At 40.0% G+C, this 57671-nt stretch carries 56 protein-coding genes and 1 pseudogene (1 of these 57 running past the window's edge); 46 read left to right on the top strand and 11 right to left on the bottom strand.

Annotated elements, in window-relative coordinates; all coding sequences use genetic code 11:
- Positions 1–541 carry the beginning of a monovalent cation:proton antiporter family protein gene (locus tag J7Q78_RS04345; RefSeq protein WP_208422464.1) on the bottom strand. It extends 1298 nt beyond the left edge of the window, so only the first 541 of its 1839 coding nucleotides appear in the window; it begins with the start codon at positions 539–541; the stop codon falls past the left edge of the window.
- 286 nt (positions 542–827) lie between these two features.
- On the opposite strand from J7Q78_RS04345, the gene J7Q78_RS04340 reads away from it, so the two are divergent.
- The 12 genes and pseudogenes from J7Q78_RS04340 to J7Q78_RS04285 all read left to right on the top strand — a co-directional run.
- Complete coding sequence (locus J7Q78_RS04340) at positions 828–1235, top strand: fluoride efflux transporter FluC (RefSeq protein ID WP_208422463.1); 408 nt, start codon at positions 828–830, stop codon at positions 1233–1235.
- Positions 1235–1585 (top strand): fluoride efflux transporter FluC, encoded by a 351-nt coding sequence (locus J7Q78_RS04335; RefSeq protein WP_154242736.1) that lies wholly within the window; start codon positions 1235–1237, stop codon positions 1583–1585. Before J7Q78_RS04340 ends, J7Q78_RS04335 begins: the two co-directional genes overlap by 1 nt.
- Before the next feature lie 157 nt (positions 1586–1742).
- Entirely contained in the window at positions 1743–4034 is a 2292-nt protein-coding gene (gene helD, locus J7Q78_RS04330; protein ID WP_208422462.1) for an RNA polymerase recycling motor HelD, read from the top strand.
- A 259-nt stretch (positions 4035–4293) separates the two neighbouring features.
- Positions 4294–5967 carry a hypothetical protein gene (locus J7Q78_RS04325; RefSeq protein WP_208422461.1) on the top strand — a complete coding sequence of 558 codons (1674 nt, stop codon included), beginning with the start codon at positions 4294–4296 and terminating at the stop codon, positions 5965–5967.
- Between the two features lie 83 nt (positions 5968–6050).
- On the top strand, positions 6051–6980 hold the full coding sequence (gene coaA / locus J7Q78_RS04320) for a type I pantothenate kinase (protein ID WP_154242739.1): 930 nt from the start codon (positions 6051–6053) through the stop codon (positions 6978–6980).
- A gap of 149 nt (positions 6981–7129) precedes the next feature.
- Positions 7130–8683: a glutamine-hydrolyzing GMP synthase gene (gene guaA, locus J7Q78_RS04315; RefSeq protein ID WP_154242740.1), complete on the top strand. Its 1554-nt coding sequence runs from the start codon at positions 7130–7132 to the stop codon at positions 8681–8683.
- A gap of 139 nt (positions 8684–8822) precedes the next feature.
- Positions 8823–10190 (top strand): hypothetical protein, encoded by a 1368-nt coding sequence (locus J7Q78_RS04310; RefSeq protein ID WP_208422460.1) that lies wholly within the window; start codon positions 8823–8825, stop codon positions 10188–10190.
- Between the two features lie 400 nt (positions 10191–10590).
- Entirely contained in the window at positions 10591–12693 is a 2103-nt protein-coding gene (locus J7Q78_RS04305; protein ID WP_208422459.1) for a hypothetical protein, read from the top strand.
- 22 nt (positions 12694–12715) lie between these two features.
- Entirely contained in the window at positions 12716–12976 is a 261-nt protein-coding gene (locus tag J7Q78_RS04300) for a hypothetical protein (RefSeq protein WP_151886770.1), read from the top strand.
- Positions 12977–13021: 45 nt separating this feature from the next.
- A complete protein-coding gene (locus tag J7Q78_RS04295; RefSeq protein ID WP_208422458.1) occupies positions 13022–13432 on the top strand; it encodes a (deoxy)nucleoside triphosphate pyrophosphohydrolase in 411 nt (136 codons plus the stop codon).
- A gap of 9 nt (positions 13433–13441) precedes the next feature.
- Positions 13442–16321: a DUF3427 domain-containing protein gene (locus J7Q78_RS04290; RefSeq protein WP_208422457.1), complete on the top strand. Its 2880-nt coding sequence runs from the start codon at positions 13442–13444 to the stop codon at positions 16319–16321.
- A gap of 272 nt (positions 16322–16593) precedes the next feature.
- Positions 16594–16983 (top strand): annotated as a pseudogene (locus J7Q78_RS04285) (family 1 glycosylhydrolase); the annotation flags it as partial.
- Positions 16984–17119: 136 nt separating this feature from the next.
- On the opposite strand, the gene J7Q78_RS04280 reads toward J7Q78_RS04285, so the two are convergent.
- Positions 17120–19057 (bottom strand): BglG family transcription antiterminator, encoded by a 1938-nt coding sequence (locus J7Q78_RS04280; protein WP_208422456.1) that lies wholly within the window; start codon positions 19055–19057, stop codon positions 17120–17122.
- A 198-nt stretch (positions 19058–19255) separates the two neighbouring features.
- Here J7Q78_RS04280 and J7Q78_RS04275 point away from each other — a divergent pair, with 198 nt between their 5' ends.
- Genes J7Q78_RS04275 through mngB form a run of 4 tightly spaced genes read left to right on the top strand, consistent with a single transcriptional unit; the run spans position 19256 to position 23863 of the window.
- Positions 19256–19717 carry a PTS sugar transporter subunit IIA gene (locus tag J7Q78_RS04275; protein WP_208422455.1) on the top strand — a complete coding sequence of 154 codons (462 nt, stop codon included), beginning with the start codon at positions 19256–19258 and terminating at the stop codon, positions 19715–19717.
- Positions 19714–20031, top strand: coding sequence for a PTS fructose transporter subunit IIB (locus tag J7Q78_RS04270; protein ID WP_208422454.1), 318 nt, complete (start codon positions 19714–19716; stop codon positions 20029–20031). Before J7Q78_RS04275 ends, J7Q78_RS04270 begins: the two co-directional genes overlap by 4 nt.
- Positions 20032–20048: 17 nt before the next feature.
- Positions 20049–21146, top strand: coding sequence for a PTS fructose transporter subunit IIC (locus tag J7Q78_RS04265; protein WP_208422453.1), 1098 nt, complete (start codon positions 20049–20051; stop codon positions 21144–21146).
- A gap of 35 nt (positions 21147–21181) precedes the next feature.
- The gene (gene mngB, locus J7Q78_RS04260; RefSeq protein WP_208422494.1) at positions 21182–23863 is read left to right on the top strand and encodes a mannosylglycerate hydrolase; all 2682 of its coding nucleotides are present in this window, start codon (positions 21182–21184) and stop codon (positions 23861–23863) included.
- A gap of 133 nt (positions 23864–23996) precedes the next feature.
- Here mngB and J7Q78_RS04255 read toward each other — a convergent pair whose 3' ends face one another.
- Entirely contained in the window at positions 23997–25571 is a 1575-nt protein-coding gene (locus tag J7Q78_RS04255) for a DUF805 domain-containing protein (protein WP_208422452.1), read from the bottom strand.
- Positions 25572–25582: 11 nt separating this feature from the next.
- The gene (locus J7Q78_RS04250) at positions 25583–25795 is read right to left on the bottom strand and encodes a hypothetical protein (RefSeq protein WP_208422451.1); all 213 of its coding nucleotides are present in this window, start codon (positions 25793–25795) and stop codon (positions 25583–25585) included.
- 246 nt (positions 25796–26041) lie between these two features.
- Here J7Q78_RS04250 and J7Q78_RS04245 point away from each other — a divergent pair, with 246 nt between their 5' ends.
- The 8 genes from J7Q78_RS04245 (at position 26042) to J7Q78_RS04210 (ending at position 32282) form a co-directional block, all read left to right on the top strand.
- Positions 26042–26233, top strand: coding sequence for a hypothetical protein (locus tag J7Q78_RS04245; protein ID WP_208422450.1), 192 nt, complete (start codon positions 26042–26044; stop codon positions 26231–26233).
- 61 nt (positions 26234–26294) lie between these two features.
- Entirely contained in the window at positions 26295–26663 is a 369-nt protein-coding gene (locus J7Q78_RS04240; RefSeq protein WP_208422493.1) for a DUF805 domain-containing protein, read from the top strand.
- A 1658-nt stretch (positions 26664–28321) separates the two neighbouring features.
- Positions 28322–28531 (top strand): WxL domain-containing protein, encoded by a 210-nt coding sequence (locus J7Q78_RS10135; protein WP_208422492.1) that lies wholly within the window; start codon positions 28322–28324, stop codon positions 28529–28531.
- An 84-nt stretch (positions 28532–28615) separates the two neighbouring features.
- Complete coding sequence (locus J7Q78_RS04230; protein WP_208422449.1) at positions 28616–29023, top strand: WxL domain-containing protein; 408 nt, start codon at positions 28616–28618, stop codon at positions 29021–29023.
- Positions 29024–29182: 159 nt separating this feature from the next.
- Positions 29183–29485: a DeoR family transcriptional regulator gene (locus J7Q78_RS10130; RefSeq protein ID WP_208422491.1), complete on the top strand. Its 303-nt coding sequence runs from the start codon at positions 29183–29185 to the stop codon at positions 29483–29485.
- Positions 29486–29749: 264 nt separating this feature from the next.
- The gene (locus J7Q78_RS04220) at positions 29750–30490 is read left to right on the top strand and encodes a metal ABC transporter ATP-binding protein (protein WP_208422448.1); all 741 of its coding nucleotides are present in this window, start codon (positions 29750–29752) and stop codon (positions 30488–30490) included.
- A complete protein-coding gene (locus tag J7Q78_RS04215; protein WP_208422447.1) occupies positions 30487–31341 on the top strand; it encodes a metal ABC transporter permease in 855 nt (284 codons plus the stop codon). Before J7Q78_RS04220 ends, J7Q78_RS04215 begins: the two co-directional genes overlap by 4 nt.
- Positions 31338–32282, top strand: a complete 945-nt coding sequence (locus J7Q78_RS04210) for a metal ABC transporter substrate-binding protein (protein ID WP_208422446.1) — start codon at positions 31338–31340, stop codon at positions 32280–32282. Before J7Q78_RS04215 ends, J7Q78_RS04210 begins: the two co-directional genes overlap by 4 nt.
- A 55-nt stretch (positions 32283–32337) precedes the next feature.
- Here J7Q78_RS04210 and J7Q78_RS04205 read toward each other — a convergent pair whose 3' ends face one another.
- Positions 32338–34011, bottom strand: a complete 1674-nt coding sequence (locus J7Q78_RS04205) for a glycosyltransferase family 8 protein (protein ID WP_208422490.1) — start codon at positions 34009–34011, stop codon at positions 32338–32340.
- Between the two features lie 195 nt (positions 34012–34206).
- Between J7Q78_RS04205 and J7Q78_RS04200 the strand changes: the two genes are divergently transcribed.
- The 8 genes from J7Q78_RS04200 to J7Q78_RS04165 all read left to right on the top strand — a co-directional run bounded on the left by J7Q78_RS04200 (position 34207) and on the right by J7Q78_RS04165 (position 38276).
- A complete protein-coding gene (locus J7Q78_RS04200; protein WP_154242761.1) occupies positions 34207–34476 on the top strand; it encodes a hypothetical protein in 270 nt (89 codons plus the stop codon).
- Between the two features lie 39 nt (positions 34477–34515).
- Complete coding sequence (locus J7Q78_RS04195) at positions 34516–35304, top strand: tyrosine-protein phosphatase (protein WP_208422445.1); 789 nt, start codon at positions 34516–34518, stop codon at positions 35302–35304.
- A gap of 19 nt (positions 35305–35323) precedes the next feature.
- Positions 35324–36214 (top strand): SDR family oxidoreductase, encoded by an 891-nt coding sequence (locus J7Q78_RS04190; protein ID WP_154242763.1) that lies wholly within the window; start codon positions 35324–35326, stop codon positions 36212–36214.
- Positions 36215–36339: 125 nt separating this feature from the next.
- Positions 36340–36591, top strand: coding sequence for a GlsB/YeaQ/YmgE family stress response membrane protein (locus J7Q78_RS04185; protein ID WP_004270655.1), 252 nt, complete (start codon positions 36340–36342; stop codon positions 36589–36591).
- Positions 36592–36609: 18 nt separating this feature from the next.
- On the top strand, positions 36610–37158 hold the full coding sequence (amaP, locus tag J7Q78_RS04180) for an alkaline shock response membrane anchor protein AmaP (RefSeq protein WP_208422444.1): 549 nt from the start codon (positions 36610–36612) through the stop codon (positions 37156–37158).
- Positions 37159–37163: 5 nt separating this feature from the next.
- Positions 37164–37358 carry a hypothetical protein gene (locus J7Q78_RS04175; RefSeq protein WP_154242765.1) on the top strand — a complete coding sequence of 65 codons (195 nt, stop codon included), beginning with the start codon at positions 37164–37166 and terminating at the stop codon, positions 37356–37358.
- A gap of 15 nt (positions 37359–37373) precedes the next feature.
- Complete coding sequence (locus J7Q78_RS04170) at positions 37374–37799, top strand: Asp23/Gls24 family envelope stress response protein (protein ID WP_154242766.1); 426 nt, start codon at positions 37374–37376, stop codon at positions 37797–37799.
- A 24-nt stretch (positions 37800–37823) separates the two neighbouring features.
- Positions 37824–38276 carry an Asp23/Gls24 family envelope stress response protein gene (locus J7Q78_RS04165; protein WP_235688048.1) on the top strand — a complete coding sequence of 151 codons (453 nt, stop codon included), beginning with the start codon at positions 37824–37826 and terminating at the stop codon, positions 38274–38276.
- Positions 38277–38323: 47 nt separating this feature from the next.
- On the opposite strand, the gene J7Q78_RS04160 is transcribed toward J7Q78_RS04165, so the two are convergent.
- Together J7Q78_RS04160 and J7Q78_RS04155 are read right to left on the bottom strand one after the other, a co-directional pair.
- Complete coding sequence (locus tag J7Q78_RS04160; protein ID WP_208422443.1) at positions 38324–39763, bottom strand: catalase; 1440 nt, start codon at positions 39761–39763, stop codon at positions 38324–38326.
- Positions 39764–39899: 136 nt separating this feature from the next.
- Positions 39900–41387: a helix-turn-helix domain-containing protein gene (locus tag J7Q78_RS04155; protein WP_208422442.1), complete on the bottom strand. Its 1488-nt coding sequence runs from the start codon at positions 41385–41387 to the stop codon at positions 39900–39902.
- 369 nt (positions 41388–41756) lie between these two features.
- Between J7Q78_RS04155 and J7Q78_RS04150 the strand changes: the two genes are divergently transcribed.
- Positions 41757–42173, top strand: coding sequence for a transcriptional regulator, SarA/Rot family (locus tag J7Q78_RS04150; protein ID WP_154242769.1), 417 nt, complete (start codon positions 41757–41759; stop codon positions 42171–42173).
- A 57-nt stretch (positions 42174–42230) separates the two neighbouring features.
- Here J7Q78_RS04150 and J7Q78_RS04145 read toward each other — a convergent pair whose 3' ends face one another.
- Together J7Q78_RS04145 and J7Q78_RS04140 are read right to left on the bottom strand one after the other, a co-directional pair.
- Positions 42231–43637 (bottom strand): C69 family dipeptidase, encoded by a 1407-nt coding sequence (locus J7Q78_RS04145; protein ID WP_208422441.1) that lies wholly within the window; start codon positions 43635–43637, stop codon positions 42231–42233.
- A gap of 201 nt (positions 43638–43838) precedes the next feature.
- Positions 43839–44276 (bottom strand): MerR family transcriptional regulator, encoded by a 438-nt coding sequence (locus J7Q78_RS04140; protein ID WP_208422440.1) that lies wholly within the window; start codon positions 44274–44276, stop codon positions 43839–43841.
- Between the two features lie 112 nt (positions 44277–44388).
- Between J7Q78_RS04140 and J7Q78_RS04135 the strand changes: the two genes are divergently transcribed.
- From J7Q78_RS04135 to J7Q78_RS04095, 12 genes are all read left to right on the top strand, one after another.
- On the top strand, positions 44389–45363 hold the full coding sequence (locus tag J7Q78_RS04135; RefSeq protein WP_208422439.1) for an alpha/beta hydrolase: 975 nt from the start codon (positions 44389–44391) through the stop codon (positions 45361–45363).
- Between the two features lie 310 nt (positions 45364–45673).
- Positions 45674–45910: a hypothetical protein gene (locus J7Q78_RS04130; protein ID WP_154242781.1), complete on the top strand. Its 237-nt coding sequence runs from the start codon at positions 45674–45676 to the stop codon at positions 45908–45910.
- A 73-nt stretch (positions 45911–45983) separates the two neighbouring features.
- Positions 45984–47399 carry a glycoside-pentoside-hexuronide (GPH):cation symporter gene (locus J7Q78_RS04125; RefSeq protein ID WP_154242782.1) on the top strand — a complete coding sequence of 472 codons (1416 nt, stop codon included), beginning with the start codon at positions 45984–45986 and terminating at the stop codon, positions 47397–47399.
- Between the two features lie 106 nt (positions 47400–47505).
- Entirely contained in the window at positions 47506–48102 is a 597-nt protein-coding gene (locus tag J7Q78_RS10010; protein WP_235688047.1) for an LCP family protein, read from the top strand.
- Positions 48103–48522, top strand: coding sequence for an LCP family protein (locus J7Q78_RS10005; RefSeq protein ID WP_235688046.1), 420 nt, complete (start codon positions 48103–48105; stop codon positions 48520–48522).
- A 389-nt stretch (positions 48523–48911) separates the two neighbouring features.
- On the top strand, positions 48912–50306 hold the full coding sequence (locus J7Q78_RS04115) for an amino acid permease (RefSeq protein ID WP_208422438.1): 1395 nt from the start codon (positions 48912–48914) through the stop codon (positions 50304–50306).
- Positions 50307–50367: 61 nt separating this feature from the next.
- Positions 50368–51459, top strand: a complete 1092-nt coding sequence (locus J7Q78_RS04110) for a YibE/F family protein (RefSeq protein WP_208422437.1) — start codon at positions 50368–50370, stop codon at positions 51457–51459.
- On the top strand, positions 51456–52202 hold the full coding sequence (locus J7Q78_RS04105; protein WP_208422436.1) for a YibE/F family protein: 747 nt from the start codon (positions 51456–51458) through the stop codon (positions 52200–52202). The genes J7Q78_RS04110 and J7Q78_RS04105 overlap by 4 nt, the downstream gene beginning before the upstream one ends.
- Before the next feature lie 70 nt (positions 52203–52272).
- Positions 52273–52401 carry a hypothetical protein gene (locus J7Q78_RS10075; protein WP_004270533.1) on the top strand — a complete coding sequence of 43 codons (129 nt, stop codon included), beginning with the start codon at positions 52273–52275 and terminating at the stop codon, positions 52399–52401.
- Positions 52402–52670: 269 nt separating this feature from the next.
- Complete coding sequence (locus J7Q78_RS04100) at positions 52671–53027, top strand: hypothetical protein (protein ID WP_208422435.1); 357 nt, start codon at positions 52671–52673, stop codon at positions 53025–53027.
- Positions 53024–53149, top strand: a complete 126-nt coding sequence (locus J7Q78_RS10070; protein WP_268911923.1) for a hypothetical protein — start codon at positions 53024–53026, stop codon at positions 53147–53149. The genes J7Q78_RS04100 and J7Q78_RS10070 overlap by 4 nt, the downstream gene beginning before the upstream one ends.
- Before the next feature lie 69 nt (positions 53150–53218).
- Complete coding sequence (locus J7Q78_RS04095; protein WP_208422434.1) at positions 53219–53431, top strand: hypothetical protein; 213 nt, start codon at positions 53219–53221, stop codon at positions 53429–53431.
- A gap of 53 nt (positions 53432–53484) precedes the next feature.
- On the opposite strand, the gene J7Q78_RS04090 is transcribed toward J7Q78_RS04095, so the two are convergent.
- Complete coding sequence (locus J7Q78_RS04090; protein WP_208422433.1) at positions 53485–54714, bottom strand: C40 family peptidase; 1230 nt, start codon at positions 54712–54714, stop codon at positions 53485–53487.
- A gap of 228 nt (positions 54715–54942) precedes the next feature.
- Positions 54943–55884 carry a toxin Cry1Ac domain D-VI-related protein gene (locus J7Q78_RS04085; RefSeq protein ID WP_208422432.1) on the bottom strand — a complete coding sequence of 314 codons (942 nt, stop codon included), beginning with the start codon at positions 55882–55884 and terminating at the stop codon, positions 54943–54945.
- A 279-nt stretch (positions 55885–56163) separates the two neighbouring features.
- On the opposite strand from J7Q78_RS04085, the gene J7Q78_RS04080 reads away from it, so the two are divergent.
- Positions 56164–57582, top strand: coding sequence for a C69 family dipeptidase (locus J7Q78_RS04080; RefSeq protein ID WP_208422431.1), 1419 nt, complete (start codon positions 56164–56166; stop codon positions 57580–57582).
- The last annotated feature ends 89 nt before the right edge of the window (positions 57583–57671 follow it).

Below are 57671 nucleotides of genomic sequence, written 5' to 3'. Positions count from 1 at the left end.
CGGCGGCATAAATCGTTAATGAAATCAGGGGGATAATTTCGCCGAGAACGGCAATTAATAGAATTGTTTGACCAAGTGGTTGGCTGAGGAGTTCTTTTTCTTTCAACGCGGCGATGACGACGCCTAAGGCAATGGTTGAAAAGAGAATCGTTGCAAGGGCGACATCGGTGAACAAACCACTCCACGCCAATAAACCAGCGAGCCCTAGTGAACTGAATAGAATGAGCGTAAAACTACCAATAGCCAGCTGTAAGGGCGTCAACGGCTGTTTTTCGCCAGATTTAGCGGTGGTGGGTTGCTTTTTAAAAAGTTCAAAGTCGATTTCCATCCCACTTAAGAAAATTAAGACAATCACCCCTAGTGATGAAAGTTCGGTCAATATCGGGGTGGTTGCGATGAGCTGCAAGCCACTTTTCCCGAGTAAAATGCCGACCAAAATTTCAGCAACTGCGGTGGGGAGATAAGAAATTTTAAACTTTGCCATGAGTAACGGTGTCATTAAGGCCGCCAATAGAACGATTACGAGTGCTAAGCTAGTCATAAGAAAGATCCTTTCAATGCACAATAAAGTTGTGTAGAGCATACACTAACTAACCAAAGCATGTCAAAATTGAATTTTTTTTGAGCAAGAGCCGCGCATTTTGAAGCACGAGATTGAATGCCGATATCAATAAATGCTAAAATTATCGTTTTAGTTAATCGGTTATTTATAATTAAATTATTTAAAAAATTCGTTATGATTGCTAGTTACTATCTGCAACTAATTTACAATTGGGAACAACTTCTGTAAAATAGATGCTACGATATTAAAAAGGGGGTACTTTAAAATGAAGCTAAAAGCGAGTTTGGCTGTCGGCATTTTTGCTTTTTTTGGCGGGATTTTTCGCTATGCAATTGGGCTTGGATTGCACCCAACAGCGGGGTTTCCATATGGCACTTTGTGTGTGAATTTGATTGGGGCTTTTGGTCTCCCTTTTTTAATGCGGTATATTGTGGTTCGTTATCAGATTAACGACACGCTGGCCCTTGCAATGGGGACGGGTTTTTTGGGCGCCTTCACGACTTTTTCTAGTTTTAGCGTGGATGCCTTGAAGTTAATGGTGGCCAGTCAATGGCTACCATTCGGGCTGTACATCGGGATTAGTTTGCTTGGCGGAGTCGGCTTGAGTTTAGTGGCAGATTACTGGGCGGTTTGGCTGCTCGATCAGCAAGATAAGGCGCAGGTGCTTAAATGATGACATTCTTAATTGTCGGTTTGGGCGCGGCAATCGGCGCCATTTTGCGGTACCAACTAACACGCCTTGGGACACAGATTGCAAGCGAATATCCATTAATCACCTTTTTGATTAATTTAACGGGAAGCTTTTGCTTAGGCTGGGTGACCGGGGCACAATTGGATCAAACGTGGACGCTTTTTTTAGGGGTCGGCGTGTTGGGTGGCTACACGACTTTTTCAACGTTTAATAGCGAGTTAAGTCAGCTGTGGTTTCGCCGCCGATATCATATTTTCTTCGGCTATCTGTTATTAACCTACGGGTTAGGAATATTGGTGGCAGCAGCGGGATTTTTCATGGGGCGCGCATAACGTGTCCCGGCAGAGATGGGCTTCTGCCGGTCAGCTACATAGCGCTTATCTGTACGATTAGACTGATCCTTGAAAGATAAGTGTTGGAAGTCGCACTCTTGTGAATTTAGTGTTAAACTTGTAGAACTGTTTATTTAGAAATCGGGGGACATCTGCTTTGACTGACGAACAAAAATCATTAGAACAACGCCGTTTAACCGAAATTATCGGGTTAATTAAAAACGCCGAAAAACACTTTGAAGGTGCTGTTAAACGGGCTAAATCAGAAGAAAAAGAAATTAACGCCAACTTCTTTGATGATGTGCGGTTGAATTTCAATAATGATTCAGCGATGACTGAAACGGCAGTTTCCATTGAACAGCAACGCCAAATGTTGCAAGAGCGGAATAATTCTTGGCAACAAGCTTCCCGCCAACTTGCGACGTTACAAAAAATGGAAAAAACCCCTTATTTTGCGCGGATTGATTTTAAAGAAAAGGGTGAACCGAAGTCGGAATCAATTTATATCGGGCTGGGCTCATTCACCGATCGCGAAGATCATTTCTTGATCTACGACTGGCGGGCGCCCATTTCATCGATTTACTATGAAGGAAAGACGGGGGAGGTCACGTACCAAACACCGGATGGTCCGCAAGATGTCAATATTTCATTGAAACGCCAATTCTTAATTGAAGACGGCCAAATTAAGGCCCTGTTTGACACCCAAGAAACCATTGGTGATCAAATGTTGCTTGAAGTGTTGGGGGAAAAGTCCGATACACAAATGAAGAGTATCGTGACGACCATTCAACGGGAACAAAATCAAATTATCCGGAACACTGATGCGGATTTATTATTCGTACAAGGCGCTGCTGGTTCTGGGAAAACATCCGCGATTCTACAACGGATTGCCTTTTTGCTTTACCGGTATCGCGGGAACCTTGATGCTAGTCAAGTGATCATGTTTTCGCCGAATCAGTTGTTCAACGATTATATCGCTGATGTGTTGCCTGAACTTGGCGAACAAAATATGATTCAAATGACTTATTATCAATATGTCGCCCGGCGCTTACCTAATCTGGCTGTGCAGAGCTTATTTGATCAATTTGAAACGCCGATCACTGAAACGGATGCGCGCATTAGCCGGCTGAAAGAAAGCTTGGTTTTCTATAAAGCGGTCAAACGCTATGCCGCACATCTTGAAAAAGGGGACATGCGTTTTCGCGATTTGAAGATGAATGGTAAGGTCTTGATTAGTAAGGAAAAAATCAGTGATGTCTATTACCGTTTCAATGAAAACTATCATTTAGGCAATCGATTAGATGCGACGAAGGAAAGTTTATTGCGTAGCTTGAGCCACAAAGTCGACCACGAAACCAAAGCGGATTGGGTGACTGAGCAAGCTGAAAACTTAAGTGATGAAGAACTCCGCGAAATCATGGCGGGTAAGGACTTTAAAAATGGCGAAGCAGAAAGCAAATATATTGCTAAGCAAATCGTTTTGAAAGCCTTCAAACCCGTTCAAAAGGGGATTCAACGTAATCGTTTCTTGAGTATTCAAGCGCAATATGTGCATTTCATGCGGGTTGTCCCACAATTGATTGATTTGGCTGAATTCGACCTCACCCCCGAAATTTGGAACGCGCATGTGACTGATTTTATCGTCAACTTAAAGGCCAAAAAAATGACGTTAACAGACGTGACACCGTATTTGCATCTTTATGATTTAATGACTGGTAAACATGGTGAACGCGATATGCGGTTTGTTTTTATCGATGAAATTCAAGATTACACGCCATATGAATTGGCCTTTTTGAAGATGCACTTCCCGAAGGCCCGCTTCACATTACTTGGCGATTTGAATCAAGCGATTTTTACCAAAGAAAACAGCACAAACTTATTACAACAAGTGCAACAACTCTTTGATGCGCAAAATACGAAGGTCGTCCAATTGACGCGGTCATATCGGTCAACTAAACAAGTGACGGACTTTACCAAGGGGCTTTTAAAAGGCGGGCAAAAGATTGAAGCCTTCAATCGTGAAGGTGACAAACCCAACTTGATTGTGCGTCAAAATGAAGATCAATTGGTCGCTGACGTGAAGGCCCAATTGGTTAAGAACGAGGCAGATAAATTAACGACGGCGATTATCACCAAGACATTGGTGCAAGCGCAAGAATTAACGGCTAAGTTGAAAGCCAGTGGCACCAAAGTCACCTTAATTCGTTCCGAAAATCAACGTTTAGCAGCAGGGTCGCTAGTTGTCCCAAGTTTCTTAGCTAAGGGGTTGGAATTTGACGCGATTATTGGTTGGCAAGTCAGTGCAACCAACTATAATCATGAAGATCAACGGCAATTGCTCTACACCATCTGTTCAAGAGCGATGCATCGTCTCACCTTATTAGCAACGGCGGAGATGTCACCTTTGATTGATAATGTAGACCCGGATGACTATACGTTAATTAACTAGGCAAAACGCGCGCTGAAAAGCGGGCGTTTTTACTTGAGGCGTTTAAACAAAAGAATACTGTTATAAGAACACAGTAATAAAGACCGCTTCACGGTTCAAGCGATAGATTCGAGTACAGCGGACAAAAAAGTGTACATGGCTCGCTGCGATTCGTTACAGTTTATATAGAATATGATTGATACTGATTAAAATTCGATTGCCCCTGCTAAATTGATGCTGGGCGGGCAATTAACTAGCCTATTTTATAAGGAGTACTATGATGCAAAGATTAAAGTATTTTTACAGGCGCCATACGACGGCAGTCACTTTAGTGTTTTTTGGCTTATTAAGTATTGCGATGGTGGCCATCGTCTATTTACAGCCCAATAAAATCCTATCGGGTTCGGACTATCATTTCCACATGAACCGCATTGAGAATTTGGCACTGGCCATTAAACATGGTAACTGGTTCCCGAAAATTAGTTACTTTTTTATTGGCGGTATGGGATATGCGGCCAGTCTTTTTTACCCAGATACTTTCCTCTATTTACCAGCCATTCTGAGAATCATCGGCTTATCCATTAAAGAAAGTTTTATTATATTTGCAATTGTGCTTAATTTTAGTACGTTCTTAATCACATATATTTCGGGGAAATTAGCGGGTTTTAATAAAAAACAAGCTTTAATATTCTCTTTGATGTATGGCCTTAGTATTTATCGGTTTGCGGATTTAGTTAATCGGCAAGCTATTGGCGAAGTGATCGCGCTGACCTTTTTCCCCTTAATTATTGTGATGTTAACGCGGTTAAAAAAAGGTGAGCACCGGTATTGGTATCTGTTATCAATCGGGATGGTGGCAATTGGCTACAGTCATATGATTTCGGTTGAAATGATGGGGATTGTCATCATTATTTATACCTTATTCAACCTCAAGACCTTCTATCAAAATAAGAGTTTGAAGCCGCTCATTGCGGCGGGGTTATTAGCACTTGGCTTATTAGGCAGTTATTTCTTAGCGGTTGGCGAACAAATGGCAACGACGACTTTTCAAGTGACCGCCCAACCACTGGCTTTTTTATCAGATCGCACATTACCGTTGAAAAGCCTTGTTGTTAATTCATTAACGAATGCGGTTTTCCATGCTAATACGGTTAACGTCGGCATCACGGTTCTACTTGGATTAGGGATCGCGTGTGGCCTATTTTACTATTATAAAAATGACCGTGATCTAATTGTGATTGCGCTGGGGCTATTCATAGCGGTGACGCCGATTATGCCATGGCATTTGTTGGATCATACAATTGTCAACACCATTCAGTTCCCGTGGCGTTTTTTTGCCATTATTACGGCCATTGTGAGTTACTTAGTGGCTAAGGATGCATGCCATTTATTAAATAATAAGTTCTACTTTTATCTACTTATTCTATTATTGGGTGTGGGAAACGTTATTTATTCAACAAACAGTATTCAAAACCAAAGTTGGCGCTTTAGAACGAATGCAGCCTACAACACGCCCAACCCGTATTATATTGGCGCTGGGCATGAGTACTTACCCGCTCAAACCGATTACCAGAAAATTTTGCGGCATAAAAAACAAGTGCTTAGGTATTCGCACCGTAAAATAGCCATTACCAATGTGCAACATTCCTGGGGCCGTTATCAGTTTGATTTCCGGACATTAACGGATCAAAAAGCCGTCGTTGAAGTGCCCTTTATCTATTACAAGGGGTACGTTGCCGAGCGCAATCATCAGCGAGTACCGGTGCGGATGAATAAACAAACTGGACGAACCGAAGTTGCTTTGAAAGGAACCGGCAGGATAACCGTTGACTATCAAACAACGCCTATTCAGCGAATAGGGGTCGTCATTAGTTTGCTTAGCTTAGGGCTGTTGATCATAATCATTTATAAAGACCAAAGCCGAGCCGTTAATCGGCCTTATGCACATCACTAGAGGCATCCGCAGAAGATAAACGCCAGATGACGCCCTTTGTTTTTAATGTTAAAATGAATGCGTTTAGGATTGGAGGATGTCGGATGAAAAACGAGATGAAATATTATGAAATTCCGCGCGATGAATGGCAAGGGTTTCATGGTCGCGGTGACGGGTATACGGGCATTACAGATTCAGAGTTGGAACAGATTCGGGGCTTGAATGATCGGATCTCACTTGCCGATGTGCGTGATATTTATTTACCGCTACGGCATTTAATCCAGATGAACTATGAACAGTACCAGATGCGCCAGATGGAAAAGTCTGAATTCCTAGAGATTAAGCCCCATAAAACACCGTTTATCATCGGCATCGCGGGGAGTGTCGCGGTCGGTAAGAGTACGACCGCGCGCTTGTTACAACTTCTTCTCAGCCGCGCCTATCCAGATAAGAAGGTCCAGATGATTACGACTGATGGATTTTTATATCCGACAGCCACCCTGAAACAAAAGGGCATTCTCGATAAAAAGGGCTTCCCCGAAAGTTATGATATGCCGCACCTGATTCAATTTATGAATGCGGTCAAAAATAACGATGGCCCCGTCAAAGCACCGCAATATTCGCATCAGATTTACGATATTGTGCCGGATAAATTCGACGTGATTGACGATCCAGATGTTTTAATTGTCGAAGGCATCAACGTCTTACAGTTGCCCTCAACTGAGCAGATATACGTCAGTGACTTCTTCGACTTTTCAATTTATGTCGATGCCCAAGCCGATTTGATCAGGAAGTGGTTCCTCGAGCGTTTCGATCTATTGCTCGACTTAGCGCAAGATGATCCGACCAACTACTATTACCCATACGCCATCGGGGACCGCCAAAGTGCGTTTAAGATGGCGCGGCGGGTATGGCGGGACATCAACTTACAGAATTTAAATGAGTATATTTTACCAACGCGGAATCGCGCCGATGTCATTTTGCATAAAACGAAACATCACGTGATTGATAAGGTCTTCCTACGTAAATATTAATTGTAGAATGAGTTTTTTCACAGGAAGGCCTTCAATCCATTGACGTTTTCATTATTAATCAGTAAAATGGATACATTATCGTTTGACAAGTGTTATGAACTAAGTGACGGGGCGACCCGTCACTTTATTAAAAAAGAGGAGTGAGTTGTTTGGCCCAAAAGGACATGCAAGATTTCGATAAGATTATCGTATTAGATTACGGTAGTCAGTATAATCAATTGATTACACGTCGTATCCGTGAATTCGGGATTTTCTCTGAATTGTTGCCTAACACGACAACTGCAGCGCAAATCAAGAAAATCGCCCCTAAGGGAATTATTTTCTCGGGTGGCCCAATGAGTGTTTACGATGATGGTGCCTTTTCAGTTGACCCCGAAATTTTTGAACTAGGGATTCCAATTCTCGGGATTTGTTACGGGATGCAGTTAATCAGTTTTAAAAACGGCGGGAATGTTGAAGCATCAACAGAACGTGAATATGGTAAGGCTGAAATTACGGTCACTGATAAAGACAGTGACTTATTCAAAGGTCTTCCTGAAAAACAAACGGTGTGGATGAGTCATGGTGATAAAGTGACTGCGATTCCAGAAGGTTACGTCACAGTTGCTGAAAGTGACAACACCCCGTTTACGGCGATCGAAAACCGCGCTAAGCACATTTATGGGATTCAATTCCATACTGAAGTACAAAACACTGAATTCGGGAACGATATTTTAAAGAACTTTGCATTTGGTGTCTGTGGGGCCCAAGACAACTGGACAATGAATGATTTCATCGACATGCAAATCGAAAAGATTCGCGAACAAGTCGGTGATAAAAAAGTCTTACTCGGCCTTTCAGGCGGGGTCGACTCTTCGGTTGTTGGGGTGTTATTGCACCGCGCAATTGGAGACCAATTGGTCAGCATCTTTGTTGATCACGGCTTACTCAGAAAAGGCGAAGTTGAACAAGTGATGGAAAGTCTTGGCGGTAAATTTGGCCTGAACATTATCCAAGTGGACGCAAGAGAACGTTTCTTGAACAAACTCGCGGGCGTTTCGGATCCAGAAAAGAAACGGAAGATTATTGGTAACGAATTTATCCAAGTGTTCGACGAAGAAGCAACTAAGTTAAACGGCATCGACTTCTTAGCGCAAGGGACTTTATACACGGACATTATTGAAAGTGGAACAAGTACTGCAACAACCATCAAATCTCATCATAACGTTGGTGGGCTACCAGAAGACATGCAATTTAGCTTAATTGAACCTTTAAATACGTTATTTAAAGATGAAGTTCGTGACCTTGGTGAAAAATTAGGGATGCCACATGAACTCGTTTGGCGCCAACCATTCCCTGGTCCTGGTCTGGGGATTCGGGTCCTTGGGGAAGTCACAGAAGACAAATTGAAGATTGTCCGCGACAGTGATTTAATTCTGCGTGAAGAATTTGCGCTTGCCGGCTTAGATAAAACGGTTTGGCAATACTTTACTGTCTTACCAGGCATCCGTAGTGTGGGTGTCATGGGCGATGGCCGGACATACGACTATACAGTCGGCATCCGGGCCGTTAACTCAATCGACGGGATGACCGCGGACTTCTCACGGATTCCATGGGATGTCTTGCAAAAAGTTTCGGTGCGGATCGTCAACGAAGTCGATCACGTCAACCGAATCGTGTACGATATTACGAGCAAGCCACCTTCAACAGTGGAATGGGAATAAAAAGCTCAGCAAAACACCGCACAGCGTTTCAACGCTATGCGGTGTTTTTTTGTGCAATTAATTGCGCCTTTTAATGGCTGGGCTTTGAAATCCAATCCAATATAGGGTACCATCTAATCAATGAAAGTAGGGATCATTGATGACAAATGGGCAACCATTAACGACTGGTGAAAAGATCAAACAAGGACTTGTCTTTGCAGTGGCAAAGCTAATTCCAATATTTCCATTAATTGGATTAACCATGATTCATAGCGGACAGTCGGCGGCATCTTATATGCCATATATCTTATTCTATACAGCCTTAAAAACGGGCCTATTATTTGTCAATAGTCTAGGACACGTGCAAAATGCGTTTAAAATAACTAGTATCAGCATGGTGCTAGCTGCTGGGGCTTTATTGGTATTGGCCATTTCGCCGTGGTTGTATCTAACCGATATGGCGGCTTTTATCTTGGGGGCTAGCGCCAGTGTAATCATGCCGACCTATGAGGGCGTTTATTATCACGAGCGCGTGGTTTGGAAATGGTATCTTATGGGTACTGAAATTAAGACCTTATTGGGATTTAGTTTACTCACCGCTGGGGGTTTAATCATTGCGAGTCACTTTTCGTACCGGTTGGTCTTTGTAGTCATTATGGGTTTTGTTTTAATCGGTTTGATGGGCATGCAGCGCTTTGAACCGTTTGTAAAACAACCTGGCGAAGCCGTTTTTGTACCGCAAACGAAATCGGTCAATAATTTAGAATTATTTATCTGGGTCACTATCATGGCATTTGCGTTGCGATACTTGCGCCTATTTGAAGCTAAGTTTGTTTGGCAACTAGTGCTCATTGCGATTGTTGGCTTAATTGGACTAGTTATCCGGGTTATTCTGACGCGGGGGATGCAGACGAATATGCCAGCTTGGTTATTAATCGCCGCGCTAATCAACGGTGCATTTGAGACGTTCCTAATGCTTTATATCTTTGTTGCCGTTCAAAATAAGGCCTTAATGATTGCCGCGTATATGACCTATGGAATCGGCATGCTTCTGGCGCAAGTTATGCGCCGTACGATTCAAGGACGCTTTACCCAATTATCAGACCTAAAAGGCCAACTACTAGGTTGCATCATTGGCGCTTGGCTGATGATGATTCCATACACAATCCTCCTCGGGATTGTATTGATTAGTTTCTTTGGCAGTGCCAACAGCATTCTTTTAAATCATCGTGCTTATAACACCGGTGTCACGACACCAGCCCAAACCTTAATTGTTAAATATCGGAATACGTATCTCGGTAGTATCCTAATGCAATTTATTTTAATTATTGGTTTGATGGGTTTAGCCGCCTTGCGACAACAAAACCTGGCGGCCATGATTGCCCAAATCAGTGGCAGTGTCGCAATGACTAACACCACCAGTCAATTGATTCACCTGGCCGGTCTAATCAGTGTGGGCTGGCTAACGGTGATCGCTGGCTTGGCTGGCAAATATTTGCCAGCGATCGATGAAAATCCGCTCACTTAATGGATAAAAATAACGGCCCCTGTTTAGGGACCGTTATTTTTGTTTTTGAATATTGGGTTATTATTTATACGGATTTTGGGGGATGAAAAACATAAAGGTGCCTCTAGCGGTACAATACTCAAATAAACGAATAGCGACTTCTCAAAATCCGCCCTAGATTCTAACTATCTTTAAAAATCAGATGTAACTAAACTGGATTCTATAACTAAAATTGAGTGCTATTAGTTAGAAAAATGGGGAGCTTTCAATATATTATAGGGTATTATAAAAATTATTATTTATATGGTTACTACAAAGAATAATGAGAATTAGACATAATATTAAATTGTGATTTCACTGTAAGAAATAAAAGTATATAGTTATTACTAAATAGTACTATTTAATTTTTGGGGGGATTATAGTGACAATAAAAATTGATTTTCATATACATACATTATCAAAAGCTGGAAAAGATAATGGTTTTATTTTTTCACTTGGTTGGTTGAAAGAATATGTAAAGGTCCAGAAACTGGATGCGATAGCAATAACAAATCATAATTTATTTTCAGAGACGCAGTTTAAGGAAATTAATGATGCATTAGAGTGCACAGTATTACCTGGTATTGAATTAAGTTTAAAAGATGGACATGTGAATATAGTTTTTGAAAATTCAGAAGATAATAGAAATAAGTTAGCTAAAATAGCACAGACCCTTGAGTTAGGTGTAGTGAAAGGACTATCTATCGAAGAGTTTAAAGAAAAATTCTCAGAAATGAAAAAAGGTATCATTATTTTTGAGTATGGTAAGAGTAATTCACTTGTAATTGATGAAGATTTTAATGATCCATTCTTTCGAAATTATACTCTTGTACGCGGTGTAGGAACACAATTAAGGTTTCAAAAAGCATTATTACAGGATCAACCATATTGTCCAGTTTTATTTAGTGACGGCCATGCAACAGAAGTTGATCCTGATCCCGTTCGCAATGATATAGTAAAACTTGGGTTGAAGAACACCTTTGTGCAGATGGAAAAATTTAATTTTAATCAATTGTTAGAAGAGTTAAAAAATAAAGAACATGTTCAAACAACTAAAGATGGACTTAGTAATATATTTGAAATTGATGTAGAAAATAATCCGATAGCCGTTTCAACAAAATTAAATTTAATTGTTGGTAGAAGGGGTAGTGGGAAAACATATTTACTAGACCATATACAAAGCCAATATGAAAATAGTGACAACACAATTGCATATATTCGTCAATTCAAATCAAATGAAGAAACAAAAGTATTTTTGGATCAAGAAAAAAATAGGATAGCAAATGATTTTCGAAATCGATGGGTAGAAAATAATAAAACGCAACTTGATGGTATTGTACAGTTTTATAAAACCAATTTTGAAGACCAAGTTGAAGAATATTTAAAGAGTGTGAGACGATTTGCTAATGAGTTTGTATCTTCGAAAGTAGCAAAAGAAGTTCAATTATTTTCACAAAATAAATTCGAGATATTAGACACAAAACAGAACCAAAAAAATATGGAGAAGATGAAGGAAGTAATTGAAGCTCGAGATTTATGGCAATTCATTTCAGGGGAGAGAAGGGAAATATACCTAGCTAACTTGATATCGGCGTATAGAGAACTTAGAACTAATTTGATAAGACAAGAATTAGATAATGAAATAAAGGAAAAAGTAAATAATATCGTAGAAATCGTAAAAAATATAGTTGTAAAAAAAACTGCTATACAGCCAGTTAGTACCCTTGATATTGTGAGTCAATTTAGCCGTTATAAAGAAAAACAGCAAATTGAATTATTTATGAAGAAAGCTATTGCAGATATTGTGGATAATGTAGTACCCGAATATTCTTATAAAATTCATGTTGTAAAAGAAGAGTGGAAAAGTGCCGATGATTTTATAAAAAATGTACCAAGTGAGGGTAGGACTGCGGTAAAGGGTGATTTAGTAACGCCATATACAAATAAAAATTACTTACTATTTCTGAAGAATTTATTTAGCGATAAGTACCTGACAAAATTTACACTTGAAAGTGGATTGGATTTATCTCGATATTTATTTAATTTTAGAGTTGAGTTATTAACGGAAGCTGGTACTCGTGCATCAGGAGGACAGCAAATGGCTTTAGGATTAATGATGAAATTAGATGATGCAAAGAAGGCTGATATTGTATTAGTGGATGAACCGGAAGGGTCTCTAGATAATGTATTTATTAAATATGAATTAATACCAAAGCTCAGGGAATTATCTGGTACTATTCCTGTTTTTGTTATTACGCATAATTCAACTTTAGGAGCATTATTAAATCCAGATAGGCTTATTATCGCTAAATTTAATACGGTTACAAAAAAACATGAGTTAAAATCAGGAGACTTCCTGTCTAAAGAGGTATTTGATAGTGATGGAAATGTAAGTTATTCTTATGAAGACTTTGTAGATGCGATGGAAGCAGGGTATGATACTTATGTAGAAAAGGGGAATCAGTATGGATATCTTAAACATTAACAATAATGAGGTACAAATTAGAGTGAGTGAAGAAGAAAGCGTATCCGTTTTGGATATTAGTAAAGAGCAGTTATTCAAAATACTAGACAATATTTACGAGAATGAGGAGTATTATAATTTAGAGTTGGTGGGAAACGAATTAGCGTCTATTAAAAATCCGGTAAAAAAAGTAATTGCTGAGCAGATTTTAGATAAAATACAGGACTTTAAGAAACAGGTAGGTGCACTTAGAACTACATTAAGTGCAAAGTATCCAGAAATCCATAGTGAAATTGAAAAATAATAGTAATATGTTCGTAAGAATTAATGCAATGGAGTGTGTTCAAACATGAAAGATATCTACGTCGTTGGTGCTGCAATCATCAAGGATAATCAAATTCTATGCACAAAGCGGGCCACTGACCGAATTTTAGGAGATTTGTGGGAATTTCCGGGTGGGAAGATCGAACCGGATGAGGCGCCGGAAGCTGCTTTAGTGCGGGAAATAAAAGAAGAGTTGGGAGCTGATATTTTAGTTGGGCCGACAGTCGCAACCGATGTACACCAATATGACTTTGGTAACGTTCATTTAACCGTTTATTATGCGCAGTTCACAAAGGAAAGTTTTGGGTTAGTGGCGCACAGCCAGATGAAATGGTGCCATCAATCTGAATTGGACCAATTAACTTGGGCTCCAGCAGATGTGGCAGCGATGCAAGCCATTCAAAAACAAGATTTAACACAATTAACGTTTAAGTAGGGAGCATTCATGACGGATTTACAGACTGAATTACAAAATTCAGCTTTAGCAGGATTAGTTGATAAGGAGCGCTATATTTCTCAGGACGAATACCTGCCGAAGTTACTATTTAACACAGCAGAAGATCATGTTAAGACGCATTTGGATGAAGAACTGATGACTTGCCAGCACTTCACTTTTGCCGTGGCTTTCATTACAGAGGCAGTTTTAACGATGCTGAAACCAAAGTTAGCCGACCTTGCCTTAAAAGGGGTTACGGGCCGGATTTTGACGTCTAATTATCTAGGCTTTAACAAGCCTAAAGTCTTTAAAGAATTGTTGAAAATCCCCAACCTTGAGGTGCGGATTTTAAAACAATCTGATTCATTTCATGCCAAAGGTTATATTTTTGATAAGGGCGACTATCAATCAATGATTATTGGAAGCTCGAACTTGACTGAAACGGCATTAATTCGTAATTACGAGTGGAACTTAAGAATTACCTCATATGAAAATGCAGCGCTAACCGCCCAAGTTATCAACGAAGTCCAACAGCAATGGCAACGTGCAGAGGTGTTAACGCCAGATTGGATTGCTAATTATGAAGCTGATTACCAGACAATTATTATTAATCGTCAGAAAAACGAACCAGCCGCAATTGTTGCCGAAGAGTCCGCACACTACAGCACGATTACGCCTAATCATATGCAAAAAGAGGCGTTGAAGTCGTTGAATTTCTTGCGACATGAGGGCCATCAAAAAGCATTAATTGTTTCGGCAACCGGAACTGGGAAAACTTATTTGGGGGCATTTGATGTCCAACGTGTGAATCCGAAGAAGTTCCTATTTATTGTGCATCGTGAACAGATTTTAATGAAGGCTAAAGCCAGTTTCCATCAGGTGTTAGGCGGCGATTGGTCAGAGTATGGGATCTTATCGGGGAATGAAAATCAACGGGATGCACGATATTTATTTGCGACGGTCCAAACGCTGTCCAAAGAGAGGACATTAACGCAGTTTGACCCAGCAGAATTTGACTATATCATGATTGATGAAGCACACAAATCGGGTGCCAGCAGCTATCATCGGGTGATTGATTATTTTAAACCACAATTTTTATTAGGAATGACGGCGACTCCTGAACGGACGGACGATTTTAATATTTACGAGTTGTTCGACTATAATTTGGCCTATGAGATTCGCCTGCAAGATGCTTTGGAAGAAGATATGTTAGCCCCGTTTCATTATATTGGTGTGACGGACTACGAGTTAGATGGCGAGATTAGTGAGGAAAAGACACCGTTACAAAATTTAGTTTCTTCGGAACGAATGGATTATGTTGAACAGCAGTTGAACTATTATGGTTATGCAGGTGATCAGGTCCATGGCTTAATTTTCTGTAGCCGGAAAGATGAAGCCAAAGAAGTTGCGCAGATTATGACCGCTAAAGGCTATCCTTCAGTTGCTTTGACTGGCGAAGATAGTGTTGATTATCGAGAACAAGTCATTCGAGACTTTGAAGCTGGTAAGTATCAATATATTGTGACGGTTGATATTTTCAATGAAGGGATCGACATTCCTTGTATCAATCAAGTGGTAATGTTGCGGAATACGCAATCCAGTATTATCTTTATCCAGCAACTGGGCCGGGGTTTACGGAAGTTTCCGCGTAAAGATTTTGTGACGGTGATTGATTTTATCGGAAATTACAAGAATAACTATTTGATTCCGATTGCTTTAACAGGTGACCATTCACGGAATAAGAATAGTCTACGTAGTAAGTTGAGTACGGACCAAATTATCGGGATGTCGACGATTAATTTTACCGAAGTTGCTAAACAACGGGTTTACGATTCGATTAATAATAGTAATTTGACTGAATTGAAACAGTTGCGCGATGATTATCAAGATTTGAAGAAACGTCTTGGCAGAGTACCGTTGTTGTTTGATTTTACAACGCATGGTTCGATTGATGGCTCAGTTCTGGTTGCTAAATACGACAACTATTACCAGTTCTTGTTGAAGATGAAAGAGGATGTCCATCTCACTATTGACGAAGATCAGGTTCTAAGAATGCTATCCAAAGAATTACTGAACGGGATGCGAGTTCACGAGTTATTATTATTAAAGCTACTGCTTGAAAAAGATGGTGGATTATCAGTTGATGACTTCAAACGAGCACTTGAACAGGTACACGCTAGAACTGATCAGAAGACGTTAGACTCAATGTTATTAATCCTTGGGTTAAGCTTCTTTAAAACAACAGATCAAGACAAATACGGTCGTGAAGCCTACGTAATATTACTTAACAATCAATATCAATTAAACTCTAAAATTAAGGCTGCTTATCAAGCAAATTCGTTTTTCAAATTGCTTGTGGATGATGTTTTAGCGACGGGTTTATTCAAAGCAGACGATTATGATCAAACTGTGCCATTAACAATTGGTAAGAAGTATACGCGAAAAGATGCTTGTCGTTTATTAGGTTGGGAGAAAGATCAGTCTTCAACAATTTATGGCTATAAAACAGCATATGGGACTTGCCCACTATTTATTACCTATGCCAAATCGCAGGATATTGATGATGGTATTAAGTACGAAGATGAGTTTTTAAATAGTCAAACGATGCGCATGTTCACGCGTCATCCTCGGAAAATCGACTCAGCAGAAGTTCAAACAATGGTTCAAGGGAATGCATCTGGTGAATTAAAAATGCCATTATTTGTGAAAAAAAGTGATGATGAAGGTACTGATTTCTATTACTTAGGGCTTGTTGATATTGACCAGAAGTCATTACGACAAGAATCAATGGTCGTTAACGATGGTAAGATCGATCCAGTTGTAACAATGAATTTAATCCTTGAAAAACCAGTGCAATATAGTTTGTATTTAAATTTGACGAAGGATTAAGCTGACACACATAAAATATTTCTATAATCTGTTATTGATTAGGAGAAACGATGGATCTTGTAGAATTTGTTCTCACTACTATTATTATAAGAATACTGACATCATTAACTACGTCGTTATCAAATCTACTAGAAATGTTTTCAAAGATAATTTTTTCAGAAAAAGGTAATAGACTTTAGCGGATGCGGTTGTATAGTAAGTTTAATAATAATATTTATACTTTGTAAAATATCTTTTATAGCAATGGTCTTTTAGGCTGAAGATTATTTCAGATAGGATCACGTTATTTGTTAAATTATACGTACCGTAAATATGGGTTACCAATAATGATAACGGAAAATGGCTTGGGTGCCGTCGACGAAATTTCTGCTGACGGTAGGATACAAGATCCATATCGAATTGACTATTTAAGCAAGCACATTCAAGAGATGAAAAAAGCAATTGAAATTGATCAAGTTAATTGTATCGGGTACCTAACTTGGGGACCAATCGATTTAGTGAGTGCAACTACTGGTCAAATGAGTAAGCGATATGGGTTTATCTATGTCGATATAGATGATCAAGGCCAAGGGACTGCCAAACGATTAAAAAAAAATTCGTATTATTGGTATCAGCAAGTGATTACATCAAATGGTGCTAAGCTGGAGTATGGTAGTGAGTAGTACTTAATCATATAAAAGCTTCAAAAAGCCCGCCTCACTTTTATAGTGAGGCGGGCTTTTTGAGCAATTGAAATCGGAAATCTGTTTTAAAGTTAATGTGTAACTAATATAATTAATTATTAGATAATTTTTAAAGCTAGTATGCTCTTAAAATCTTTTTAAACGAACTTAACGTGGGATGTTCAAGTAACTTTTTCTGAGCGATTGTATCTTCTAAGAAATCTAGGAGCAAATCATAGATAGATTCTGAAGCGGCAAAATCCTCTTTGGTGATGGAAAATAAACAGATAAAGTTGACGCGGGTATTACCTGCCCAAAGGATTCCTTCAGGTGCAATTGCCAGGGAAAGGGCAGATTGATTGGCGATTAGTGACATTGGATGTGGGATAGCCAACACACTATTGATGCAAGTATTACCAATCTTTTCGCGTGTCAGTACACTGTCGATAAAGTCTGATTCCACGAAGCCTTCAGATTGAAGATTGTCAGCCATTTTAGTTAATAAGGCTTCTTTAGACATAGTTCCTTTAATTGAATAAAAAAAGGAAGGTTTAAATAAATCGATTGTGGAAAGTTGATGGGTAAGCTGTGTAATACGTTCGCCGATCCGTTCAATATCGCGATCTAAGTTGTTAACATCTAAGAAAAATGAGGTATATTTGGTTTCTGAAATTGGAATTGTTGAAACAAGAATGTCATTATGAACGATTTTTTGGTGCATTAATTCAGCGTACGAATATGTACCAACAATGTTAACAATTTGAGAATATTTTTTTTTAAGTTTAATCTCAATTAACTTACTGAGTGTTCTACCACTAGCACAAACAATTGCTACATCTATTTTTTGATAATGATGCTGATCATTGCGTTCTATAGCACCAGCAAGGTGTAGTGCAATATAACCAACCTCGTCTTCGGAAAAATCGATACCATATTTTTGTGTCACTTCTTTTAACTGCGTCAAGCTAAGATCATAGGGTAATGGAAAAGATTTTTTAATAGTTTCTAACAGTGGGTTTGTTCGATTTGTATTGTAGATGTCCATATTAATAAAGCCTTTGATGTGGGCCGTTAGGTCACGCCTAAGAACTTCATCATGCGTCCAGTCATAATTTGTTTTTTGTTTAATGCCTTGTAATATAGTATTTACAATTTCGGATGAAGTTGATGAGATATAGTCGATATTTTCAGTATCTTGAACTAATCTCGGAAAATTTACACCAATATTGTAATAACAATAGTCGCGTTCAAAAATGTTGAATTGAATGGCATATTCTTTTTCAATTACTTTAATAAGCTCTGATACTTTATTGATAACGTCAGTATTTAATTTTGGGACCTTTAACGGAATAGTTTTTAAGGGTTTATTTTGCATAATTCGAGTAATCGATAGTGCTAGTGCGGATAATACATTTTTATGATAAAAATCCGATTCTAAAAGATCTAAATCCTTAAGATAAGTCATTTCTAAATTCTGGAGCTGAGCTAAATCGATGTCTTCAAATAGGTGGTATTCAATTGATGAAAAATCAATAATATAATTTTGAAGGTCAGCACGGATTAATAGCTCAATAATGGCCTTACGGATATTAAATTCTAGTCCTACTAGCTCGAATCCTACATTTGGATGGTTAATGAGTTTGAGATTAAAGGTCGTGAGCTGTTCTTTAACCTGTTTAAGATATGTGTAAAATGTATTTTTACTAATATATAAATTATCCAGTAATGAATCAACAGATTGTGGTGTTGTACTTGTTAGTAGTAAGTACAGTAAGTATTGCTGACGCTCTTCAGGGGTGGTTAGTTGAGTAGAATTATCTGAATCAGCACTGTACCACCATTTCATAAAGCCGTGATTATCAGTAATAACTAATTGGTATCCTTTGCTACGAGTAAGGTTAATCTTAGCATGGTGGATGGGTAATATGTCATTGAGTATCGCAATATCATGGCGAATGGTACGATCGGAAACCGCCAATTGAGATACCAAGGCATTAAGTGCGAGAGGTTGTTGCCGATTCAAAAGTAAAATATTTACTAAGTCATCCAGTCTTTGGTAATCAAGTTTAGCCATGTAAAAATCTCCTCACGAATTATCTAATTTAATTCTAACATTAGTAGATACAAGTTAGACTACAATGGATTTCCAGATAAAATGGAAACGCTTTTATAAAGTGTTGTACCAACAAACGCTATGACTTTTGGAAAATGTAAGGGTTTTCTAAATTGAACTACAATATTATTATAGGGTTGTGGTTAAGGAGGGAATAAGATGAAATTTACAAAAAAGAATATTCTTTTGAATCAAGAAGCAGAGTCAAAAGAAGCATTATTGAAGGTTATCGCTAAGTATGCCAAGATGCAAAACATTGTAGATAGTGAGGAGGCGACGTACAGAGCTTTTTTGAGAAGAGAGGCTGAGTCATCTACAGGGCTTCAGGATGGTTTTGCGATTCCACATGCAAAAGATGAAACTGTAAAAACGCCAACTGTAATTTTTGTTAAAAACAAGAAGCATATCTCTTGGGAGACGTTTGATGATCAACCGGTTCAATATGTATTTGCATTATTAGTACCTAAAGCTGAGCAAGGGACTGTGCACATTCAGATGCTCAGTGCACTAGCAACTGCGCTTATGGAAGATGATTTTAAAAATGCTATTATCAGGAACACAAGTGCAGCAGAGTTAGTAACAATTATTAGTAATGAAATGATAGGAGTGAATCAACAATGAAAATTGTCGGAATCTCAGCTTGTCCAGCAGGATTAGCACATACACCAATGGCAGCAAAAGCACTACAAAAAGCTGGTGTTAAGTTAGGATATGATGTCAAGATTGAACAACAAGGATCACTGGGGCAAGTCAATAAAATTTCTCAAGCGGAAGCAGATGCTGCAGATTTTGTCTTACTAGCAACTGATCAAAAAGTAATTGGGTTGGAACGTTTTGAAGGTAAACCTCAATTACGAGTAAACATCAGCACATGTATTAAAGCTCCTGAAGCAGTGCTAAAAAAGTGTGTTCAAGCAGTAGAACAAAGATACTAGAAACTGGAGGGTAAGTCATGAAAAAAGGTTTAGCACAAATGAAAGGGCACTTAATGAGCGGCATTAGTTTTGTACTGCCGTTAATTATTGGGGCATCGTTAGTGGTTGCAATTCCAAAAATGATGGCATTGGGGATGGGCCTAACGAGTTTAGATCCATATGCTAAGACCGAAGGATTCAAACATGCATTATATTTAATCGAGCAAGTTGGTTGGACTGGAATTGGCTTAATTAATACCGTGTTAGCAGGGTTTATTGCCTATTCGATTGGTGATAAAGCAGCATTAGGTGCTGGGTTTATCGGTGGAGCAGTTGCAACAAGCACTAATGCCGGCTTCCTTGGTGCATTAATTGCGGGTTTCTTAGCGGGTTATACCGTTAAGTATGCTAAAGAACATATTAAATTATCAGACAAATTTTCAGGTGTTATGCCACTTGTTATCCTGCCCTTATTTGCAACAATGATTGTTGCTATCGTCATGGGAGCAGTATTGTCAGGTCCGCTGTCATGGATTAATACGGGTTTAGTTAGTTGGATTCGCCACATGATTGAAAATAATGTTAATCAAGTTGTATTGGCGATTATTATGGGTGCCATGATTGGAACTGATTTAGGTGGCCCTGTGAATAAAGCGGCTTGGATGGCTGGAAATGTATTATTAGCTGAAAAAATTTATTTGCCAGCTATTATTGTAAATGCAGCAATCTGTGCAGTTCCTCTTGGTTATGCTTTCGCAACCTTATTCCATAAGAAACGCTTTAACAGTGAATTGCTAGATGCTGGTAGAAATAACTTTATCATGGGATTCATCGGAATTACAGAAGGCGCTATCCCGTTTACTTTGGTTAATCCATTAAAATTAGCACCTGTAAACATGATTGGTGGTGCAATCGCATCAGGCTTAGGAATTGCTTTAGGAATGCATGCTAAAATGCCACCAGTTGGCGGTGTTTATGGATTCTTTACAGTTGGTAGTGGTTGGGCATACCTAGTGGGGATGTTTGCAGGTGCGGCCTTTATCGGTTTTGTAGCGCCATTAGTTGCTGACTTCAATAAACAAGAGGTAGAAGAAGATATGAATTTAGATGATATCCAGATTGATTTTGAAAACTAAAAGCCAAATAAAAAAGCGGAGAAAGAAGGACTATGATGAAAAAGCAAGTGCATGTTGTTCCACATACACATTGGGATCGAGAATGGTATTTCACAACTAGTCGTTCTAGAGTGTATTTGATGCATAATTTTAAAAGGGTATTAGAACTGTTAGAAAACAAGCAGGGGTATGATCATTTTATTTTAGATGGTCAAGCTTCTTTGCTGGATGATTATCTAAAATGGCGACCACAAGATAAGATGCGAATTAAAAAATTAGTGCAAGCGGGTCAATTAATTATTGGTCCGTGGTACACTCAAACGGATCAGTTAGTCATTTCTGGCGAGAGTATTGTTCGCAATATGTTATATGGCATGCGTATTTGTAACGAGTTTGGTCGCTACATGAATGTTGGTTATGTCCCAGATTCGTTTGGTCAATCAGCAAGTATGCCACAAATTTATCAATCACTTGGTATTGAAGATACGATGTTCTGGCGCGGTGTTAGTGATGATCAGGTGCACAAAACAGAATATAAGTGGCGTGGTGAAGATGGTTCAGAAGTGAATGTATATCAAATTCCGAGTGGCTATTATATTGGGGGGGCAATCCCAGAAAAAGTAGATAGTTTGGCTAAATTTTTGAACGACGAACCATTTAAAACAACATGGAAAAGAAGTTCAACCAATCAGGTTTATTTCCCAAATGGGTTTGATCAGGCGCCACCAAGAGAAAATTTACCAGAATTAATTGATGAAATGAACAAATTATACGATGGAGAATATGAATTTCAGATTTCAACGATTGAATCATATATCAAAGCAGTTAAAGCGCAACATCCAGAGCTAGAAGAGATTAGTGGAGAATTATTAAATGGTAAATTGATGCGTATTCATAAGAGTATCTTTTCTTCACGTTCAGATTTAAAACAAATGAATACAGAAACTCAAAACTACTTAGTCAATACAATGGAACCATTACTAAGTTTAGGAATGGCATATGGATTGGAATATCCAGTCGAAACAGTCAGAGAAGTATGGCGGTTAATGTTTGAAAATGCAGCGCATGATTCAATTGGAGCATGTGTTTCTGATACAACTAATGAAGATATTTACATGCGCTATAAACAAGTAAGAGATATTACTAGTAATTTAGTGGAATTAACATTGCGAGAAATTGCTACGAGGATTGATAATCCGCAGTCTAGTGAAATATCATTAACGGTTTTCAATCCGTTGTCATCAGTACAAAATGGAGTCGTTGAAACAGAATGTTATGTCCCACAAAGAGAATTTGGGATACTTAATGAGCAAGGAAATGAAATTCCATATACAATCCTTGAATTTGTGGATCAAACAGAATATGTGTTAAATCAAGGTAATATATTAGATCCAAGCAAGGATATTTTTACACCAAATAAGGTTTATAAGGCAAAAATTGCATTACAGTTGAATGATATTCCAAGTGTTGGATACACTCAATATACAATTGATTTGCGTAAAAATACACTAACAGAATTGGCTGAACAAAAAAGAGAAATATTAGAGAATGAAGCATTAAAAATCTTCATTAATGATAATGGTTCGTTAGATATCTTAGATAAAAAGACAGCTATTACCTATAAAAATCAAGCTATCTTAGAAGAAAATGGTGATGATGGTGATTCATTTAATTATTCGCCACCGCATAACGACCTGAAGATTCAGTCAATTGAGTTTAAGCCGGCAGTCAAGGTGGTTAAATCAGAAATTTTAGAAATAGCAACTATTACGTACGAAATGTTGGTCCCTAAAGACCTAGTAGAACGTTCTGAAGGTATTCGATCAACTAGATTACCAGTAACGATGATTGTTAAGCTATCTAAAGGCCAATCGATAATTAATTTTGAAGTGGCAGTTGATAATCGTTGGGTTGATAGTCATCGACTATGCGCTCTGTTTGATACGGGAATTGCTTCGAAAGTGTCAACGGCCGACCAACAATTTGGGGTAATTCAACGACCTGTTGTTCGTCAGCCCGAAATGGACTTATGGCATTCAGCTCAAGAAAAATGGAACGAAATGCCGATTTCAATTGAAACGTGTCAAAGCTTTGTTACTTTAAATGATACACAAAAAGGAGTAGCAGTTTTTCCTAAAGGTGTTCGTGAATACGAAATTGTAGGTGAAAAGTATGATACAATTCGGCTTACTCTTTTTAGAACCTATGGTTATATGGGAAAAGAGAATCTTATTTATCGACCAGGAAGAGCATCTGGCGAATCGGTCGTAAAGACACCGAATGCGCAGTGCCATAAACAAATGAGTTTTAGTTTTACTGCTTATTATTATCAAGGGGATGTTGACTCAGGTGAGGTTGCTAATACTGCTAAAATAGTTAATACTCGTCCATTGGTTTACGAATATGCTGACTTTTTAAATTCACGACTGATTTTTACGCAAAGCGTAGTGCAAAAAGATTTACCTACTAGTGACAGTCTCTTCAAAACGAGTGGATGTTTAACATTAAGTGTTATTAAAAAAGCTGAGGAACGTCCGGGGATGATTATACGATTATATAATGGACATCTTTATGGAGAACTTGATGAAGTCATTACTTTTAAGCACCCAGTTAAATTTGCTGAATGGGTTGATTTAAAAGAAGTAACCCATTCAACGTTAGAGGTTGAGCATAATGCCGTAAAAGTACCAACATTGGCACATGCAAAGTTTGGCACCCTGTATATTGAATTTGAATAAAAATTTTGTAATGTTTCAATTATATTCTGTCTGTTGAAGGTCAAGATTTAATTCGGTTAGCGTACATTTCGTCAGTATTTTAGAGACAGTAAAAGCCCCCACTGTTATGTCAACAGTGGGGGCTTTTGTTAGTTTAATATTTCATAACTAATATTCGGTCGCTAAATGGTGTTTGGAGCAGGCCTAGTCGATATTTGCGGTATTCGCGGGCACCGCCTTCAAAGAGCAGACTGATGCTGTGGGTACTGGCATTAGCGCTAACTTGTTCGGCAGATGGCGGAATAGCGATGCTAGCTAGTTCTTTGTACTGATTATTCCGCTTGCTGATGTGGCTGAAGTCAAAGTCGTTTTTAAAATAACTCCGGTTAATGATTAGGTGACTGGACTGGTCGCCATTACTTTGGGTGTAAAGTGTAAAAACACTCTTTTGATCTTTGGTTGGTAAGACGGCTAAGCCTTGCATGCGATTATAACCAGGCGAATAAGATTTGATTAATCCTTGTTTTTTAAGTATTGCGATGACTTGGGTGCGCTTCATTTTGGCAGCTTCTCGGGCACTAACCCGTGGGGTGCGCATTGTTGTCGGTTTGATGAAGCCGGTTTGGTGGTTGACTTCAAAATCAACGACACTTCGATTATTGATGTTATTGCCATATTTTACAATTAAGAGATTATTTTTAAAGTAGCTTAGTCCGGAGGTCTTGCTGGCCCATTTTAGCGGGGCGATTTGATCGGCTTTGATTGGTTGCTGCACTTTAGCCGCTTGATAACGATTAATCGTGGCTAACCGTAAGGCCAACACTTGGGCTGATTGGTGGGTGTCATCTGACACCCATAGGAGCTGGTGGTCACGATCGTAAGCTAAGCCACCAACGTGTGCTTTGCGCGATAGAATGAGTGATTTTTGATATTTTCCAGTTTGTTTGTCGACGATAAAGATTAAGGAGTTTAGGCGATGATTGCCATCATAAGCACTGATGAAATAGCTATCATCATTCTCTGTTAAGCCTTGTGGGACCCAATTGCTGCCAAAAGCTACTTGCTTGGTTTGGTGATTGATGGACCAAGCCCCGTGGAGGCCGGGAATGATGACCGTCTTAAATACTTTGGGCATGATCCCGGTACTTTTTTGATGTTGATATTTGTCGAGCAATTGTCTGAAGGCTGGCTTACTCAATAATGCATGTTGATCAGCGGACCATTTTTGCACTTCGTTAGCTTGATAAATGCTATTGGTGTAAGTGAGATAATTACGCCAAGCGACACTGATAATTGAAGCGGTGGCTGCTAAGCCGACGACGGTTAGTAGTAACGGTCGGTTTTCTCGATAAGTGACCGTATTTTTGGTGATCTTTTTACTTGGGAGTAGCATTAATACTAGAAAATAAAGTGACCCGACTAGCGGGATAAAGCTAATAAAAACCCACCAACCAGAGCGGTTGGTATCATGTAGGCGCCGCACTTTAAGTGAAAAAGTGGCTAACCACGTCAAGAGGATAATCATTTGATGAAGAATAGCAACGAATAAATTATTTAAACTATCAACATTGCTGAAGGTAACAGCTGCAGCCAAAATGTTTTTAAATAGTAGAATTAGCAGTAGACTGAGCGCGTAGTTAATTAGAATCGGGACCCAATACGCTTTACGGGAGGTACGCCCACGCAAATCTAATAAGTGTGCCCAATAATTTCGATAAATCTTAAGCATAGTGTCGCTCCTCATTTAGTTAAATCGATACTTAGTTTTTGCGTATGCTGATCACTGTACCAGTCTAACAGGCCGTCGTGGTGTTGTGATTCGTGTATATAGTGCTGTAATAAGTGCTGTTCTTTTGCCGATAGTGCAAAGCTCGGTTGGGCCAGTTTAGCCGTAATCATTAGTAATGATATTAGCAGTAAAGATGAAAGTAGTATTTGGATGATTGTTCTCATCAATTATTCCTCCAGATAATCTGTTAGCTTTCCTACAATTCGATTGCGAAAAGGGAACTTTTGTGTAATAATTTTATATATTGAAAAGGTTACCACCTAACTGAATAAAAAGTCAATAAGTATTCTAAATATGGTATTTTTATGTATTTTTAATCACAAAATATGAATTTATATAAAACTATAGTTACTGGTTAGCATGGTAACTTAACCAATAAGTCTTTTAAAACATATTCAGGGGGAAATTAGATGATTATTTTTCGTATTTTAGGAATTGTGTTGATTATCATCGCTGCGATATTAGTCACCTTATCGCGAACATTGGTTAAAACACGGTTATTTTTATTTCATGATTTAAGTATGGTGACGCAATATATAATCGCTCTGATCATGATGGTCTTAGGGGTACTCAGCTTGTATTTTTCAGGAACTTTTAATTAAAATGGGTCCAATTGCTGATGACATTAAAAGCTGCAAATTATAGCATAAGAGGGGTTTTATGATGGTTGAATCATACAAAAAGTTTTGGGAAAAGATTATCGATTTCACGGGTGTTGCAAGTCGGAAAGATTATTGGTGGCCAGTAATTATTAATTATATTTTAGGCGGTTTGATTATTGCGATTATTCAAAAAGTGATTGGGCATCCAATTGCCGATATTTATAACATCCGCGACTTAGGGGTTTCTGTTACACGTAATGTGGTTGTATTTTTAGTTTGGGTGGCCACTTTATCGGTCAAAGTACGTCGCTTACATGACACTGATCACTCAGGTTGGTGGGTATTAATCGATTTAGTACCACTCATTGGGACGATTTGGTTCTTTATTTTGATGATTTTACCCTCAAGAAACAACCGCTGGGAAGCATAACGATTAATTAAAAACGGCTAAGATAACGTCATCAGTTATCTTAGCCGTTTTATTTTTGATAAAAAGCGTTCAATTCAATAGTTAAAAATCAAGGCGCCCATCGCGACAATCTGTTTGAGATGGGCGCTTTTTAAGCGTTGTTTAGAATATATTAGTCATATACATTATAAATTGTGCTAAAATTACTTGACCAAAGTAGGTAACAGTAACAAGATAAACAACTGATTAATCTTTAACCGCGTTAAGAATTAGTGCTAAGCAACAACTATTAAAAAACTAGACTAAAGTAATAGTTAATAAAAAGGATGTGGTCACTTGAAAAAAACAAAAATAATCATCGTTTTACTCAGCCTGCTTTTTTTGAGTGCCATTATCCCTAAAAATCTGTTGCAGACTAGGGCGGACGCTTCAACGAGATCAGACTATGTGTTAGTTACTAAATTGGCTTCAAATACAAATAAAACGGATACCAAATACGAGATATATGCTGATAGCGCTCACCACGATGCTAGCAATAAAATCCTTCATGATGGTGCAAGTATCAAAGTAGTTTATACAGGTCAAGTTGGTGCATATCACATAAGATTGAGTGTAAGTAATCTTTGGAGTGCTGAGTTTATCTCAACATCTCCTTATCAATCCAAAATATTTACTTTGAAATTGTCCAAGCAGACCAACAAAGCTGTTCCTTTAAACCTCGAAATAAATGATCCCCAGGATATTTATAGTGACCAAGGGGTTATAACTGTTGGACCAGCTCAGAACCTTGTTACGATTGATGACGGCATTAGTAATTGGACTGAGACGCCGCAAAATACCATTGGCCAAATTAAGACGGGTGATAATCAATATCTGTGTTATACCTTTGGAAATGCCGACGGGACTTTAACAAGTGCCGATGGCGGCAACATGAAGCCGATGTTCAATATTTTTTTGAAGGACAATGGAAAGACGGTTGCAACCTTTAGTAATGCTAACCGGGGGTTGGCTAGTTCGTATGACTATGGCTTAATAACTGACCGTGACGGGACCAACCCCCATTTAGGTGATACGTCATTACCCTATAACTTGGAAAACTTCAAAACGTATAAAGGCACTGATGCCAATGGTAAAACGGCCCTAAAAGCGGTCGGTAGTTATTCAGTAGGTATACAGGTTGAAATGCTATTAAGACCGGCAGCCGATGATTCAACGATTCAACAAGAGATGTATTTATTAAATACGAGTGACTCAGCTTTAACTAGTGGCGGAATATTCTTTGCTAAAGACACGGAACTAGATGGGAATGACGGCGTACCGATTTATGCCCAAGCCAAGAACAATGGGTTTTACATGCAGACCGATAATTATAAAGTGTTTATGAATATGAAAGTTCCAGATGGGCTTCAAAATTATGTGACGGAGAATTATCACCAATCTGGCGACGAAGCTAATGGGCAGACGATTACTAATAGTATGTCTGCTAAAAGTAGTGCTGAAAGTGCATCATCTAGGGTCACCATTCCGGTTGAAAAAACAACCTATCAATTAGAGAATACCCAGTTACAATTTAGTAATGTGGAACTAACGAAGCTGAGTTCTGATCAACCAAGTACGGCCGTTGATAACAGTGTAGTTGTTTCTGATTTTAAATTAACGCCTAGTGGCCAGGCGCAGACATTAGTGACCAGGACCATTATGCAGCGGGTACCGGCGATAATACAAAAGCTCAAACGTATGATAATCCTGGTGATTCAACCTGGAACTATCATTTCGGGGATCAAAAAACCGCGGATTACAGTATCGGGTTGCATATTCTAGCGACCACTAAACGGCCAAACGTGCGTTATACAACCAAATTAACTTGGACACTAACCGTGGCCCCGTAAAAAGGAAGTAAAAGAGGAAAGAGCATTGAAAAAAAGATAAAGCTGATTGTGCTAGCGACTTTAGTAGTGGTGGCTTGTTTGTTTGTGCCGTCTAAAAGCGTTCAAGCAGCCACACAAACGCAACAACTAGATGCACAATTGTTATTTAAAAATACTAAAACAGCTAATACGCAAGAAATCTTCAAATTAACAAATGAAGATCAAGATTCATCATTTACGACAGATATGGCTAGTTTGGATGCAACTAAATTTGCTGATAATAAGGCTAAAGGGATCGCGCCAGTTAGCGATGTAACTAAGAGCTTTGCAGTTGGTTTAGGATCAACAGCTACCCCAGTGCAAGTCGCAGCTGCTAAAACTAATGAAGGGACCGGGGCTAACGTTTTTGGTTGGAACCCAGAAGACATCCAATTAGTATTGCCAGCTACAACATCAACCAATAACGCAAGTTACAGTGCTAAATTAACATGGACATTAGCAACTGGTAAATAAGCAATCAATAAGTAGCGAAGCAGCTGTTTCGCTACTTATTTATTTGCTACATAATAGGAGTAGATATGGTCGTGGTAGAGAAAGCTTATTATTATAGTCAGTGGTATTTAAAGGTTCAAACAGTGACACAGCAGTTAAACTTATTAACACAAGAATGGCATTAGTTTTGAACAATATTTAATCCTAGAAGGGCTAGACAAGCAAGGGACCACCCCCAGTCAACTGGCCCAATTATTTAACACATCCATTGTGACGATATCCCGCAAAATCAATGAATTGCAGCAAAAAAAATTAATCTATAAGCATTATGGGGAATACCATGATCAACGGTTAGTTAAAATTGAGCTTGCTCCCAAAGGGGCAGCAGTCTGTCAGCAAATTAAAGATCGGTTAAGTGAACGATATGATCAATTAGATGCGGTGTATCAGGAATTGATTAGGCGTGCCTTATTGAACGAATGAATCACTAGCCAAAATTTTCGAAGGACTGATATTTTTCGCGCTAGCCCCTGTAATAAAGCTGTTGATGATAATTGAAAAGAGGCGTGCTACTTAATTAAAAGTAGCGCGCCTCTTTTATTATGTTTTACGTGAAACATTCGTAATCGTTGTTCCACGGGGGGCTTTAAAAAAGTTAGCCTAAGCTAAACTATTTGTTAATTTGATTAAAATCGGGTATGCTGTAGTGAGAAAAGTTAGGTTTACCTAAAAGAATGGAGGCTCTTTATGTTATCAGTTAAGAACCTCACCGTTGCTTACGATGACACACCAGTATTGACTGATGTTGCCGTTCACTTTGACGCAGGCAAAATCACTGGCATCATTGGACCAAACGGTGCAGGCAAATCAACACTTATTAAAGCAATGTTAGGGTTGGTTAAGGCCCGGCAAGGCTCAGTTTTATATCAAGATCAACCAATGCGCGCAGTCCAGAAGCAAGTCGCATATGTTGAACAGCGGAAGGATTTGGATTTAAATTTTCCAATCAACGTTTTTGACGTTGTGTTGACGGGGACGTATGGCAAGTTAGGCCTCTTCCGCGATCCCGGCAAAAAGGCAAAGCAAGCCAGTCAAGCGGCACTTGAACAAGTCGCGCTTGGCGAATTTGCACATCGGCAAATCGGCCAGTTGTCAGGAGGACAATTGCAGCGGGTTTTCGTTGCGCGCGCCATCGTCCAAGAAGCGGCTATTATTATTTTAGATGAACCGTTTGTGGGGATTGATTTGCAGAGTGAGACCGCAATTATGGCAATCATGAAACAATGGCGAGATGCGGGAAAAACAATCATTGTCATCCACCACGATTTGAATAAAGTATCGCAGTATTTTGATGATCTAGTCGTAATGAATCATGGAATTGTCGATTATGGGCCAACTGAAAAAGTCTATAATGCCCGCAATATCGAACGTGCTTTTAGTGCCGATTTATCAGCCGTCTTATTTGATGAACAGGAGGTGGCCCAATGACGAGCATGCCAGCTTTTATCAGTGCCTTAGGGCGTTATGAATTCTTACAAAGTGCGCTGCTGACCGCTGTAATGGTCGGCATCATGTCCGGCGTTGTCGGAAGTTTTATTATTTTACGCGGTATGTCATTGATGGGCGACGCGATTTCACACGCAGTGTTGCCGGGGGTCGCGGTGGCGTATATGTTAGGGATAAATGTGCTTTTGGGCGCATCAGTCTTTGGTATTTTAGCCGCAGTTTTAATCGGGTTTGTCGCAACGCATAGTAAAATCAAGACCGATACTTCAATCGGGGTGGTCTTTAGTGCCTTTTATGCGCTAGGGTTTATTTTGATTTCAATGGCTGAAAGTGCAACAAACCTACACCATATTTTATTCGGAAATATTCTCGCTGTCAGTGATCGGGACATTATGAGTACGGCGATTGTTTTAGGGGTAGTAATCCTCTTCGTTTCTTTTTTCTATAAGGAGTTATTGATTACTTCGTTTGATGAAACCTATGCCAAAACATATGGATTAAAAACGCAGGTGCTGCATTACGGATTGATGTTAGTGTTAACGCTTGTAACGGTTTCAGCTTTACAAACAGTCGGGATTATTCTGGTCGTTGCGATGTTAATCACACCGGCGGCGACCGCCTTTTTATGGACCAATCGATTAGGCACGATGCTCTTTTTATCCGCTGGAATTGGTGCTGTGTCAGCGATTAGTGGTTTGTACTTCAGTTACACATTAAACTGGGCATCTGGCCCGGCGATTGTCTTGATGGCAGCCGTGCTCTTTGCCTTTTCATTCATTTGCGCGCCTAAGCAAGGGTTTCTTAAGTGGCGTAAAGGAGGACAATCGGCATGAAAAAAATAATGGGGACTTTAATCGCAGTTTTCGGATTGGTGGGTGGTGTGTATGGGTTTATTCAGTACCGCGCCCAAGCGAAACAAGAGCAAGCAAGCCAGCAGACTAAATTACGCGTAGTGACCACGAACTCGATTCTTGAGGATATGGTTCACAATGTTGGTCAAGACCATATTGAACTTTACAGTATTGTCAAGCGGGGGACTGATCCGCATGAGTATGAACCACAGCCAACGGATATTTCGAAAACAACTGATGCAGATGTGGTTTTTCACAATGGGTTAAACCTCGAAACCGGCGGCAATGGTTGGTTTAAAAAACTTGTTAAGATTGCGCACAAAAAATTTGAAAAGGACGTTTTCGCTGCGAGTAAAGGAATCCAGGTGCAACACCTGACGACGAATGCTACAGAACCGGATCCCCATGCCTGGTTGGACTTGGCTAACGGGATGCAATACGTTGAAAATATTACGAAAGCGCTACAGACCAAAGATCCGGCGCACGCTGATGATTACCGGCATAATGCGGATCAGTATCTTGCGCGCTTACGTCAATTGCATACTGCTGCGCAAGCTAAATTTGCCGATATTCCAGCTAATCAGCGGGTCTTGGTCACTTCAGAAGGGGCTTTTAAGTATTTTGGCAAGGCCTACCAAGTCGCCCCCGTTTACATTTGGGAAATCAATACGGAATCGCAAGGGACTCCCGAACAAATGAAGACGGTGCTTGCGAAAATTGCCGATTCGGATGTTAAGCATCTGTTTGTTGAAAGCTCCGTTTCACCAAAATCAATGGAAAAAGTGGCTCAAGAAACGGGGTTACCAATCTATGCCAAAATTTTTACCGATTCACTCGCGCAAAGCGGCAAACCAGGCGACACGTACTATACGATGATGAAGTGGAACCTAGACAAAATTCATGATGGTTTAGTCGGGCAATAAAAAAACAGGTGCTAAGGCCAATTTAGTTTGGCTTAGCACCTGTTTTTTTGGGGTTTTATCCCTGTTGTGGGAGGGACCGGCGATTGGCAAAAGGAACGAGCCGGGCTTTTTGTTTTAAGAATCGTTGCCGGTAGTAACGATACTGAGGGGTGAATGGGTGGGTCGATGAAGCATGCCATGGCTTTTCGTGACCACAGAAGTGAACGAGGGCCGGTTCTTTTTGCGCTTCTAAGAATTGTTTTTTCAATTGTTCGGTAGGTGGTGTAATGGCGTTCATTAGAATATTGGTTTGGGCATTCCACATAGGATGTAAGTGAATCCACTGATCGTGCAAAATGGCGTTTAAAGCATCTTGATCGTGGAAGCGTAGTTTCTCGGGATGGTGATTGATGAAGTCCAGTACGCGACCAACGATGTTGTGTTGACGCCATTTTTTGAGATTGAGTAACATCACGCCGGAGTTAAAATAACGCGGACTTTGGTAATCAATGCCCATCTTTTCTAAGCGTCCATGGAAGCCGGCGTCTTCTACCGCAGCGAGGTAAGCATCCCCTAAATTGATGTCCCACAAGCGAGCTAAGTTAGTCACACAAAGGGCATCACAATCAATGTACAAGGCACGATTCAATTGGGGTAACACATCGGGAATTAGAATCCGGTAGTAAGCTGTTTTTAAAATCCGGTCACTTTCAACAGTATTGGCTAATAGCGATTCATCAATTTCAACAAACGTTAAGTCAGCGTTGAATCTGCCAACTACCTGTTGTAAAACGGCCCGATCGCGTGCGGTAAGGTGATCTTCTAATACATAAAAAGCGTAATGGCGGAACGTATCGTTGTGATTGAGGATTGAAGCATATAAAATCGCAAGGGTCTCAATAAAGCCGGAGTTGACGGCAGAAACAATATTAATTGTCTCTGTTTGTTGTGCCTGCAATTTCTTGAGGGCTGCTTGATATTGTTTTAAGTAAGGGTGTTCCGTTAAGGTGTTCCATGGTTTTTCATGCGTTGTGAAATGAACAATGGCCGGCTTAGCAATTGCTTCATCAAATAATCGCGCGTATTCCGTATTGATTGGGCTATGTTTTTTCAAAATTAATGTGTTTTGGACATTCCATTTCGGGTGCAACATTTGGACCTTACCCACGAGGGTGGCGTTGAGGGCATCTTGGTCATGGAATTTTAAAAGCGCCGGATGATGGTTGATAAAGTGGAATGTTCGCTCCGTAATCGAAGCATTTACCCAGCGAACTGTATCGATTAATAATACGCCGGAATTGAAGTAAATATTATTCGATTGAGGTGGTGTTACACCAAGTCGACGAAGGGTCAATGCTTGGCCCGGATCAATAACGGCGCCAACAATATTTGTCCCAAGAGAGGTATTGTAAAGTGGTGTGAGGTCGGTTTGAACCAAAATATCGACGTCTAAGTATAAAACACGTTCAACATGTTTCCGTAACAATAGCAACGGCGCCATAATTCGATAGTAAGCGGTTTTATTGATGTGATTACTTTCAGGACAATTCTCGAACAGCTGCTTGTTGAGCGTAAGATACTCAACTTGATGTGGATTACGAACTAATTTCTGAACAGCACACTTAGTTTGTGGAGCAAGTTCATTATCTAGTATAAAAAAATTTATAGTAGTTTGGGGTGAAATATGGGTTAAGACTGATTTAATTGCGATTAGTAGCTGATCAGCATAATTTTCATCCGCGGCAAACATGAGATTAATAGTGTTGATAATAATCATCTCCTTTAGTTATTGTGACTTCATTTAAACAACTTCAAGAAACTTTGTAAAGGTAAATGATTATAATCATAATAATTATTTGTAATCATAAAAGTTGCACGAATAAAAGTAATTATTTTATATTGAGGATGTAACGTTATTAAAAATTTCATGAAAGGAAGGTTGCTTATGCAAAAAGAAGTCCCAATTAGGATGGTTCGGTTAGGTCGTAGTACTGTTAAGACCCCAGAACTATGCTTGGTGATAAAAAAGGAATCAGCCAATCTAAAATGTTTTTTAGAAGGTATGACTGATTTGGAGGAAGCAATTTTAAGAGAGAATAATGGTGAAGCCCTCGTCGGTGAGAGCTGGGGGCCATTGGAATTCGATCATCATGGTCGTGTTTTTAGTAACAAGACAGTAAAAAGGTGTCTTCAAACATTGGATGATAATCAATGAACCTAGTAGCCAAAGTGGTTGATTAGAGAGGATGAGTCGATGATTGCGCGCATATTACCGATTAAAAATGGCTACAACTTCAGAGAATTAGGCGGCTATCAAACATTGGATGGGCGCTCGATTAAACCGCATCGTTTGTTTCGAACGGGGAATTTGGCGAAGCTTAGTAAGCGAGAACTGGTGCTTTTGGAAAGCTATCACATCAACTATGTCATAGATTTTCGGTCACCAAGTGAGCGCCACAAAGCGCCAGATAAAAAGATTACAACGGCCTCTTATGAAGCATTACCAATTTTTAAAGAAGACGAAACGCAAAGTATGGCTAGCGAAGCGGAACTCTATGAGCGCTACACCAACAATCCGCTTGGTGGCCAGCAACAAATGCGCCAAGTCTATCGGGAAATGGTACAAGATCCCTATTCAATTGCGATGTATCGCCAATTCTTCGAACGGTTGTTGACTGAGGCCGACCCGCAGCAGGCTTTTTTATTTCACTGTACAGGTGGCAAAGACCGGACCGGAATGGCGGCGTACTATTTACTGAATGCGTTAGGCGTACCTGAAGATGTCATCCGGTATGATTATCTATTGTCGAATACCGCATCGCGGGCGCACGTAGCAGCACGCATTAAGGCGTTGCGGCAAAAAGATGCCTCGAGTGGCTTTTTAAAAAGTATGCAGGCGTTGATGAGTGTTGATCAGTCATACTTAAATGCGGCTGTGCAGATAATTAATGCGGATTATGGTTCAACGCAAGCCTATTTAAACCAGGCATTAGGACTAACCATGCATGACATTAAACATTTAAAAGCAGTGTACCTAGATTAATTAGAAAAGAGGGACCAAGATGGTTAAAGCAGACTTAAAGGATCCACGTGAGCTATATAAAGTAACGGGATTTGAGCGCCAAGAACAACAAGCACCTGCCCTTCAAGAAAAGATGCGGCCCAAACCAGACTGCGGCGAGGCGCATTATCAAGGCCACGAGCAATTAATGAACCGGAAAGTCTTAATTACCGGTGGCGATTCTGGAATTGGGCGCGCAGTAGCAATTGCTTTTGCACGTGAAGGGGCTGATGTTGCCTTGCAATATTTACCCGGTGAAGAAAGTGATGCCAATGAAGTCGCAGGATTAATTGAATCAGCTGGACGCAAGGCCGTTTTAATCCCCGCTGATTTCAAAATGCAAGAAGCACCACAGCAAATTGTGACCCAAGCAGTTAAAGACTTAGGTGGCTTGGATACAGTCGTGTTGAATGCGGCCCAACAGATTGCATGGCCCACACTTGAAGAGCTACCACTCGCCCAAGTCAGAGACAGTTTTGAAATTAACGTTGTCGCGATGTATGCCATTGCCCAAGCAGCTATTGAGCATCTACCGGCCGGTGGGAGTATTTTAACGACCACTTCTGTTCAGGGATTTAACCCCAGTCCCCAACTTTTAGACTATGCAGCAACTAAAGCGGCGATTAGGAGTTTTACGATTAATCTTGCGCAACAATTAGCCGATCGAGGCATTCGGGTTAATGGGGTTGCGCCAGGGCCGATTTGGACGCCGTTGCAGTTAGCGCAAGGGCAACTAGCAGGTGCTTTGCCTAAATTTGGGCAAAATACTTTACTAAAAAGAGCGGGCCAACCGGTTGAAGTGGCCCCAGTTTATGTGTTCTTAGCTAGTAACGCTGCTAGCTATATTACCGGGCAAATTTACGGTGTCACCGGTGGCGAATCGATTAACTAAAACAAGCATATTGATTACGATTTGATAATGTTGATAAGCGTATTGTTTTACGAATGCTTGTCGAACTTGTTACATTTATGAAGAACCAAGAATATATTTTAAGGAAACAAGAAAGGATGATTGTGATGTTACATTGGTTATGGGTTTTAATTATTGGTGCTTTAATTGGGGTGATTGCGGGGGCATTAACAAGCCGTGATTTACCAGCAGGTTGGATTGGCAATATCGTCGGTGGGCTAGTTGGTGCTTGGTTAGGTCAATCATTATTTGGCAGTTGGGGACCACAACTTGCCGGGATGGCCTTAATTCCATCCATTATCGGTGCTGTAATTGTCGTTTTCGTTGTTTCATTATTATTCACACGTAGAAAATCCTAATATAAAGGGGCGGACACCATGAATAAATTTAATAAAGTGGTGATCAGTTTAGTCAGTTTGCTCGGATTGTGTCAGGTAGCATGGTTTATCATGCTAATCTACCCACTACAACAAACCGATAAACAATTCATGCACCTCAGTTGGCTACCCGAACAATGGGTCGGAAATTTGGGACTGGGCTTGGGTGTGCTTAGTGGCTTAATTTTCTTATATTTACTGCTATTGGCATTATTCAGTCCACCAAAAAAACGCCAAATGATCATCAAGTCAGATAAAGGCGAATTAGCCCTTTCCCGCAAAGCGGTTGAAAAAACAGTGACACAAGCTATTATTGAAAAACACCGGGTGAAAGAAGTTTTAGTCCATACGACGTTTAAAGGCCGGCATCCCAAAGTGACGGCCAACGTTCAAGCAGTGACAATGGACCGCAATAATCTTGATCAACAAGCACAGGCTGTTAAAGAAACGGTACAGCAAGCATTACAAACAATCTTTGAGATGCCGATTAAAGCGGTGAATGTCAAACTATCACCCCTAAGTAATCAGGCAAAAAGTAATGTGAGGTGAGACAAATGAGACGTTCATATTGGGGCTTTGTTGCCGGAGCAGTGTTGGCAACCATTTGGATTAGTTTAGGATTTATGAGTTTAATCTTGATTATCATCGCTGGTTTACTCGGCTACATTGCAGCTAGTTTAACGGGATCTAAGGAAGATTTAGAAGGATTTAGATCACAAATTAACCGGGTCTTGAATCAGGATAAATAATGGAGGTGTGACAAAATGGTAGAACAAGCACATTTAGACGAAGTGATGGCAAACAGCAAATTAACTTTTGAAGATGCTGTTATTGCTAAAATCGCTGGTAAGACAGCGCAAAATGTTGATGGCTTACTATCGATGAATGGTAATTTCTTCAGTGATATTGCCGATCGGTTCAGAAACGATAGTGATCCAACAAAGGGAATCAGTGTCGAAGTTGGTGAAAAACAAGTCGCAATCGACATGACCATTATTTTGGAATACGGCCGAAATGCCCGGGATGTTTTCGAACGATTAACAACGGCTGTGACGGAGGCGGTAGAAAAGATGACCGGGTTGAGCGTTGTCGAAGTCAATAGCCACGTCAGTGACATTATGACTAAGAAAGAATGGCAACAACAAGGCAGCAATCCCAAGAAAAGTGATTCTGAAAAACGCGTTCAATAAAAATAGTAAAGGATGATGAAAATAATGGATAAAACAAACAAACCAATGGATAAAATGATGGACAAGCCAATGGACCAACATACCGAAAAAATTGAAAAGGAACTAAACTTTTCAGACGGTGTTATTGAAAAAATTGCGGGCCAAACGGTGCATGATATCGATGGTGTCTTAGAATTATCAGGCGGGATGATGAGTCAATTAGCTGATCGTTTCCGCGATGAAGAAGACCCAACTAAGGGCGTTGATGCTGATATTGACGATCAAGAAGTGACAATCGAATTAGATGCCATTTTAGAATATGGTAAATCAGCGCCAGATATTTTTGAACAAACAACGGATCAAATTGCGAAGTCGGTGCATAAAATGACGGGCTTAAACGTTACCAAAATTAAGATGAATGTTGCCGATTTATTGACCAAGAAAGAATGGGCAGCAAAACAAGAAACAGGTAAGAAAGACAAAAAAGATAATGAATAAAAAATAGGTGGTCCTCACTGAGGACCACCTATTTTTTGTGTGTTTAGTTATTCAAACTGTGCTGTATCTAAATGTAACGCGGCGGCAACGCGACGACCGTATTCTGGATCAGCTTGGTAAAATTGTTGCACTTCCCGGATTTGAATCGCTGGTTTAGTAACTTGGCCGAGGTTTAAGCGAATGTTTTCAATTAGCCGGGCTTGTTCCTGGTCAGTTAGTAAGTTGTAAAGTTTACCAGCTGCTGAATAGTAATCGGGGTCAGTTGGATAGTTCCCGGTTTGACCGCTGAGTTGGTCGCCATGCATTTTAGCAGCCGGCACTTCGATTGGTCCACCGTCACTATTGGGTTCGTAGTTAACGCCTGTTGCTTGATTTTGAGCCATACGGCCATCGCGTTCGTAATTGTGAACGGGGACTTTTGGCCGGTTAACGGGTAATTGTTCATAGTTGGCGCCAAGCCGATAACGTTCAGCATCTTTATAACCGAATAACCGCCCTTGGAGGAGTTTATCAGGGGAGGCTTCAATCCCAGGGACTAAATTAGCGGGAGAAAAGGCCAATTCTTCGATGTCTTCGAAGTTATTGGTTGGATTTTCATCGAGCACCATTTGGCCAATTTCGATTAAGGGATAATCCTTTTGTGAAATCACCTTCGTTACGTCAAAAATATCTTGGGGGTAATTTAGACCGTCTTCGTAAGGGACGAGTTGAACAGCGACAGTCCAGCTTGGATAATCGCCCGTTTCAATTGCATTGAATAGGTCATTTTGAAGATAGTCGGTATCCTTACCAGCCAATTCATTGGCAAGTTCGTTACTTAAATTATGCACACCTTGATTTGTTTTGAAGTGATATTTAACCCAGAATTGTTCGCCAGTGGCATTAACCCATTTGAAGGTATGACTACCATAACCATGCATCATGCGGTAGCTTGCTGGGATTCCGCGATCACTCATTAAAATCGTTACTTGGTGGACTGACTCCGGTGATAATGACCAGAAATCCCATTGCATATCTTGGCTTCGCGCGTGTGTCCGCGGATCCCGTTTTTGAGAATGAATGAAATCCGGAAATTTTAAGGGATCGTTGACGAAGAAGACCGGGGTATTATTACCGACGATGTCATAGTTGCCTTCTTCCGTATAGAATTTAACGGCGAAGCCCCGGACATCGCGGTAGGTATCGGGATAACCAGCTTCACCGGCAACTTGGGAAAAACGCGTAATTAGTGGCGTCTTCTTACCAACGCCGCTGAAGACCGCGGCTTTAGTATAAGCACGCATGTCTTTAGTAACTTTGAAATACCCCTTTGCACCGGCACCTTTAGCATGGACGACTCGTTCGGGAATCCGTTCACGGTTAAAATGGGCAAGTTTTTCAAGTAATTGGTAATCTTGAATTAGTACGGGTCCCCGCTGACCAGCAGTTTGCGAATGTTGATTGTCTGCCCAAGGTTGACCTTCATTTGTTGTGAGTTTGTTTGTCATATTATTTAACCTCCGGAGTCTTTTTTTTAAAGTAAATGCATAAAAATTGCACGCAATTTACTTAGTCACTATAGGACTTACAACTGCTAGAGGTCAACTAAAAACGCTTGTTAAATAAACGATAACAAAGTGGTTATCAATGGTGCGTGTTTGCTTGGTAGAGTGTTTTATAAAAAGATTTTGTGTAAATTTGATGCAAAACGGTCTCAAGTAGCGAGGACCAATCAGTAGGATTATAGATATTATTAAACAAGAAGAAATGGCCTGCTAAAGAAGGTGGATGTTCATAACTATCTGAGATGATGAAATCGGCTTGATCAATGCGGTCAGTAAAAGTAATAGCTGAGCCAAAAACGTCTTGTAAACTATGGATAATCATACTGGCAGCATAAAAATTCTTAGTATATTGAACATTAATTTTTAAGGGTTTAATCTGCAAATTATAGTCAAGTAAGAAGAAAAATAGCGAGGTAATCATTGGTCCTATTGGACGATTGAGTAATTTAGCATAGGGCTTACGTTTTTCGTTTAGAAATTGTTCTAGTAACTTAAAGGTGGGATCAGTATTGATATCCTCCAGTTTAAAGGCTGACATTGTGATGCTAAATTCTAGAAAGTTTGTGACATCCACAGAGATGAAACGAAGATAGATTAGCATTAAAATTAGATAATAAAACGATCCCAGAAAATGCGTTTGGTCATGATTTAGCTGAAAAGTTTCAAAAAAATCCGTGAGTAATTGATACACGTCATTAGTAAATTCAGTATTTAATGCCAAAAATGCTTGGGCTATTTTAATTTTGTCTGCAGCGGTATCGTAATTTGCGACCAAAAGACGTAATAATAGGGCAAACAATAACGATTCGTCTCGTAAGACTTGTTCAGAGAATCCTGGTAATTCGATTGTGAGTGGGTTAGTTTCATTTATTACCGCCAACAGTTTTCGCAGTTTGGGTGTGAGCGTGATAGCATTTTTTTTCTGGATTAAATCAAAATAGGTCACTGATGTTAGAATTTTAAATTGATGGCATTGAGAGAAACTTAGATTTTCTTTAACGTTGAGTTTATATTGAGATTGGTTGGTAACAAAATCAGGCACCTCATCACCTCTATAAATGGCAGTATAAGTGTAGATTAGTAATACTCTAATATTCAGAGGGTTACCGACAATATTTTGTTTGCTTCTAAATGAAATGGTGACCCCAAAATGTTTAAAATAATGCTTTAGCTGTTTAATATTATTTTGGATCGTAGAAGGTGACAAGTTAATGGTTTCTGAGAGGGTTTGAATAGAACTGAAATTATTTTTAAAAAGTGCATCCATAACTTGAAATTTAGACGTTCGTGTTATGTAGATATAACGGAGTTTAAAAATAGTGTTACTAAATGAATAATTTACTGGATATTCAACATAGTACTGGTTATCAATGGTGACTAATTGGAGATTGGGATGAAGCGCCATTAAATCTTGTTGAAGTTCTTTAAGATACCGTATGGTGGTAATTTTAGAAAGCGAAAAATAAACCATAATATCTTTTAAGCGAGGTGGATCATCTGCTTTTTCAAGATATTTAAATAGTTGTAGTAGTGTGATGGCTTTACTAGATAAGAAGAAGTCCTTCATTGGTCGGCACAACCCGTCTGTAAAATATTTTAGTTAATTATTTAACTAATTGTACTTAATATAATAAGATTAAATTTAAAATAATAAATTAGCAAGACAATTATCTTATGGCGATAATAAAAACAATAAATAGTTACCGTTTGGTAACTATTTATTGTTTTTCGATTGATTCTCAAAATGGTATTCTGTTGGAAGAAGTACTATGAATTGCATTAATTATTAATGGTGATTTAAGTTGTGTCGGCCCTTATCGGTGATAGCTATTACTGAAAAGTTAAATCAAGTTTATTCCTTAGGTTGCGCTTCAATAGATAATCGCAACAGATACTATTAAAGATGTTTATTAAAATGAATGTGAGGTGAAGGTAGATGGCAGAAAATATGATTGTTTTTTATGAAGCTTTACAAGAATTAGATAATGCAAGAAGATCATTGAATGATCTGTGTGCGGAATATCATATTTCTTTTGAACAATTTGTGTTGATGAAACGAATCTTAGTCGCGGGTGGAATAAGGCCGACTGAATTGAGCGACGAATTGCATATTTCAAGGCCGGCAGTCAGTCGGAAACTGACGCAATTGTATTACAGTGACTACTTGTCTAAAGAACGAAGTCAGACGAATCAAGATCAGCGAATTGTGACAATTGTGTTAACTGATACGGGGCGTTCAGTTGTTGAAAGCCTAGATGAATCGTATCGTGAGCGGCTGGCGCAGATTACAGAGCCAGTTAAGAAAGTTACGGATACTGTTGAAATATTTGAGGTGCTCGGCGAGGATATTTAAATGAATAATCAGTAAAAAAAGACAAAGCCAATGACTTTGTCTTTTTTTGAATATATATTAATCGTTCAAATTATAACGCAATTTCATGTGTTCTGAACCGGCAATCACCATTTGGCCGAGCAAGGCTGTTTGGCGGTTGAGTGATTCGCTGGCTAGTTTGTTATTAGCGGCTTCCAAGAAGGCTGTGACGTCTTTTTGATCAGCGAAGGCTTTATCGGTTTCGTTTTGGATTGCGTGATAAGCACTCATGGCTTCAAGTTCGAAGGTGTTACGCATATCAACGTAGAAGTCGTAATCTGTATCGCCAAGTAGGGCGGTTGTACAGCTTAACCAGTACATATTGTTCAAGTCAAAAGTACCTGTGGCATTCTTGTATGATTCGGGTGTGTCATTAACATTGGCGTAAAATGGTACGACGGTATTGAAAGTATTAGCACCATAGGCCAACCAGTGAATGCCGGCGATTTCGGCAGGAACGTTGTTACGGATTTGTAAAATATGCACGTTGTGGTTCCGGTTAATTCCGATTGGCCGGAAACGGGTTTTAACATCTTCAGGGGCGCTACCGTAAGGATCGTATTCTGTATTTTCAAAGTGAGCGCTCAAGACGAACTTGACGTCTTCGATTGAAATCTTGCGGTTGGCATGGCAGATGAATGGTAAATCTTGGTCTATTGGATCTTGTTTGATTTCAGGATTGAAGTAGCGTTGACCGTACCATGTCCGGGGGTTGTTATAAACCGTATCTTTGATTGAAGCACTGCCGAAAATATGACGCAGGTTATAGCCTTCAAAGTCAGGATTTAAGTTGTTATCATCAATCAAGGTTTTTAAGTCAGCTGAGCAAAGAGTATCGGCTGAATCAAAGTCGAAATGATCGATGTTCATTCGGTTAGGGGCAACGACGTAAGCGTCATCAGGGATACGAACGGCAGCCCAGTGATGACCACCAATTGTTTCAAGCCACCAAACGCTGTCTTTGTCAGAAAAAGCAATCCCGTTTGGTTCATAAGTACCGAATTCTTCGAGGAGGGCGCCTAAACGTTCGACCCCTTCTTTAGCACTGTGAATGTAAGGTAAGACTAGTGTGACAATGTCTTCTTCACCAATTCCGCCGGGAACAAAAGGATCAAGTCCTTGAATCCGGGGATTAGTGGTAATCGTTTCGGTGGCAGACATCGCGATATTTTCACTGTTAATCCCAGCTGCTGGCCAGATGCCGTTAGTCAATAATGAGTTAGGAATCGAAGTATAGCGCATTGGGTTGTCAGGTAATTGGATTTGAACGCCGCTAATCACCGCTTGATAATGCCGGGGTTGATCTTCAGGGTTCACTACAACAAAGCGTTGTGGATCTAAAGCTTCATGGCCATCATCATTTCTAGAAATCATGGTTGAACCATCAATTGAAGCTTTCTTACCGACTAAGACCGTAGTACATGACCCTTTAATTGGTTTTTGCATGTCAAAACACTCCTTTTATTTATTACCCATAGTATAACGCTTTTGGCGAAAAAATGGGGGAGTGGGCGGGGAAATCGGGTGAAAGGATTATTTGATTGACGGATACTGCTCAATTAAGACGGGCCTGATGAAGTATGCCGATTTAGCGGATGTTATTAGAACACAAGACATGTCGTTGAGTAAAAAATAAAGTATAAATTGTTAGATATGCGAGCGTTCATACGCTTGTTTGATGTCTGGCGGCATTTGGTCAGGCACCATTGCGATCACCGGGTCTTCATCACCAGCTTTGATAGCCTCTGTGTAATACCATTGTTTATAACGTAACATTGCCCGGACCTTTTCGAGGCTAGCAATTTCGGCCTCAACGGCGACCATTTGCTTTTCGAAAAGTGTTTTGCGTTGGTCAAATGTTTCGTTGCCAGCTTGATTCCAATCCATAAATTGTTTAATTGCTTTGATTTCCAGTCCCGACTTTTTCAAACATTCGATGACGCGTAAGGCTTCGAGTTCATTGTCTGAAAATTGACGAATACCGGAAACACGTTGAATATCGGGAAGCAAACCCGCTTTATCATAATAACGAATGGTCGAAACGGGTAGGTCGAACATGGCTGCAACTTGGCCGATAGTATACATTGAATCAGTCCTTTAAAATTATTTTGAGTTTATCCTTGACCTAAAGTCAGGTTTAGGTATTAACATCGTAATATACTTAAAAAACGAAGTCAAACAAAGGAGTAATTCAGAAATGACAACAATCACAATTGATACCACACAAACTTGGGATAAGGTTTTCCCACAAAGTGCCCGCGTTGCACACCGTAAAGTAACATTTCCTAATCGATTTGGCATTACGCTTGCGGCGGATTTGTATGTGCCCAAGGATGCGGACAACCAATTACCAGCAATTGCCGTTAGCGGGCCATTTGGAGCGGTAAAGGAACAATCTTCTGGCCTATACGCGCAAAAAATGGCTGAACAAGGTTTTTTAACAATTGCCTTTGATCCTTCATTTACCGGTGAAAGTAGTGGTTTCCCGCGCGACATTGCCTCTCCAGATATTAATACGGAAGACTTCCAAGCAGCCGTTGACTTTTTGACAGCACAACCGAATGTTGATCCTGACCGGATTGGGATTATCGGAATTTGTGGTTGGGGTGGCATGGCATTGAATGCGGCAGCAATTGATACACGAATCAAAGCCACTGTTACATCGACGATGTACGACATGACACGTGTGAATGCGTTTGGTTACAACGATGAGATGGATGCTGATGCGCGGTATGCAATGCGCGAAAGTTTGAACGCCCAACGGACAGCGGATTACCAAAATGGTACCTATGCTAAAGCTGGTGGGGTAGTTGATCCACTGCCAGCGGATGCTCCCCAATTTATCCAAGATTACCATGCGTATTATAAGACACCACGTGGCTACCACCAACGCTCAGTCAATTCAAATCAAGGTTGGAATATGACGTCGGCATTATCTTTTGCGAACGCACGCTTATTGCAATTTACGAGTGAAATCCGGAATGCCGTTTTAATGGTCCATGGCGAAAAAGCCCACTCATTATACTTCAGTCAAGATACTTACAAGCAATTGACAGGTGACAACAAAGAATTGATGATTATCCCGGGTGCATCGCACACTGATCTATATGACCAGGTTGATGTGATTCCATTTGAAAAGATGACAGCCTTTTTTAAAAAGTATTTAGCTTAAACAATTGAAAGATAGTTTTAGTCAACTAACGTAGTAAAGGCCCGCTCATTTGAGCGGGCCTTTACTACGTTATTTTTATAAATTAATGATTTGGGCAACCTTACCGTGGTGCCCACTAGTTGTTAAGGGCGTGATTATGGGGACAAGCACTATACGATTTCAAAAAAACGTTTACATTTTACTAAAGGTTTAGTAAAATAAGATTGTAATTTAAAAGAATGCGTTTACAAAGTGTTTCTTGTAAGAATTAGTTATTCATACCGTGTAAACGGTAAGCACTTACTAAACAAAATAGAAAGAAGTGACTAGGATGAACGACAACAAAATTATTATCGATCCAGATCAATTTGCTGCGGCGATTATTGCTGGAAATCCCAAGCAAACAAATGAAGACAATAAGGTCTATATCAAACGCCAATTGACGTTGTATCTGGAATCAGTTTTACTGGCCAATGACTTCAATTCATTGGAAGAAAACCAATTCGGATCTGCTAAAGAAAAACAACGCCAAGCCATTTTGGAAAAGATTATCGAACATCGCTACTAGAGTGCGTCATCAAGCGGGACAACTTGATGAAGGCACGCTGACACTGAAGAAACAAGTGAAAGGAAACTAAGAAATGAAAAAACTAAAAGATGTTAAACAGTATAGTTCTTATGCTTTTGGGGCCTTTGGGCATGATGCTTTCTATGCAACACTCAGCACTTATTTTATGATGTTCGTTACAAGTCAATTATTCGATACCAAAAATGCAGGCTTTAATTCAAAAATGATTGCTTATGTCACCTATACAATGATGATCATCCGGATTGTTGAAATTGCCTTCGATCCACTGATTGGGGGGGTCGTTGATAATACCCGGACGCGTTGGGGGAAATTTAAACCGTGGTTACTGGCAGGCTCAATTATCAGTTCGGTCGGGTTGGCAATGATTTTCACTAACTTTGGGGGGCTTGCGACAAGTAGCCCGTATCTTTACTTGGTCCTTTTTGCAATCGTTTTCGTTATTTTAGATATCTTCTACTCGTTTAAAGACATCTCGTTTTGGTCAATGTTGCCAGCGTTGAGCGTTGATTCTGAAAAACGGACAAAATTTGGGGCGATTGCGCGTTTTGGCTCCACTTTAGGTGCACAAGGGGTCATCATTGTGATTGTGCCGATGGTAGTGTTCTTCTCACAACTATTTTCCGGGAGTCATGGCAGTGAACAAACAAGTGCCGGTTGGTTTGGCTTTGCTGTTGTCATTGGCCTTGTTTCATTCTTGGGTGCGCTAGCAACAATCTTGGGAACCAAAGAAGAAAAGAGTGCTATTCGGGAAAATACTGAAAAGGTCCGTTTACGTGATGTTTTTAGTGTGATTGGAAAAAATGATCAATTAATGTGGCTATCACTTTCGTATTTCTTATTTGCCTTTAGTTATGTCATTACGAACTCACTCCTTTTATATTATTTTAGATATGTCATGGGCCGCGCCGCAGCGTTCTCAACGGTTGGGGTGATTACTGCCATCTTAGGGATTGTTTCAGTTGCGTTGTTCCCAACCTTGGTTGCTTTAATTCATCGCCGGGCAATCTACCTTGGCGGAATCGCCATGATGATGCTTGGTTATATCCTCTTCTTGTTTGCGGGGAGTAACTTGGTCGTAGTCTTAATTGCAGTCGGCTTATTCTTCTTCCCATATCCGTTAGTTTTCCTAGCTGCTTTAATGACCATTACTGATAGTGTTGAATACGGTCAATTGAAAAGTGGTACACGGAATGAATCTGTAACGTTGGCAGTTCGGCCTTTATTGGATAAATTAGCCGGTGCTTTTGCAAATGGGGTCGTTGTGACGGCTGCGATTCATGCGGGCATGACGGGGAATGCGAAACCAAGTGATATTACCAATGCTGGGTTGTTACAATTCAAAATGTACATGTTCTTCATTCCAATGGCGTTATTGGTTATCGCTGCGTTAATCTTCATGGCGAAAATTAAATTAACTGAAGCTAAACATGCCGAAATTATTAGTGAATTAGAGAAAAAATTAGATTAATTCGCGGCATTTAAAAAGACCTACGAAAAGTCGTAGGTCTTTTTCTAGTTGATGGGGTATATTAGTATTAAAGATTAATGGCGTAGTGAATAAAGGGGTAATTATCTTGAAAAAATTAGGGCTATTATTGGGGCTGATCATCGCTTTAATTGTTGTGGTGCTTGGTATTTATAATGATCAGGAAAATCGTGCTGTCGATGCCATCAAGACTCGGCCAAATAAAATTTCAAAACAAATTGATCAACGCAAACCCATCGCTTTTTTATTACTGGGGGGTGATACAGGTTCCGATGGACGGATTAATCGTGGTTTGTCCGATTCGATGATGGTTGTCACGTTAAATCCAGCGCAATCATCAACAGTGGTGTACTCGATTCCGCGCGATTCATTGGCCGAAATGGCCGATGACCACGGTGGTAATATTCAAAAAATTAACGCAGCTTATGAAATTGGCAAGGCCGATATGGCGAAGAAAACAGTCAGTCAGTTTTTGGGCATGCCAATTGACTATTCGGTAACCGTGGATATGGGGGCGCTCAAAGAAATGGTCGATTTTGTCGGGGGGATTACGCTTGATACGGTCATTGACGTTAATTTAAACGGACAAGTGATTCCACAAGGTCACCAGCATCTCAACGGAGATCAGGCGCTTGCTTACAGTCGAATGCGTTATCAAGACCCACGCGGGGACTATGGACGGTAATTGCGCCAACAAGAAATCTTGAAACAAGTTGCGCAAAAAATTCAAAAACCGAAATATTTGATGAAGCTTGGTGATTTGATGACTAAGCTAGGGAAGCAAATCAGTACTGATTTTACAGCGGATCAGATTAAACAATTAATCCGCAATTATCATCAAAGTAGTGATGAAATTGTTAGCAGTCAATTGCTTGGTAAAACAGCGTGGCTCAATGGGAGTGCCTATCAAATTATTAGTACGGAAGATTTGCAGGCTGCTTCGAATCGCCTTCGTGAAAATTTAACACTACCAGAACAAACGTTAACCAATACTGAAACACGACTCAATGACATGAATCCGGCTTTTTTTGATGATGAGTCGCCAACGACTTACTTCAACGTGCGGGGGTTCAATCTGACCCGGCCCACAAATAATTCGTACTAATCGAGTTGTTAGAAAAACAACCCTTAAAATAAGGCTTTACAAACAAATGGTTATCCCCTATACTAAGTAACTAATTAATAACAAGGAGGGTCTGTCATGAATTCAATGCAACGTGTTGCCTTTAGCTTTTTCTTTAAGCACCCCAGTAATCGACTGGTTGATTAAGGAGAAGGCATTTGAGTTGAAATGACAAACCTTAATGAATTGGAAGATGGCTGGGTCCCCCCGAGTCATCTTCCTGGTAGAGCCCACTAGTGAAGACTAGTGGGCTCCTTTTTTGTTATTAAGATGAGTGTGACTTGAACGACTTGGCTTCGGGCATAACCTAAGAAGTGCGACGCGGCCCGGTAGGCAGCAAGTGAGTAAGCTAAAAATAGGGAGTGGTTAAAATGGGATTAATGGCAAAAGTATTACGAAAAGAATCACTTGAACGTTATTTACAACAGGATCAACGGTTAGCAAAAACATTAACGGCAAAGGATTTAATCGCATTAGGCGTAGGGGCAGTGATTGGGACCGGGATTTTTATCTTACCAGGGACGATTGCAGCGGTGCATAGTGGCCCGGCAATTACGATTTCATTCATGATTGCGGCGGTTGTTTGTGCCATTGCGGCGATGTGTTACGCCGAATTCTCATCCGCATTACCAGTGGCTGGGAGTGCTTATTCATATGGCAACATTATTTTCGGTGAATTAGTTGGTTGGCTGCTTGGTTGGGCTTTATTCTTAGAGTATATGTTATCGGTTGCAGCGGTTTCAACCGGCTGGGCGGCCTATTTTGTATCATTTATCGAAGGCTTTGGCCTCCAGATACCGCGTGCAATTACTGGCCCGTTTGATCCGGCGCATGGCACTTATGTGAACCTATTTGCAATGCTGATTGTCGGTCTGATTGCGCTGTTATTAATGCGGGGAACCCGTTCATCGACGCGAATTAATAACATTATGGTGCTGATTAAATTAGGCGTTGTTTTACTGTTCATTGGGGTGGGAATTTTCTATGTAAAACCTGCTAACTGGCAACCATTCATGCCGTTTGGGGTTAGTGGGATTTTCAAAGGAGCATCGCTTGTGTTTTTCGCTTACCTTGGTTTTGACTGCGTGTCAGCATCAGCAGCAGAAGTGAAGAATCCACAAAAAAACCTCCCTATTGGCATTATTGGGACGTTAATCATCTGCACATTACTATATATTTTAGTAGCGTTTGTTCTCACCGGGATGGTGGCGTATCGTAAATTGGATGTTGCCAATCCGGTAACGTTTGCCTTGCAAGTTGTCCATCAAAATTGGTTCGCTGGTTTGATTTCCCTTGGGGCATTGGCGGGGATGTTCACCATGATGTTGACGATGACTTATAGCAGTTCGCGGCTGATTTATTCAATCGGTCGTGATGGCTTATTGCCCAAAGCACTCGGTAAAGTAACTAGCAAACACCAAACCCCAACTAACAGTATCAAGCTTGTGACAATCGTCATCATGCTGCTAGGCGGATTTGTTTCGCTGAACCAATTGACTAATTTAGTAAATATCGGGACATTGGTGGCCTTTTTGGGGATGTCGATTGGCGTCATCCCATTGCGGAAACGCAAGGATATTCCCAATAAAAATGGCTTTAAAGTTCCATTTTACCCAGTCCTACCGCTAATATCAGGAGCACTCTGTTTATTGATGATGTTTGAATTACCCAGAGTCACTTGGATGGCAGCGGCAATCTGGTTTGTCATTGGCTTGCTGGTCTATTTTATGTATGGGATTTTCAATAGTCGCTTAAATAATGATTAAATCAGCCCCAAAAACTGGCGTTCACCTGCAGAAGCGCTAAAATAAAGTAGAGGTGACGACTGTGGTGAAACATAAACGGCTGTGGATCGGTCTAATAGGGTGTGTCATCTGGGTCCTCGGGGTATTGGGAACGCATTTCGATGCCGGGTTGTATCAGCAACCGATTATTCGAGTGACACGGATCCAGACAATTAGTCACGAAAAACAGATTGACGAGTACCAAAATGAAGATACAGAAGTAGTCCAGCGTGTAACGGGGCAATTTTTAAATACTAAGCAAAAAGGAAAAACAATTACGTTGCGTAATACCTATACAGCGTCACAAGCGATGTCGACGCGGTACTATAAAGGGGAACAAGTTTTTTTGCATCGTGATCAATATTTGAAAAAATGGTCCTTAAATGAACCTAAGCGCGATACAATTATCGTTGGCTTAACGTTATTGACAGTTAGTCTCTTGTTGTTGATGATGCTCAAGCGTGGTTTAATGACCTTATTAAGTGTCTTGGTCAATCTCGTTGCTTTCGTCTTGACGTTACATTTAAACGCCTTGACGGGTGGTCGGTGGTTATTACCGATTATGTGTGGCTTAGCCGTTGTGCTAACGGGGTTAACCCTGCTTTTAGTGTTAGGCCCCAATCGCCAGATGCTCGTCTCATATGGTGCGACAATTGGTGCGACGTTCCTAGCGCTGTTTCTCAGTATGGCGGTCTTGAAAATAACCGGTGATCAAGGGTTGCATTATGAAACAATGGCTTATGAATTACAGCCGTATAAAACGGTCTTCTTAGCGGAAGTCGTGCTTGGAATTTTAGGCGCTGTGATGGATGAGACGACCGATATTTCATCGTCACTCCAACAATTAGCAATTGAACAGCCGAACGTCACAAAAACTGAGTTATTTAAATCAGGTCTAGCGATTGGCCGCGAAATTATCGGCCCGCTCGTCAATGTGTTGTTCTTTTTAGTGATGGCGGATGCTTTTCCAATTATTTTATTATATTTACGCAATGGCAACACAATTGCGTATACCTTATCGCGAACTGTCACATTGAGCTTTACGCAGACGGTGATTAGTGCGATTGGAATTACTTTGGCAGTGCCAGTGACCAGTTTGTTGGCGAGCCAGTTAGTGCGGGTGCGACGCCTATGATGCTATTAACGGGAATTTTACTGATATTATTAGTTTTGGTTTGCGGTTGGCAAGGGCTAACAATTTTCTTCAGTCTCGGGTTAAATTTTGTCGTGATTATATTAGCCCTCGTTTTGGTAGCTGGTGGGTTTGAACCACTAATGGTTAGTGGCCTATTGAGTTTAATTTTATTGGCGACATCCATTTTCATGAATACTAAGCAGCCATTAACGGCTAAGACGGCGTTTGTGACGTCGTTAATCGTGGTGGTCGGCTTGCTGATCATTATTGTGCCACTTAGCCAGCTAGCAGCCACCTACGGCTTTGGTGCGGAAGATATCGAAGAAATTGAGGGCTTTAGACTCGCAATCGGCTTATCGTTCCAAAAAATTAGTATCATGATGATCATTTTGGGCAGCTTAGGAGCAATCGCCGAAACAAGTATTGCGGTTGCTAGTGGCTTAGTGGAAATTCTTGAATACGATGCGCAAATGGCATCTAAGCAACTCTTTAAAGCGGGGATTGCGATCGGCGAAAAAATTATCGCGACAGCTTTTAATACCCTGTTTTTTAGTTTCTTTGGTAGCTTCTTGTCATTGACAATGTGGTTCATTCAGTTAGGCTATCCACTCAGTAAAATTGTGAACCACAAAATTTTAATTGGTGAGGTACTAGCGCTGTTAATCGGAGTGATGGGGGTCATAGCAACTGTTCCGTTAACCAGCGGGCTCCTAAACTATTTCAGAAAACCAAACGACGAATAAAGTTAACTTGAAAAATAAGTCAATTCAGATTAGAATAATAGAATATATGCACGAAAGGAGGAAACGCGCAATGTCACAAAACTTACATGTTAGTGTTTCTGGTAACCGTCGTCCTGTTAACCAAAACAATGCTAAAAAACGTAATGCTGAAACAGCTGCTGTCTTGAACTTCTTGAAGGAACGTAAATCAGCTAAATAATTATAATGAATTTTTTCAAAATAATGTTAAAAGACCATCTAAAAGTCGCTTAAAAAGCAGCCTTTGGATGGTCTTTTAATATATTCAGAAGTAAATACATTAAAAGTGACGTACATAAATTCAGATTATTGCATATTAATATAATAATATAGTGATAGAGAATAATGTTTGATATACTAAATGCTAGCTAGCACGAGGGAACGTTTCGATATATAGTTAATAACATTCACCTTGTGAGTGGACAACAAATCTAAACGAAGGTGTAAATATTGAAAAAGAAAACATGGATAGCGATATTAACCGTTTCAATACTAATTATATTAGGAATAGGAGTGAAGTTACATATGGATAATAAAGAAGTTACAATCCAAGAAAATGCGGCCATTGAGATTAAAGAAAGATATAAAAATTTAAAAGAAATTAAAATAAAAAACATTTTCGAATCATCACCAGGTGTTCAGAATGTTGATTTTGATGTGGTAGATGTAAATAACAAAGTCATTAAGGGCAATACCACGACAGTAGGGAGATTTGGATCTTTCAGTGACAACGGATTGGTTGAGGGAAAAACAATTGGGAAAGTGAAGGTACTATATCTTAATGGAGCGGTTGGATTCATAAAATGATCACAGACCAAAAATATGCTGTTATTGCGGATAAAGTATATGACGTTGATAAGATAAAAACTGGATCACCAGCAAGAGTTGGGAATATTTTTAAAGATAAAGAGTCTGCAGGTAAATTCTAAATCATCAAAACTGTTGATACTAATGATCCTAAAAATAGTCATGGTTACGACACCAATGGGTTTCAAGGTATGGCCGTTGCGCCAGTGAACAAGGCCGGTGAAGTTGATTATTCACATATTATGGTCGCTTATGCCGGCACCAATCAATCTGATTTCAAGGACATTGCTGAAGACCTTCAAGGAATCGGGTCTGGTAATCGAAGCACGGTGGATAAAGGAAAAATGGCAGATAAGATGAAGTCTGCTTATAAAAAGGAAAATCAGAAGTTAATTAATCAATAGCAAAAAAAGAGCCACATCCTAAGATGCGGCTCTCTTTAAATACATATTTTTGATTAAAGGACGCGAACTGCGAATGAAGGCATGAAGTAGCTTGAGATACTTGCTGTCTTAACTGATTCGCCAGGTTGTGGTGCGTGGACGTATTGGCCACCACCGATGTAGATTGCGTCGTGATATGAAGCGCCAGCGCCACCCCAGAAGAGGATATCGCCAGGTTGTAAGTTATCAAGTGAGACGCGTTGACCAGCACCTTCTTGAGCAGTTGTAACACGGCCCAATGAAATACCAGCTTGTGCGTATGCATATTGAACTAAACCAGAACAGTCAAGGCCTTGGCCTGGTGTTGTGCCACCCCATACATAAGGGGTACCGATTTGTGATAAAGCAGCGTTGATAACAGTTTGGGCATTACCACGTGCCGGTGTATTAGTGTTGGTATTATTAGTATTAGCTTGTGGTGATTGTTGAGCAGAAGAAGCAGCAGTGGCAGTAGCTTGACTGCTTTGAGTTGGTGTTGCTGATGTTGCTGTTTGTGTTTGAGCAGGTTGAGTTGTTGTTTCAGGTGTGCTTGTTGAAGTCGTTGAAGCAGCCGGCGTTGTTGATTCAGTTGTTGTAGCTGGCGCTGGGGTTTCTGTGGCAGGGGCTGGAGTGGTTGCTTGAGGGGCAGCAGGTGCTTGCACTTCAGTCGTAGTCGTTGTAGCAGCAACTGGTGTTACTGCGGGGGCGTTTGTAATTGGTGTGACACCTGTCAAGTTAGGGTTGTTTAAAACAACGTAGCTAGCAGGAACCCAGCCTTTGCTTTCTAATTGGTACCAAGTTGTGCCGTTTAAATCTTTTTGATTAATGACATTTTTAGTTGTGCCATAGGTTAAATATTCGCCAGTTGGTTGAGTAGCAGTTGTGTCAGACCAAACAGTTGTTGCACCTGATTGGAAGTTAGCTGTTACTGTGTTTTTAGCAACAGGGGCTGTTGCAACTGGTTGAACAGTTGTATCACCGGCTGTGATGAATTGGCTTGAGACCCATTCATCGTTACCAAGTTTGTACCAAGTTTGGCCATACACTTGTTTAGTATCTTGGATGGTTACTTGTTGGTTAGTTGCTAAGTAACGTGCAGGTTTTTGACCTACTTCTGGGCTCGTCCAAACGGTTGTTGCCCCGTCAGCGTAGTTAACCGTACCATTTGTTGCCGCTTGAGCATCATTTGTTTGAAGTCCCATTAATACTAAGCCGGCAAGGCCAACCATTCCTGAAGATAAGTAAGTCATTTTTTGCTTTTTCATGTGTTTGTTGTGCTCCTTCGAAAAAAAATTTTTTTAGTTGTTTGAATTTTGAATTAATTTAGTACGCTGATTAGCATAGCACTTAAAAGTAACAAACATGTTACATAACAGTTAGCACGCTGTTACATGTTTCTTAAGATATTAGCGAGTAAAAGACTAAATGTCAATGAACGTCAAAAAAGTACGCATATCGGCTAGATAGCGTACTTTTTATAAAGTGTTTTATGCTTATTGGAGGGTGCCAGTTTGGGTCTGCGCTGTCTCGGTCTGAGAATTGCTCTGGAGACCAGTCGTGGTATCCGTCGTTGTAGTTCCCGTGCCAGTTGTTGTGCCAGTCCCATTGCCCGCTGGCGTGTTAGCAGCATAGCCTGTTGTACTTTGCGGATTGGTAGTTGCATTTTGGCTAGTTGTTGCTTGATTAGCGGTGGTTGTGTTTTGCGTACTTGCCGCTTGGGTATTATTAGAATAAGTGTTGTATTGATTTTCAGCGTTCTTAACATACGCCAAGTATTTTTCTTTAAAACCGCTATGGGTTGATTTGTTAATTAAAGCCCGAACGTAAGGGAAGTCGCTAGCAGATAGACTAGCCGGAATATGCTTGAGACTATCATCTGTAAATAAGTTCCGGACAGCAGCCATTGCGGCTAGTTGGTTCTTAGCTTCTTGATAATCAGCAAGTTGTTTGGGATGATCGGTATAGTCTGCTTCTTCGCCAAGTTGGGCATCAGTTTTAACAACCCCATCCTTATCGAAAAAGGCACTCGTCTTAACCTTGCTTTTTTTCTTCTTTTTAGTAGGTTGTTTAGAAGGCGTACTTTCGGATTCGCTAGCGACCGGTTGTTTACCAGTAATCTTCCCTAAATCTTTTTGGGCAGCTTTGTAATCAGCCTTTGCATCCGCGCTAATACCGCTCATGTAAAGATTAGGAGTGATTTGCTTGTCGAGTTTGTCGGCTGCAGTGATAATTTGTTGTTGTTTATCGGCTGCTAATTTTGCAGGCGTTTTACGGGAACCGTCACGATAGAGTTGGTTCACTTTTTGGACATATTGATCAATTTTTTCTTCTGTTTTAGTTGCGGCAGCCGGAATTTCTGTTTTATTCTGACAGCCAGCTAGAATCATGAAACAGCTGGTCATGGCCAGCAACAGAGCAAGTGTTAATTTTTTCATTGAGAAACCACCTTGTTGTTAGTTATTCATCTAATAATATATCATGAAAGTAGGTGTGCTAACATGGTCGTTTGGCGATAATTCCGAAATCGGAATTATTATGAAATCAAATCTTGTATTAAAAATACAATAAATGCGGGGGTTAAAGGATTGAAGCGATAAATCAGGCTATACTTTCGCAAGTGAGAAGCGTACACTATGAATATTAATTATGAGAAAACTTTAATCAAACCTGACCACTGAGCTCGACTAAGGCGGTCATTAGAGGGAGTGCAACTTATGGAATCAGCATGTACATCAATTTTAGTTGGCAAAAACGCATCATTGGACGGTTCAACAATGATTGCACGCAACGACGATACTTTCTTACCATTAACACCACAACGGTTTCATATCAATCCGGCCGTTAAGAATCGTAAGGGGGCTAAAATCAAATCTTGGTTAAACGGGTTTGAAGCAGAATTACCTGAAAATGGCTATCGCTGGCCAGCCGTTCCGAATGTTGATTACAAGCATAATGGTTATTATGATGAAAGTAGCATCAACGAAGTTAACGTGGCAATGAGCTGTACAGAAAGTACGTATGGGAACGAAAAAGCCCTTGCTTATGATCCATTGGTCAAGGATGGCTTGGATGAAGATTGCATGCAAGCGATGGTTGCCCCCTACATTAACTCGGCGCGTGAAGGGGTTAGCTACCTTGGAAATTTGATTAAACAATATGGCTCACCAGCTGGCAATAGTGTGCTTTTTAGTGATCATAACGAAGTATGGTATATGGAAATTGTGACCGGTCATTTGTGGCTTGCTCAACGGATTCCAGATGATGCTTATGCAGTTGCCGCTAACCAAGTCGCAATCCAACAAGTTGATTTCAATGATCCTGATCATTTCATGTGGGCAGAAGGAATTCAAGATTACGTTGAAACGCATCATTTAAATCCGGATAAAACGGGTTGGAATTTCCGCCATATTTTTGGCACGATGAACGAAAAAGACCGACACTATAACACACCACGTGTTTGGTATGCGCATCATTTATTTGATGCTGATTTTGATATGTCACCTGAATCGGCTGAATTACCATTCATTCGGCGTATTGAACATAAAATTAGCGTGGAAGACATTGAATTTTTATTAGGGTCCCATTATAACGAAACGAAATTTGATCCGATGGGGCATGGGGCTGATGAAGACAAGTATCGTTACCGGCCAATTGGTTTGAATCGGACGCAAAATGCGCATATTTTACAATTACGCAATGATGTGCCGAAGGAACAAGCAGCAATTATGTGGATTACAATGGGGATGCCTACGTACACCCCGTTTATTCCCTTTTTCACCAATGCCAACGACACAGATCCAAGTTTCAGTGAAACACCAATGAAATGGGATATGAAGAGTGCTTACTGGTTATACCGGACCATTTCAGTATTGGTTGAAGGCCATTATCATCAACATATACAGGGCAATATTGACTACTTAAATCACTGTAAGCAAGAATTAAGAACAATGATTGAAAACATTCAAGTGGAAGCTCGAAATTATCACGGTGCTGCGTTAACTGATTATTTGACCGAGCAAAATCATGCAATTGTTAAAAAAATGGCGGTAGAAGCCACTGCGATGATTGGCGAACTCGTTATGTCCGGGATTAATCTATCAAAATTGACGTTTAATATGGATCGCAACTTATAAGATGTTATCAAGAAGTTATTAAGGATAAAAATAATTTTATCTTTAATGACTTCTTTTTAGATGGTCACAGTGAACTAATAACGTGAATT

It is taken from the genome of Latilactobacillus fragifolii (genome assembly GCF_905332535.1).
GTDB lineage: Bacteria > Bacillota > Bacilli > Lactobacillales > Lactobacillaceae > Latilactobacillus > Latilactobacillus fragifolii.
Note: the sequence above shows the minus strand (reverse complement) of the source record. Positions and strands in the feature narration are given on the sequence as shown.

What these genes read in the sequence shown, in the direction of transcription:
- J7Q78_RS04340 (WP_208422463.1), top strand. Translation starts at nt 828, where the DNA reads ATGAAGCTAAAAGCGAGTTTGGCTGTCGGCATTTTTGCTTTTTTTGGC.
- J7Q78_RS04335 (WP_154242736.1), top strand. Translation starts at nt 1,235, where the DNA reads ATGACATTCTTAATTGTCGGTTTGGGCGCGGCAATCGGCGCCATTTTG.
- J7Q78_RS04325 (WP_208422461.1), top strand. Translation starts at nt 4,294, where the DNA reads ATGCAAAGATTAAAGTATTTTTACAGGCGCCATACGACGGCAGTCACT.
- coaA (WP_154242739.1), top strand. Translation starts at nt 6,051, where the DNA reads ATGAAAAACGAGATGAAATATTATGAAATTCCGCGCGATGAATGGCAA.
- J7Q78_RS04310 (WP_208422460.1), top strand. Translation starts at nt 8,823, where the DNA reads ATGACAAATGGGCAACCATTAACGACTGGTGAAAAGATCAAACAAGGA.
- J7Q78_RS04295 (WP_208422458.1), top strand. Translation starts at nt 13,022, where the DNA reads ATGAAAGATATCTACGTCGTTGGTGCTGCAATCATCAAGGATAATCAA.
- J7Q78_RS04290 (WP_208422457.1), top strand. Translation starts at nt 13,442, where the DNA reads ATGACGGATTTACAGACTGAATTACAAAATTCAGCTTTAGCAGGATTA.
- J7Q78_RS04280 (WP_208422456.1), bottom strand. Translation starts at nt 19,057, where the DNA reads ATGGCTAAACTTGATTACCAAAGACTGGATGACTTAGTAAATATTTTA.
- J7Q78_RS04275 (WP_208422455.1), top strand. Translation starts at nt 19,256, where the DNA reads ATGAAATTTACAAAAAAGAATATTCTTTTGAATCAAGAAGCAGAGTCA.
- J7Q78_RS04270 (WP_208422454.1), top strand. Translation starts at nt 19,714, where the DNA reads ATGAAAATTGTCGGAATCTCAGCTTGTCCAGCAGGATTAGCACATACA.
- J7Q78_RS04265 (WP_208422453.1), top strand. Translation starts at nt 20,049, where the DNA reads ATGAAAAAAGGTTTAGCACAAATGAAAGGGCACTTAATGAGCGGCATT.
- mngB (WP_208422494.1), top strand. Translation starts at nt 21,182, where the DNA reads ATGAAAAAGCAAGTGCATGTTGTTCCACATACACATTGGGATCGAGAA.
- J7Q78_RS04255 (WP_208422452.1), bottom strand. Translation starts at nt 25,571, where the DNA reads ATGCTTAAGATTTATCGAAATTATTGGGCACACTTATTAGATTTGCGT.
- J7Q78_RS04250 (WP_208422451.1), bottom strand. Translation starts at nt 25,795, where the DNA reads ATGAGAACAATCATCCAAATACTACTTTCATCTTTACTGCTAATATCA.
- J7Q78_RS04245 (WP_208422450.1), top strand. Translation starts at nt 26,042, where the DNA reads ATGATTATTTTTCGTATTTTAGGAATTGTGTTGATTATCATCGCTGCG.
- J7Q78_RS04240 (WP_208422493.1), top strand. Translation starts at nt 26,295, where the DNA reads ATGGTTGAATCATACAAAAAGTTTTGGGAAAAGATTATCGATTTCACG.
- J7Q78_RS04220 (WP_208422448.1), top strand. Translation starts at nt 29,750, where the DNA reads ATGTTATCAGTTAAGAACCTCACCGTTGCTTACGATGACACACCAGTA.
- J7Q78_RS04215 (WP_208422447.1), top strand. Translation starts at nt 30,487, where the DNA reads ATGACGAGCATGCCAGCTTTTATCAGTGCCTTAGGGCGTTATGAATTC.
- J7Q78_RS04210 (WP_208422446.1), top strand. Translation starts at nt 31,338, where the DNA reads ATGAAAAAAATAATGGGGACTTTAATCGCAGTTTTCGGATTGGTGGGT.
- J7Q78_RS04205 (WP_208422490.1), bottom strand. Translation starts at nt 34,011, where the DNA reads ATGTTTGCCGCGGATGAAAATTATGCTGATCAGCTACTAATCGCAATT.
- J7Q78_RS04200 (WP_154242761.1), top strand. Translation starts at nt 34,207, where the DNA reads ATGCAAAAAGAAGTCCCAATTAGGATGGTTCGGTTAGGTCGTAGTACT.
- J7Q78_RS04195 (WP_208422445.1), top strand. Translation starts at nt 34,516, where the DNA reads ATGATTGCGCGCATATTACCGATTAAAAATGGCTACAACTTCAGAGAA.
- J7Q78_RS04190 (WP_154242763.1), top strand. Translation starts at nt 35,324, where the DNA reads ATGGTTAAAGCAGACTTAAAGGATCCACGTGAGCTATATAAAGTAACG.
- J7Q78_RS04185 (WP_004270655.1), top strand. Translation starts at nt 36,340, where the DNA reads ATGTTACATTGGTTATGGGTTTTAATTATTGGTGCTTTAATTGGGGTG.
- amaP (WP_208422444.1), top strand. Translation starts at nt 36,610, where the DNA reads ATGAATAAATTTAATAAAGTGGTGATCAGTTTAGTCAGTTTGCTCGGA.
- J7Q78_RS04175 (WP_154242765.1), top strand. Translation starts at nt 37,164, where the DNA reads ATGAGACGTTCATATTGGGGCTTTGTTGCCGGAGCAGTGTTGGCAACC.
- J7Q78_RS04170 (WP_154242766.1), top strand. Translation starts at nt 37,374, where the DNA reads ATGGTAGAACAAGCACATTTAGACGAAGTGATGGCAAACAGCAAATTA.
- J7Q78_RS04165 (WP_235688048.1), top strand. Translation starts at nt 37,824, where the DNA reads ATGGATAAAACAAACAAACCAATGGATAAAATGATGGACAAGCCAATG.
- J7Q78_RS04160 (WP_208422443.1), bottom strand. Translation starts at nt 39,763, where the DNA reads ATGACAAACAAACTCACAACAAATGAAGGTCAACCTTGGGCAGACAAT.
- J7Q78_RS04155 (WP_208422442.1), bottom strand. Translation starts at nt 41,387, where the DNA reads ATGAAGGACTTCTTCTTATCTAGTAAAGCCATCACACTACTACAACTA.
- J7Q78_RS04150 (WP_154242769.1), top strand. Translation starts at nt 41,757, where the DNA reads ATGGCAGAAAATATGATTGTTTTTTATGAAGCTTTACAAGAATTAGAT.
- J7Q78_RS04145 (WP_208422441.1), bottom strand. Translation starts at nt 43,637, where the DNA reads ATGCAAAAACCAATTAAAGGGTCATGTACTACGGTCTTAGTCGGTAAG.
- J7Q78_RS04140 (WP_208422440.1), bottom strand. Translation starts at nt 44,276, where the DNA reads ATGTATACTATCGGCCAAGTTGCAGCCATGTTCGACCTACCCGTTTCG.
- J7Q78_RS04135 (WP_208422439.1), top strand. Translation starts at nt 44,389, where the DNA reads ATGACAACAATCACAATTGATACCACACAAACTTGGGATAAGGTTTTC.
- J7Q78_RS04130 (WP_154242781.1), top strand. Translation starts at nt 45,674, where the DNA reads ATGAACGACAACAAAATTATTATCGATCCAGATCAATTTGCTGCGGCG.
- J7Q78_RS04125 (WP_154242782.1), top strand. Translation starts at nt 45,984, where the DNA reads ATGAAAAAACTAAAAGATGTTAAACAGTATAGTTCTTATGCTTTTGGG.
- J7Q78_RS04115 (WP_208422438.1), top strand. Translation starts at nt 48,912, where the DNA reads ATGGGATTAATGGCAAAAGTATTACGAAAAGAATCACTTGAACGTTAT.
- J7Q78_RS04105 (WP_208422436.1), top strand. Translation starts at nt 51,456, where the DNA reads ATGATGCTATTAACGGGAATTTTACTGATATTATTAGTTTTGGTTTGC.
- J7Q78_RS10075 (WP_004270533.1), top strand. Translation starts at nt 52,273, where the DNA reads ATGTCACAAAACTTACATGTTAGTGTTTCTGGTAACCGTCGTCCTGTT.
- J7Q78_RS10070 (WP_268911923.1), top strand. Translation starts at nt 53,024, where the DNA reads ATGATCACAGACCAAAAATATGCTGTTATTGCGGATAAAGTATATGAC.
- J7Q78_RS04095 (WP_208422434.1), top strand. Translation starts at nt 53,219, where the DNA reads ATGGCCGTTGCGCCAGTGAACAAGGCCGGTGAAGTTGATTATTCACAT.
- J7Q78_RS04090 (WP_208422433.1), bottom strand. Translation starts at nt 54,714, where the DNA reads ATGAAAAAGCAAAAAATGACTTACTTATCTTCAGGAATGGTTGGCCTT.
- J7Q78_RS04085 (WP_208422432.1), bottom strand. Translation starts at nt 55,884, where the DNA reads ATGAAAAAATTAACACTTGCTCTGTTGCTGGCCATGACCAGCTGTTTC.
- J7Q78_RS04080 (WP_208422431.1), top strand. Translation starts at nt 56,164, where the DNA reads ATGGAATCAGCATGTACATCAATTTTAGTTGGCAAAAACGCATCATTG.